35 protein-coding genes, 4 pseudogenes and 1 riboswitch are annotated in these 41,633 nt (G+C 38.1%); of the genes and pseudogenes, 29 read left to right on the plus strand and 10 right to left on the minus strand.

All coding sequences use genetic code 11. The annotated features are described in order from the left end of the window. Positions 1–28: 28 nt before the first annotated feature. Genes OS138_RS01370 through OS138_RS01380 form a run of 3 tightly spaced genes read left to right on the plus strand, consistent with a single transcriptional unit; the run spans position 29 to position 3,558 of the window. Complete coding sequence (locus OS138_RS01370; protein ID WP_002343196.1) at positions 29–1,195, plus strand: nucleotide sugar dehydrogenase; 1,167 nt, start codon at positions 29–31, stop codon at positions 1,193–1,195. 1 nt (position 1,196) lies between these two features. Beyond that, positions 1,197–2,159: an ATP-grasp fold amidoligase family protein gene (locus OS138_RS01375; RefSeq protein ID WP_002343197.1), complete on the plus strand. Its 963-nt coding sequence runs from the start codon at positions 1,197–1,199 to the stop codon at positions 2,157–2,159. Then, positions 2,140–3,558, plus strand: a complete 1,419-nt coding sequence (locus OS138_RS01380) for an oligosaccharide flippase family protein (protein WP_002335961.1) — start codon at positions 2,140–2,142, stop codon at positions 3,556–3,558. Before OS138_RS01375 ends, OS138_RS01380 begins: the two co-directional genes overlap by 20 nt. Before the next feature lie 89 nt (positions 3,559–3,647). On the opposite strand, the gene yidC is transcribed toward OS138_RS01380, so the two are convergent. Together yidC and OS138_RS01390 are read right to left on the minus strand one after the other, a co-directional pair. Further along, complete coding sequence (gene yidC, locus OS138_RS01385; protein WP_002306243.1) at positions 3,648–4,598, minus strand: membrane protein insertase YidC; 951 nt, start codon at positions 4,596–4,598, stop codon at positions 3,648–3,650. Positions 4,599–5,273: 675 nt separating this feature from the next. Next, the gene (locus OS138_RS01390; protein ID WP_002289551.1) at positions 5,274–5,549 is read right to left on the minus strand and encodes an acylphosphatase; all 276 of its coding nucleotides are present in this window, start codon (positions 5,547–5,549) and stop codon (positions 5,274–5,276) included. Positions 5,550–5,656: 107 nt separating this feature from the next. Here OS138_RS01390 and OS138_RS01395 point away from each other — a divergent pair, with 107 nt between their 5' ends. The 4 genes from OS138_RS01395 (at position 5,657) to OS138_RS01410 (ending at position 9,533) form a co-directional block, all read left to right on the plus strand. Continuing rightward, entirely contained in the window at positions 5,657–6,421 is a 765-nt protein-coding gene (locus tag OS138_RS01395) for a TrmH family RNA methyltransferase (RefSeq protein WP_002327792.1), read from the plus strand. A gap of 122 nt (positions 6,422–6,543) precedes the next feature. Further along, positions 6,544–7,047, plus strand: coding sequence for an HD domain-containing protein (locus OS138_RS01400; RefSeq protein WP_002289559.1), 504 nt, complete (start codon positions 6,544–6,546; stop codon positions 7,045–7,047). A 407-nt stretch (positions 7,048–7,454) separates the two neighbouring features. After that, the gene (locus OS138_RS01405; protein ID WP_002323864.1) at positions 7,455–8,102 is read left to right on the plus strand and encodes a FusB/FusC family EF-G-binding protein; all 648 of its coding nucleotides are present in this window, start codon (positions 7,455–7,457) and stop codon (positions 8,100–8,102) included. A gap of 41 nt (positions 8,103–8,143) precedes the next feature. Beyond that, a riboswitch (Fluoride riboswitch) is annotated at positions 8,144–8,210 on the plus strand. Positions 8,211–8,264: 54 nt separating this feature from the next. After that, a complete protein-coding gene (locus OS138_RS01410; protein WP_002327344.1) occupies positions 8,265–9,533 on the plus strand; it encodes a voltage-gated chloride channel family protein in 1,269 nt (422 codons plus the stop codon). A 26-nt stretch (positions 9,534–9,559) separates the two neighbouring features. Here OS138_RS01410 and OS138_RS01415 read toward each other — a convergent pair whose 3' ends face one another. The 3 genes from OS138_RS01415 to OS138_RS01425 form a co-directional block, all read right to left on the minus strand. Next, entirely contained in the window at positions 9,560–10,759 is a 1,200-nt protein-coding gene (locus tag OS138_RS01415) for a YdcF family protein (RefSeq protein ID WP_002302199.1), read from the minus strand. Between the two features lie 118 nt (positions 10,760–10,877). After that, positions 10,878–12,185, minus strand: coding sequence for a serine hydrolase (locus tag OS138_RS01420; protein ID WP_002302201.1), 1,308 nt, complete (start codon positions 12,183–12,185; stop codon positions 10,878–10,880). A gap of 115 nt (positions 12,186–12,300) precedes the next feature. After that, entirely contained in the window at positions 12,301–12,423 is a 123-nt protein-coding gene (locus tag OS138_RS01425) for a hypothetical protein (protein ID WP_002296297.1), read from the minus strand. Between the two features lie 232 nt (positions 12,424–12,655). Between OS138_RS01425 and OS138_RS01430 the strand changes: the two genes are divergently transcribed. From OS138_RS01430 to copB, 18 genes are all read left to right on the plus strand, one after another. Then, positions 12,656–13,774, plus strand: a complete 1,119-nt coding sequence (locus OS138_RS01430) for a baeRF6 domain-containing protein (protein WP_002294874.1) — start codon at positions 12,656–12,658, stop codon at positions 13,772–13,774. A gap of 382 nt (positions 13,775–14,156) precedes the next feature. Continuing rightward, positions 14,157–14,477 carry a hypothetical protein gene (locus tag OS138_RS01435; protein WP_002323868.1) on the plus strand — a complete coding sequence of 107 codons (321 nt, stop codon included), beginning with the start codon at positions 14,157–14,159 and terminating at the stop codon, positions 14,475–14,477. Between the two features lie 2 nt (positions 14,478–14,479). Next, entirely contained in the window at positions 14,480–14,644 is a 165-nt protein-coding gene (locus OS138_RS01440; protein WP_002299526.1) for a hypothetical protein, read from the plus strand. 284 nt (positions 14,645–14,928) lie between these two features. After that, a complete protein-coding gene (locus OS138_RS01445; protein WP_002288762.1) occupies positions 14,929–15,129 on the plus strand; it encodes a cold-shock protein in 201 nt (66 codons plus the stop codon). Between the two features lie 146 nt (positions 15,130–15,275). After that, positions 15,276–18,065 carry a helicase C-terminal domain-containing protein gene (locus OS138_RS01450; protein WP_002304681.1) on the plus strand — a complete coding sequence of 930 codons (2,790 nt, stop codon included), beginning with the start codon at positions 15,276–15,278 and terminating at the stop codon, positions 18,063–18,065. A 46-nt stretch (positions 18,066–18,111) separates the two neighbouring features. Next, the gene (locus OS138_RS01455) at positions 18,112–18,639 is read left to right on the plus strand and encodes a cell wall elongation regulator TseB-like domain-containing protein (RefSeq protein WP_002348809.1); all 528 of its coding nucleotides are present in this window, start codon (positions 18,112–18,114) and stop codon (positions 18,637–18,639) included. Between the two features lie 20 nt (positions 18,640–18,659). Continuing rightward, positions 18,660–19,850, plus strand: a complete 1,191-nt coding sequence (locus OS138_RS01460; RefSeq protein ID WP_325069599.1) for a pyridoxal phosphate-dependent aminotransferase — start codon at positions 18,660–18,662, stop codon at positions 19,848–19,850. A 39-nt stretch (positions 19,851–19,889) separates the two neighbouring features. Beyond that, positions 19,890–21,188, plus strand: a complete 1,299-nt coding sequence (asnS, locus tag OS138_RS01465) for an asparagine--tRNA ligase (protein ID WP_002288767.1) — start codon at positions 19,890–19,892, stop codon at positions 21,186–21,188. A 1,052-nt stretch (positions 21,189–22,240) separates the two neighbouring features. After that, complete coding sequence (locus OS138_RS01470) at positions 22,241–22,915, plus strand: SGNH/GDSL hydrolase family protein (protein WP_016629777.1); 675 nt, start codon at positions 22,241–22,243, stop codon at positions 22,913–22,915. Further along, positions 22,912–23,253: a hypothetical protein gene (locus OS138_RS01475; protein WP_016629778.1), complete on the plus strand. Its 342-nt coding sequence runs from the start codon at positions 22,912–22,914 to the stop codon at positions 23,251–23,253. The genes OS138_RS01470 and OS138_RS01475 overlap by 4 nt, the downstream gene beginning before the upstream one ends. A 29-nt stretch (positions 23,254–23,282) precedes the next feature. Beyond that, complete coding sequence (locus OS138_RS01480; RefSeq protein WP_010727534.1) at positions 23,283–23,642, plus strand: YccF domain-containing protein; 360 nt, start codon at positions 23,283–23,285, stop codon at positions 23,640–23,642. Positions 23,643–24,166: 524 nt separating this feature from the next. Next, positions 24,167–26,248, plus strand: a complete 2,082-nt coding sequence (locus OS138_RS01485) for a heavy metal translocating P-type ATPase (RefSeq protein ID WP_249513661.1) — start codon at positions 24,167–24,169, stop codon at positions 26,246–26,248. A 310-nt stretch (positions 26,249–26,558) separates the two neighbouring features. Next, the gene (locus tag OS138_RS01490) at positions 26,559–28,025 is read left to right on the plus strand and encodes an APC family permease (RefSeq protein ID WP_002288779.1); all 1,467 of its coding nucleotides are present in this window, start codon (positions 26,559–26,561) and stop codon (positions 28,023–28,025) included. 614 nt (positions 28,026–28,639) lie between these two features. Then, positions 28,640–29,179, plus strand: a complete 540-nt coding sequence (locus OS138_RS01495) for a topology modulation protein (RefSeq protein WP_174129030.1) — start codon at positions 28,640–28,642, stop codon at positions 29,177–29,179. Positions 29,180–29,252: 73 nt separating this feature from the next. Then, positions 29,253–29,693 (plus strand): CopY/TcrY family copper transport repressor, encoded by a 441-nt coding sequence (locus tag OS138_RS01500; RefSeq protein ID WP_077940647.1) that lies wholly within the window; start codon positions 29,253–29,255, stop codon positions 29,691–29,693. A 12-nt stretch (positions 29,694–29,705) separates the two neighbouring features. Further along, positions 29,706–29,915, plus strand: a complete 210-nt coding sequence (copZ, locus tag OS138_RS01505) for a copper chaperone CopZ (RefSeq protein ID WP_077940648.1) — start codon at positions 29,706–29,708, stop codon at positions 29,913–29,915. After that, complete coding sequence (locus OS138_RS01510) at positions 29,915–32,101, plus strand: heavy metal translocating P-type ATPase (protein ID WP_174129029.1); 2,187 nt, start codon at positions 29,915–29,917, stop codon at positions 32,099–32,101. Before copZ ends, OS138_RS01510 begins: the two co-directional genes overlap by 1 nt. Before the next feature lie 19 nt (positions 32,102–32,120). Continuing rightward, positions 32,121–34,292, plus strand: a complete 2,172-nt coding sequence (gene copB / locus OS138_RS01515) for a copper/silver-translocating P-type ATPase CopB (RefSeq protein ID WP_002346837.1) — start codon at positions 32,121–32,123, stop codon at positions 34,290–34,292. Positions 34,293–34,403: 111 nt separating this feature from the next. On the opposite strand, the gene OS138_RS01520 is transcribed toward copB, so the two are convergent. The 4 genes and pseudogenes from OS138_RS01520 to OS138_RS01535 all read right to left on the minus strand — a co-directional run bounded on the left by OS138_RS01520 (position 34,404) and on the right by OS138_RS01535 (position 38,596). Then, on the minus strand, positions 34,404–36,014 hold the full coding sequence (locus OS138_RS01520; protein WP_185935437.1) for a DUF4129 domain-containing transglutaminase family protein: 1,611 nt from the start codon (positions 36,012–36,014) through the stop codon (positions 34,404–34,406). Beyond that, entirely contained in the window at positions 35,977–36,576 is a 600-nt protein-coding gene (locus OS138_RS01525; protein WP_225596438.1) for a hypothetical protein, read from the minus strand. Before OS138_RS01525 ends, OS138_RS01520 begins: the two co-directional genes overlap by 38 nt. Beyond that, a complete protein-coding gene (locus OS138_RS01530) occupies positions 36,566–37,639 on the minus strand; it encodes a DUF58 domain-containing protein (protein WP_002323431.1) in 1,074 nt (357 codons plus the stop codon). The genes OS138_RS01525 and OS138_RS01530 overlap by 11 nt, the downstream gene beginning before the upstream one ends. 13 nt (positions 37,640–37,652) lie before the next feature. Next, positions 37,653–38,596, minus strand: a pseudogene (locus OS138_RS01535) (AAA family ATPase). Positions 38,597–38,853: 257 nt separating this feature from the next. Between OS138_RS01535 and OS138_RS01540 the strand changes: the two are divergent. The 3 genes and pseudogenes from OS138_RS01540 (at position 38,854) to OS138_RS01550 (ending at position 40,785) form a co-directional block, all read left to right on the plus strand. Next, positions 38,854–39,708: a hypothetical protein gene (locus OS138_RS01540; protein WP_002346833.1), complete on the plus strand. Its 855-nt coding sequence runs from the start codon at positions 38,854–38,856 to the stop codon at positions 39,706–39,708. A 111-nt stretch (positions 39,709–39,819) separates the two neighbouring features. Beyond that, a pseudogene (locus tag OS138_RS01545) lies at positions 39,820–40,142 on the plus strand (hypothetical protein). Positions 40,143–40,215: 73 nt separating this feature from the next. Then, on the plus strand, positions 40,216–40,785 hold the full coding sequence (locus OS138_RS01550; protein WP_002294835.1) for a prevent-host-death protein: 570 nt from the start codon (positions 40,216–40,218) through the stop codon (positions 40,783–40,785). Between the two features lie 175 nt (positions 40,786–40,960). On the opposite strand, the pseudogene OS138_RS01555 reads toward OS138_RS01550, so the two are convergent. Beyond that, positions 40,961–41,137: pseudogene (locus OS138_RS01555) on the minus strand (recombinase); the annotation flags it as partial. 72 nt (positions 41,138–41,209) lie between these two features. Here OS138_RS01555 and OS138_RS01560 point away from each other — a divergent pair. Then, positions 41,210–41,633 (plus strand): annotated as a pseudogene (locus tag OS138_RS01560) (N-acetylmuramoyl-L-alanine amidase); the annotation flags it as partial.

Genomic DNA, 41,633 nt, shown 5'->3' on the forward strand with positions numbered 1-41,633 from the left:
TATATATTAAATAAAAAAGGGGAAAGCTATGAAAATTTCAATTTTTGGTCTCGGCTACGTTGGCTTAGCTAACGCTTTATTACTTGGCCAACACGAAAATGTTAAAGCATATGATATCGTTGAGGAAAAGATTGATATGCTAAGAAACAGACAATCACCTTTAGAGGATAAAGAAGTTCACGAGTTTCTCGAACGGGATGATTTAAATGTGGAATTTACTAAAGATTTCGAGGAAGCTGTAGTTTTTGGTGATTACTTGATTATCGCTACACCGACAGATTACGACGAAAAGAAAAATTACTTTAATACTTCTACAGTTGAAGATGTTATTGAAAAAGCCCTGATCATTCGACCAGATGCAACTTTTATTATTAAGTCAACTGTTCCTGTGGGATATACATTAGAATTAAAAGCAAAATTTAAAACAGAGAATATTATTTTTTCTCCAGAGTTTTTAAGAGAAGGAAAGGCATTGTATGATAACTTGTATCCTTCTCGAATTGTTGTAGGAGAGTGTTCTGATAGAGGGCAAGAAATAGCGGATATGTTTGAACGGAATGCTTTAGATAAAGATGTGCCAGTTCTTTTGACACATCCTACTGAAGCTGAAGCAATCAAATTGTTTTCAAACACTTATCTTGCTTTACGCGTAGCATATTTTAATGAGTTAGATACTTATGCCGAGTCTCGAGGATTGAACACAAAACAAATCATTGAGGGTGTAGGGTTAGATCCTCGAATTGGCTCTCACTACAATAATCCCTCATTTGGTTACGGAGGATATTGTTTACCTAAAGATACAAAGCAGCTAAGAGCAAACTATGAAAATGTTCCAAGCAATATCATCAGTGCAATTGTAGACGCAAATACGACAAGAAAAGATTTTATTGCAGACCAAATTTTAGCGAAAAAACCTAAAACTGTAGGAATCTATCGTTTAACAATGAAGGCAAATTCTGACAACTTTCGGTATTCATCTATCCAAGGTGTAATGAAACGTATCAAAGCAAAAGGGATCGAAGTCGTAGTTTATGAACCAACACTAGATAAAGAAGCATTCTATCATTCACGGGTGATCAAAGATTTTGACGAATTCAAGAATATGTCAGATGTGATTGTATCAAATCGTATGGAGCCAGCTTTAGCTGAAGTAAAAGAAAAAGTTTATACGAGAGATATATTTGGGAAGGATTAAAATGATAACTATGTATGCTAAAAAGCTATTAAAAAATACACCAGTATTTGATGTGTATATATTATGGACAAAATATAAAGTACGAAAGAGTCCTATAAAGGAGACTAAAAAGAATTATCATAAATTTTACGGAAAAAGTTTAAATTTAAAAAATCCACAACTTTTATCTGAAAAAATTCAATATTTAAAGTTATTTGATTATCCAAAAAATTCCTTAGTGATAAAAGCAGCAGATAAATATACAATTAGAGATTATTTAGAAAGTAAATCTTTTGAAAAATACGAAATGCCGTTTATTGAGATCTATAATAATCCTAAAGAAATGAATTTCGAAAAACTTCCTCAAAAATTTGTATTGAAAAAGACAAATGCTTCCGGGTTGAACTTGATTGTAAAAGATAAAAGTAAAACCTCAAATAAAAAACTAAAGAAACTTATGAAAAAATGGCTAGTAAGTGATTATGGAGATTTATCGGCAGAGTATCATTATTCTAAAGGGAAAAATGCTATTATTTGTGAGCCATTTATTGAAGAACTGGGTAATGAGTACCGTATGTTTATGGTAGGAGGAAAATTAGCATTCGTGCAAGTAATAATATGGTATTGGAATGAAAAAAAAGATAAAGCTAAAGAAGATGATATGATTGAAGGTCATAGAAAGCATAGCCGTGTTCATTTAGACAGGCAATGGAAAGTGATATGGAAAGATGAAGATGTCGTTAAAACAGAAATCCCTAAACCACATTTTTTTAATGAAATGGAAAGAGTAAGTTCTATTATTTCGAAAGATTTTCCTGTAGTACGTATAGATTTCAATGAAGTAAATGATGACATTAAAATTACCGAATTAACTTTTACTCCTGCTAGTGGTTTTTTGGAAATATTACGTCAGAGACCAGAACTTGATAAAAAATTGGGAACTTGGATTGACTTGGAGATGTTTAATGAAAAAAACAATCAATAATTTTATGTATCAGAGTATTTTTCAATTAGTAAAAATAATATTGCCTTTAATTACTATACCTATCGTATCTAATGCATTAGGACCTGATGGAATCGGAACGTATAATTATACAAATTCAATTGCGCAATATTTTGTTTTAATAGCTGGACTTGGTGTTGGAGTGTATGGAAATAGAGAAATAGCAATTGTGCGTGAGAACAAAGAAAAATTATCTCAAAGATTTTGGGAATTATTCTGTATGAGTTTTATTATTTCACTTTTTTCATTGGTTGCATATCTTCTAATAGTATCTTTCTCAGAAGATAGAATTTATTTTTATTTACAAAGTTTAATTGTTGTAGCTGCTGTTTTTGATATTTCATGGTTTTTTATGGGAATAGAAGATTTTAAAAAAATTAGTTTAAGTAGTTTATTTTCGCAAATTATTACCTTTCTCGGTATAGTAATATTTGTGAAAGAAGCAAACGATTTATGGATATATATATTGTTACAGAGTATGAGTATACTTATCGCACAAGTGATAACATGGATATTTATCTTTGATAAAATAAATATAAAGAAGATAGCTTTACAAGATATATTTAAACATTTATATCCTTCTTTGCAATATTTTATTCCTAAAATAGCAATTATTTTATACACTAATATGAATAAAACGTTATTAGGGTGGCTAGATTCAAAAAATTCAGTTGGCTATTATGCGAATACTTTAATAATCAATGGAGTATTAGTCACTTTAGTTACAACTTTAGATTTAGTTCTTCTGCCCAAATTTAGTAATTTGGTTTCTAAAGGAAAAAATGAAGACATCGTTAAGGCTATGAAAAAAACAATCAATATTCAACTTTTTTTTACTATTCCTATGATGTTTGGACTATGGGAAATTACTCCAAAATTTGTTCCATGGTTTTTTGGAGAAAAATTTTTATTACTCTTGAATACGATACCGTTTGTTGCACCACTAATAGTTATTATACCTTTGGGAATGGCAGTTGGAAGACAATATTTAGTTCCTATGAATAGAATTAGAGTATACAATATAGCTGTTATTTTAGGAGCAGTTGTTAGCATAATTAGTAATTTATTATTAATACCAGTAATTGGGATATATGGAGCGATTATTTCTACTATACTTGCTGAATTATTCGTAACAACTACCCGTTTTACATCTTTTGTCAGAGAAACAAGTTTTAGGCTAAAATTAAAAAATATTGTTGTATATTTTTTATCTGGAATATTAATGATTTTAGCAATAAGATATATATCTAGAAATATGAGTCCTTCTCCTTTTACTACTCTAGTACAAGTAATCATAGGCTCTTTGATATATATGTTCTTAACTACTATTTTAAAAGTGAATCCACTTATCGCTTTTATAAAAAAAAAAAATAATTCTTAGTATTTTTCATCTGTGTACCTAATATTTTCATAAAAAATTCAGTCAAAAAAGACCACCTCTTCATTAAGAATGAGGTGGTCTTTTACCATTTACTTCCGCTTCTGCTGCTTTCCTGCGTTGCGGCCTTTGTTATTTGTACTATTTTTTGGTTGTTTGATTTGTTTTGTTGCTTGTTTGTTGTCAGCTGGCTTTGCTGATTCTGTCACGTCTTTTCTTGGAGTGACGACTTGTTTTGGCGGGTTTTGTTTCAACTCTTCTGCCACTTGTGCTTTCAAACGTGGTTTCATCATAACGTTTGTGATGAATGTTTGCAGACAGCTGAACACACCACCGACTACCCAGTAAAGTGTAACACCGGCTGGCGCACTGATCGACATGAAGACGATCATAGCAGGAGAGACGATCAGCATCGTACGCATCGTCTTTTTCTGTTCTTCAGGAATACCGATTGTTGAAATATATCCTTGAAGCAGATAAGCGACCCCTGCGATGGCCACAAGCACCATACTTGGTGAGCCTAGATCGATGCCGTAAAAAGATGATTCACGGATACCTTCTGTGTAGCGAGCCGTAAAATACAAGGCAGAGAAGATCGGCATTTGGATCAATAGAGGCAGACAGCCGATTCCGCCGGTCATACTCAATCCATTTTCGCGATATACTTGCTGCATTTCTGCTTGTGCTGCCATTTGTTCTTCACGTGTTGTTGCAGCTTTTAGCTTTTGCTGTGCTGCTTCAACTTGTGGTTTTAACGCTTGCATTTTTTCAGATTGGATCATTGTTTTTTTCGATTGACTGATACCTAGTGGCAAGATGATGATACGAACGATCACAGTCATTGCAATAACTGCCCAGCCGTAAGACCAATTGAAATTCTCAACTAGATATGTAATCGCTTGGCCCATAGGATGGACGAGTACTCGATAAACGATTCCTGAAGTGTCAGGGTTTCCGTTTGAATCCATCCGCACACAGCCAGATAAAAAGAGCAGGATACTGACAAGTCCGGATCCCAATAACCAGTTTTTCCATTTATTCATAGAATACTTCCTCTTCTATAATTTTTACACAAACTTAACTATACTAAAAAAGCGCATGGAATTCAATCAACTTCATAGAAATTTCATATAAATATTCGTTCTTTTTCGTAGCGAAAAATTTTGAAAAAAGACAAAAAATCAAGAAAGAAATACTTGAAAAGAAAAGAGTGATTCCAAGTGTTTCTTTCTTATTTAAAAAACTAAAAACTTTTTTGTTCTGTCTGGAAAATATGGGTTAAGCAAATTTATTGCAAGTTATAGATCAGCTTTTTTACTACCTGTCTTTAATACTTGAGGCAAAGTGCCTCAAAAACAACCTTATCGACGGTGTTCAAAAGTCAGTTTCTTGGTATTAAGTCAAATTTATGCAAAAATGTGGAAAGCCATTTTCACAAAATTTTCCTTAATACTCAAAACTAAGCGACTTTTTCACAACCTTATTGACGGTGTTTTATCAGCTGCCTCTCGGTATTAAGTCATTACATTTCAAAATATGAGAAGCTATTTGGAAAATGTTTCTCCTTAATACTCGAGGCAAAGCGCTTCAAAAACAACCTTATCGACGGTGTTCAAAAGTCAGTTTCTCGGTATTAAGTCAAATTTATGCAAAAATGTGGAAAGCCATTTTCACAAAATTTTCCTTAATACTCAAAACTAAGCGACTTTTTCACAACCTTATCCCACCACATCAAATTTCTTTCGTTCCTCAATCATCGGATCTTCTTGGACATCCACATACTGCACTCGTCCACTTGGGCTCGGAGACTTCTTGACTTCTTCGATAAATTTTTGGATGATGTCGTCATTTCCGATTGCTTCGATTGTGACTGAGCCGTCGTCTTCGTTTTTTACCGTTCCGGTCACGCCTAACTGATCAGCAACCATCTTGGTCATATAGCGAAATCCCACGCCCTGGACACGTCCTTGGACATTCATTTTAACTTTGCGCATGTTCGTCACCTTTCTTTCCTGTTTTATAAATCAATGATACCGATTTTTTTAGGATGAAACAAGCTCAAGCACCTATTCCATGATATAATCAGGTGAGGTGAAGGAATGTGAAAGAGATCCAATCAGCAAAAAATCCAAGAATCAAAGAATTAAAAAAACTACATAAAAAGAAATACAGAGAAGAAAAGGCAGAATATCTTTTGGAAGGGTTCCATCTGATCGAAGAAGCTGCGTCGTCTGATGCAGAAATAAAAGAACTTTTTGTGACACAGAGAGGTATGAAAGAATGGGGAGACTGGCTGGCTGTAAACAAAGAGATTTCTACTTTTCTAGTTTCAGATGAGGTCATGACCGCTATGTCAGATCTACCTACACCGCAAGGGATCTTAGCAGTGATGACGTTAACATCTGAAGATACGCCAGATTTTTCAGGAGGCTGGCTTTTACTAGATAATGTACAGGATCCTGGAAATGTGGGAACGATGATCCGTACGGCAGATGCGTTTGGTATGGCTGGTGTTTTATTAGGTAAAGGAACGGCAGATATTTATAGTACAAAGGTGCTGCGAAGCATGCAGGGAAGCAATTATCATTTGCCTGTGTTACAAAAAGATTTGGCAGATGTAATCCCTGTAATGAAAGGCAAAGGGTTTACGGTGTACGGTACAGAATTAAATGAAGAAGCACATGCATTAGACAAAGTAGAAAAAACAGAGGATTTCGCTATAATTATGGGAAACGAAGGTCAGGGAGTAAGTCAGGAAATCTTGTCTTTGACTGATCAGAACGTATATATCCCAATGAAAGGAAATGCGGAATCATTGAATGTCGGAGTCGCAGCAGGGATCGTTCTTTATCATTTTTCTTTATGATTAAGGAACTATTAAGCTTTAGCTATTTTATCTAGAGCGACTAGAATAATCCGAACACTGGTGGTATACTTAGATCAATTTCAGAAGAAAATGAAATTCAAAAAGGTGGCAGATCGATAATTATGACAGAAAAATGGCGTGAAGACGAAGAATATATGTCTTATGTACAAGATCTTTTAGAAACAGAAGCAGTGAAAAAATTAGCGAATTACACACAGCATGTTCATTCCACTCGTTTGGAGCATTCCATCAGTGTTTCTTACTATAGTTATCTGCTCGCAAAAAAATGGGGTGGCAATGCTAAAGCAACAGCGCGTGCTGGACTTTTGCATGATCTGTTCTACTATGATTGGCGTACGACGAAATTTGACGAGGGGACACATGCGTATATCCATCCAAGAATTGCTGTAAAGAATGCAGAAAAAATCACCGATTTGTCGGATCTTGAGCGAGATATCATTTTGAAGCACATGTGGGGTGCAACGATCGCACCGCCTAAGTACAAAGAAGGATATATCGTGACATTCGTGGACAAATACTGCGCAGTCAAAGAAGCGGCTCAGCCCATGTCTGCAAGTATGCGTAAGAGATGGCAACGTTACTTTGGCAAAGAATCCTCGATTTAACAGGTAAAACCAATAATAGACCATATTGAGGTTGTGACAGAAGTGGTCAGCTTCAAGAAATAAGAAGGAATTTACGAAAATTACTTCTCAAATTTTTGTGAAGTTTCGGCTTATTACCGCAGATGCAAGCTTTTGAACACCATTCATTCGAAACAAGGGACTTTGACACGACTTTTGTCACAGTCCTTTTTTCTGTTTGCAGTTGACTATCTGTTCAAGATACGGTTTACTTTTATTTATCGAATGAATCATGTACATAGAATAATAAGCATTAAAGGGGGTGATGATAAGATGCAAAACGTATCTTATTTAAAAGAGTCCGGGATCTTCAGGTAACACATACTTTGCAGAAGATCACTTTTTTCTACAAAGTATGCACTTTGGTTAGAAGAAAGGACTTTAAAATCATGGAACAAACAATAAAACCATACCAATATTTTTTTATAAAAAGAGAAGTAGAACAGTTATTAAATGCGTACTCATCTGTCAATGATCCAAAAACGGTACAAACAGTTCAGGCACTAGCAGCTGAAAAGATTCGAGACATATTAGATCACGAACTGCCAGAAATCGATACATTTTTAACGACAGTTTTAGACGTAAAACTGACAAAAGCGCAAGCAGAAAGAGCATTGGAGGAGCTGAAGCAAATCGTTCAGCCGTTTATGCAGCCTAGCAAACCACAAATCGAGAAATTATTCCGAAAAGTGAAAAAACTCAAACAACCAGCTTGGAATGAAATCGACTTGCAAGAACATACGTACATCGGCTGGAATGATCCAGGTACGCAGAAAAAATTCATGGTCTATTACGAAGATGAAAAATTAAAAGGGATTAGCGGTACTTTATCACCAACGATAAATAAGGGAATCTGTGCAATCTGTCAGAAAACATCGAATGTTTCGCTTTTTCTTTCTACAACGAAAGCAGGTTCTGATGGCACGTATACGAAAAAGGGGAATTATATTTGTCATGATAGTGACCAATGTAATCAACAGTTAACGAAATTGGCTCCTTTCTATGAATTTGCTGAACGTGTAAAGAAAGAACGATAATTTTATTGTTTTTTACAGAAAAATATGCTATCTTTTAATGGAAGTGAATAGGTGATGGTGTTCGCCTTTAAATGCTAACGAAAGATAGCTAATGACGCCTACTAAAGTCTGGGGACAGCCCCTTTCTTTAGTAGGCGTTTTTTTATTGAGGAGGAATTTTTTATGGAAAAACAATTACCGAGTCCAGTGCGCATTTTAGTGTACATGCTGAAGTGGCTGGTGATCACAGCGATTCTCGGTATATTCATGGGGAGCTTGTCTGCTTTTTTCTTAAATAGCCTGACAGTTGTGACAGATATCCGACTATCACATCCTTGGCTCCTTTATCTACTACCAGTTAGTGGTGCGCTTTTTGCTTATCTCTATGCGTATCACGGCGGTCTTTCTAGTCGTGGAAACAACTTAGTGATCGATCAAGGAAATGGTGGAGAAGAAAAAATCCCGTTGCGGCTTATTCCACTTACACTGTTTGGAACCATAACTACCCATTTATTTGGGGGATCTGTTGGCCGTGAAGGAACAGCAGTCCAAATGGGGGGAGCGTTAGCAGATAATACAGCACGTTTGTTCCGATTGGATAAAGCAGAACGGGAAATCTTGATTATCAGTGGAATCAGTGCGGGTTTTAGTTCTGTATTTGGCACACCTTTAGCTGGAACATTATTTGGATTAGAAGTGTTGGCAATCGGGAAAGTCCGAACAGAAGCAATCTTCCCTAGCTTCTTTGCTGCACTGTTTGCAAATTTCATGACGGAAAGCTATGGTGTTTCTCATCTACATTACCAAATGGGTGTGATTCCTGAATGGAGTATGTTGCTGTTCTTCAAAGTTTTTGTTGCTGGGATTGCTTTTGGTTTGATTGGCTGGGTATTCAGCCGTTCGATCGTCTTTTTAAAAGCACGGTATGCGCAATGGATTCCTCATCCTGTTTGGCGAAATACGATAGGTGGAGCTGTAGTTGTGGCAGCAGCATTGATTTTGCAAACACAACGTTATCTCGGATTGAGTCTTCCGTTACTTCAAGAATCATTTAATGGACAGGCACATGTCTATGATTTTATTGGGAAGTTATTCTTCACAGTTTTGTCTTTAGGCGCGGGATATCAAGGGGGAGAAGTGACACCATTGTTTGAAATTGGTGCAACGCTTGGTGCAGCACTAGCGCCTTTGCTCCATGTTTCTGTTCCTTTTCTTGCAGGATTGGGCTTTATCGGAGTATTTTCTGGTGCGACAAATACACCGATTGCCTGCTTTGTGATGGGGATCGAATTGTTCGGTTCACAAGCGGCAGTATACTTCTTTATGATCTGCTTGATCAGCTTTATGTGTTCAGGCAACAGCGGTATTTATTCTGCTCAGCAAGTAGCGGTCAAAAAAGGGATACTCTTTTTGCCAATAGTTAAGAGAATGAAAGAAAAAAACAAGGTGTGACATATATTTTGTCACACCTTGTTTTTTTAGAAAAGTAAAGTAATCAGCGATAAGAATGCGGAGCCTGCGAAAAGCAATCCGCAAATGATCATATGCCTTTTTTTGTTCATCATCAAGATGGCGATGTATTCTCTTAAAAACGCATTAGGCAAGTAGTAGAAAGCTGTTTTTGCACCAATACCATTTGCTTTCAATTTGGCTTGCCGCGCATAAAGACCGGCTCTAAAAATGTGGTAATTGTTGGAACTGAAGATCGCGCGGTATGGCCCTTTCATTTGCTGATCCATGATTTCCTTTGAATAGAGCATGTTCTCCAAAGTGGTTGTCGAATTGGTTTCGACAAGAATGTCTCTTTCAGGAATTCCTTGTTCCATGGCATATTGTTTCATCGCAATGGCCTCTGGTACTTTTTCGTCTGCTCCTTGCCCGCCAGACATCAATAAGATGGGCGGATTTAATGTAGCACGGCTTTGAGCCCGATAAAAAGCAATTGCCTTATTGATTCGCTTGGCTAGAAGAGGAGAAACTGTTTCTCCATTGATCAACCCAGCGCCTAACACAACGATGAAGTCTTGATTGTATCGAGGCCGGTTGAACTGATACAAGAATGAGACAGTCAAAAAGTTGTAGAATACGATAAATAGATAGATCAAGATCAGGGGAACGCAGAAAAACAAAGCATTTATCCATTGCGGCAAATATTTTAACAAGAAAAAGTCAAAAACAAGAAACAGTGTAAGAAAAATGGCTAGTATCAACGTTAAAAGATTAGCTAATGAATGCGATTCTCTACGTAAAACTGTGACCCCGTTCCAAAAAAGAAAAACAATCAATCCATAAATACCAAATAAAAGGACAAGTAGCAATGGAATCGTGATCAAGGCGATCAGTCCGCCAAGGAAAATATTTTGCGTTTCATACAGCAAGACAAACAAGTAGATGCCGAAACTGATGAGGAAAACATTGAATAAAAGACCATTCAGCAGCCTTCGTTTTTCTGTGAAATAAGAAAAAGCAAAGATACTAAAGAACAACAATGGAATCAAAAAATAAAAGGTCGAATAAAAAATTTCCAACACGACAAAATAAGTTAAGATTACCGTAAATGTCCACGTACTGCCGTAAAAGAACAAGGAAGGATCCTTCTTCTGTTTTCGCCAATAAACGATAGAGAATACCCCAATAAGATAGAGAACTAAAAAGATCAGATCTCTGGTTAGATTCATAAATTCAACTCCTTTTTCTTATACAGTATAACGAAAATAGATGAAAAAAGCTGTTATTTAAACTAGAAAAAGCAAAAAAACATCTTTCCGATGGAAAGATGCTTTTCTTATTGTTCAATTAAAACAAGTTGCCGAAAAATTCTGCGACGCGTCGCCAGCCAATCACGAACATATTCGCTTTTTCCACTGTTTTATCCGTAATGATCTCTGTTGATGGCGCATTGTTGTCTTCTAAATAGCCTAATTTATCGTCTGCCAAGGTGATCGTAGCGGTACCGATTTTTGTACCTTTATCCATAGGTGCTTGGATCTCGTTGTCAGTGACTTGCTTCTTGTCAAGTGTTGGCGTGATCGTTAATTTGCCAGTATCCATATCGTTTCGTACCCATACTTTTACAGGGCTTTTAAGCACAACAGGAACTGTTGATTCTTTTCCGTCTTTTACATCAATCGTTTTTAGGCTAGGAATACTTGCGTTAGCTTTTCCGAGCTCTTTTTCTGACCAATTGTCATAGCAGTAGTCCATCAAACGGTCTGTTTCATTGAAGCGGGCACTCGGGTTTTCCGCATGGCCGTCCGCATTCAATACGACAGTGATGATCCGTTGATCGTTTTTAGTGATCGTACCAACGAAACAAGCACCTGCAAGCTCAGTCGTACCAGTTTTTAATCCGTCCACGCCTTCCTTGTAATTAACGAATCCTGGGAGCATCCAGTTCCAGTTGACCATTTCCACTGGTGATTGCGTGTTTTCGCCAAACATTTGGGTCGTAGTACTTGATACATCCAGTATTTCTGGGAAATCCAAGATCAAATGGCGGGCAACGATGGCCACATCTTGAGCAGACATTTGATTTTCGTCGTTTTCTCCAGTGCCTTCTGGTCGGTTTTCGCCAAGATAAGAGTTATTCAGTCCTGATGCATTAACGATCGTTGCATCTTTGATTCCCCAATCTTTCAATTGTTCTTTCATTCGTTCAGTGAATTTAGCTTCGCTGCCAGAGATTTTTTCTGCCAAGGCCACCATTGAAGCATTGGCTGACTGGATGATTGCAGAGTCGAATAATTCTTTGACAGTGTAGGTGTTTTCTTTATGCAAAGGAACATTCGATAAATCTGGGGTGATACTCAAATTTTCTGCATAATCTGAAATCGAAACTTTATCATCCCATGACAGTTTTCCTTCTTTTACTTGATCAAGAACGATGTAAAGACCGATGATTTTTGTGATTGAAGCGATCCCCATGGTTTTTTCTCCATCTTGATCATAAAGAATCTTACCGCTTTGCGCATCTACAGCAAAAGCTGCTTTTGCATTTACTTTGAACGTATCTTCAGCTTGCACAGCAACAGCTGGTAGAAAAGAAGCAAGGCAAAGAATGAGACTAGCCAATAATAGGACTAGACGTGTTTTTTTTATGGACATATCCGATCTCCTTGTAATTAATTTGTTTCGCTACAAATTAAAATTTTATCAGAGAGGGGAGAGAGTTTCAATGTTTCTGAAAAAACTTTAGGATAAGAACGCACGTTATGGAAGGTTAGCGGTCGTTTTTACGTACTTTTACAGGAATAGGCTGTGTTTCCGCATCTAATAAGCGGGAAGCGCTGAAAGCAAATAAACTGATAATACTTAATAAACTGAAAATCATAATCAAATGCATAAGATCCACCTCTTTTATTCTTTTTCTTAGTTTATCAGCATTTCATGAAGAATAGTTGAAGACTGGGGCTAAATAATTGAGGAAATTATGAAGATAACTTAAAAAAATAGCTAAATTTAAAACCGTAGAAACCGTTTTATTTTTTTAGATACGTTTTATTGTATGGAAAAATAGTGTTGTGGTAGACTTTAGATAGAAACAAAGGAATGATTTTTTTAGGAGGGGTACGTTTATGGCAAAAAAGGATAAAGAATTATTGTCACAATTGACTTCAGAAGGCGCTAAAGGACCATTCGTCACGATCATGCTGAATACGCATGTCGCCCATCAAGATGTGGAAAAAGATCAGATCAAATTCAAAAATTTTGCGAAAGAAGCAAAGAAACGTTTTGAGAAAAAATATTCCGAACATGACTGGTCCCCGTTCCAAGAAAAAATTGAAAATTTGTTAGGAGATCCTTCGTTTTGGCGTAGTGCAACTACGAGTGTAGCGGTCATTATAACTGCTGACCAAACCTATATCCATCGTTTGAGTATCCCGGTAGACGATCAATACTATGTAAGTGATCTTCCTTATTTACTGGCTATTATCAAAAATGGGCAGTTCAACTATTCTTATTATTTATTGGGATTGAACCGCGACTCCATGAAATTGTATGAAGTCAGCAACAAACAAGTAAAAGAAGTATCTCTACCAGAAGGGGCACCGGTTGATGTCGTTACTGCATTGGGATCTGAACTGACAGGTGGCGGTTTGAACTTCTCTTCTAATGGAGGAGGCGGAGCCCGAGATGGAGTAACTTTCCATGGCGTAAATCCAAAAGATGAAGAAGTAGAGATCGATTGGGTCAACTATTACCAAGCTGTTGATACGTACTTGAAGGATTCTTTCGAAAATCCAGAACAATGGCCGATTTATTTATTCGCTCTACCAGAAAATCAGACGATGTTCAAAAAAATTGCTAAAAATCCCTATTATTGTGCAGACGTTGCGATTTCTGCTTCTCCTGCGCAGCTATCCTTTAGAGATATCGAAGAAGGGGCGAAGAAGCTGTCAAGTGAACTCGCAGCTCAAGAATCAAAAGAATACAATAAACTCTTAGATAAGAAATTCATCGATCAGTTAGTTGATATCGTTCCAGCTGCGAAAGAAGGAAAAGTGTCACATTTATTTATCGCTACGTCAAACTTAGCTGATGGTTTCGGTGAAGATCCTGAAACAGAATATGATCGGCGTCAGGTGTTGAATGCATTAGCAGATGATGTGATCATTAATGGCGGGAAAGTGTTTATTTTGGATCAAAAAGATGCGCCAGATGAAAAGAGTCTGACAGCGATTCTTCGTTATTAAAAGAGGTTGTGAAAAAGCTGTTCTGCATCAAGTAATAAGAACAGCAAGCAAAAATAGCTCTTCATATTTTTTGTTTGGTGGGCTTATTACCGCAGATGCAAGCTTTTGAACACCGTTTAAGGAAGAGGTTGTGACAGAAGTGGTCAGCTTCAAGAAATAAGAAGAGATTGACAAAAATTATTTCTCAAATTTTTGTGAAATTTCGGCTTATTTCCGAAGAAGCTACTTCTGGAACACCGTTTAAAAAAGAGGTTGTGACGTGGTCACGACCTCTTTTTGACGATTATGATACAAAAAACATCATTTATGAACAAAATGTGAATAACGGGCGTTCTTGAGATATGATTTTAATTGGGAAAAACTTATCGATAAGGAGGTCTTTATGAAAAAAAGACTGTTATGGTGTTTGCTGTTTCTATCCCTAAGTTTAACAAGTCAGCCAGTTTTTGCTGAAGAAACACAGCGGTCTCCTATTACAGGCACACGTCTGTACAAAAATGTTTATGTACAGACAACAGATCTTGATTCTGCGATTCCTGAAACAGAAGAACGGTCTTTGCAGCCAAGATTTGGTTACTTTTGGTACTGTCCGACCTGTGATTATGAAAGTTGCTGGCATTTCTTACATTCTACAGCTGCAGCTTTTGCTTTTACTCATACTCAGAAATATGATGGACATCATCCTGTTATTTATGAGGTATAGATATGAGCAAAAAAGAAAAACTAATCTCGTTGATCGTATTGGTTTGCCTTGTTCTTCTGGTCACTGTCATAGGCTATCAGAAATACCATGAGAACATCAGACCTACTAAAGAATCTTCCCCAGCCTCGACCGTTGAAACAGAACCGATAAGTAGTCAGAAAGAATAATTTTTTTAGTTTAAAAAAGAACATCAGAGCAAAAAAACACCAACTGAACAATATGTCGTTTATTTTAAAAAAAGTTCGGTTTTTCACTTTATGTAATCGCTGAGAAAACTTTTTTTAATAAAAAAAGTCGAAAAACTCTAGCTTTTTTGTAAACGGTATGATATACTATAGGAGTAGTTTTTGTTCGGTAATCTGTGGTAGCTTGTTTCAAATAAACATCTTCCAGATATACACCATTCAAGTAATTGCAAAATATGTGTTGATACACAAGGAGGATTTTTATTATGGAAACAGGTACAGTAAAATGGTTTAACTCAGAAAAAGGATTTGGATTCATCACTGCAGAAAACGGAAACGATGTATTCGTTCATTTCTCAGCTATCCAAGGCGACGGATTCAAAACTTTAGAAGAAGGCCAAGCAGTAACTTTCGATGTTGAAGAAGGCCAACGCGGACCTCAAGCAACAAACGTTACTAAAGCTTAATTAACCTATACTAAAAAATAAACGCCCAGACATTTGCGTGTCTGGGCGTTTTTGTCTATTTTCTTTAAAAAGCGATGAGAGTATTTTTCTGCACTTTGTAGTATAATTTCAAAAGAACATTAGAGGCAGGAGAAGAGGAAGATATTTTGAAACCAAGAACTTATGCAGTCGTTGATATCGAAACGACTGGGACGAATCCAAAAGAAGATCGGATCATCCAATTTGGCTGCGTCATGATTGAATCAGGTCGGATCACTTCACGTTTTTCGATCGATATTCATCCAGGGCGGAAGATTTCAAAACAAATCCAGCATTTAACAGGGATCACGAATCAACGCGTCCAAAAAGCGCCTTATTTCGAAGATGTCGCCCAAACGATTTACAATCTTTTGGCAGACACCATATTTGTCGCGCATAATATTTATTTTGATTATAATTTTTTGAACCATGAACTCATGCGATGCGGACTTCCTAGTTTGAAGATACCAGGCATCGATACAGTAGAACTTGCACAAATTTTCTTGCCGACGGAACCAAGCTTTCGCTTAGCTGATTTGTCAGAAAGCCTTGGATTTATTCATGAGAATCCTCATCAGGCAGATAGTGATGCCGAAGTGACAGGTCAACTTCTTTTGCTGATCGAAGAACGGATGAGAAAATTGCCAATCATCACGTTAGAGCAGATTGCGCGATTAAGTAGACACACAGGTATGGATACGAGTCGTTTCATTTATCATGTGATTGAAGAAATGAAAGAAAAACCAGAGCCACTTGATCCCTCGTTAGAAATCGTCGATGGGCTAGCTTTACAGAAAAAAGAAGTGGAACTATTCACATCCGTCCATTATGGCGAGCGGACATATCCAAGAAAAAAACAAGCAAAAGAAAAAATGTTTGGTAAAACACTGATGTATCGAAAAGAACAGAACAGACTGATGAATGCGGTCTACGACCATTTCACAAAAGATGAATCAAAAGATTTGATGATCGAAGCTGCTACAGGAATGGGTAAAACAATCGGTTATCTGCTGCCATTGAGTTATTTGGCTACACCTGAAAAACCCGCTGTCATCAGTACCGTTTCGCTAGTTTTGCAGCAGCAGATCATAGAAAAAGACATTCCATTGCTGAATCAATTGCTAGATCAGCCCATACAACCTGTAATTATCAAAAGCTATCGCCACTATATTGATTTACAGCGTTTTAAAGGCACACTTGTGGAACCGCCAGAACAAAAACAATATGCTTTGTATCAAATGGCGGTCTTAGTTTGGCTGACGCAAACGAAGACCGGTGATTTGGATGAATTACATTTAACAAATTTGAACCATTCATTCTTTGCAGATATCGCGCACAGAGGTATTGGATTTTTAGCAAGAAATCAGTCATTTTACGAACAAGACTTTGTTCGTTTCTTGCAAAAGAAAATCAGGCAAAGTAATTTTTTGATTGTCAATCATGCGTTTTTAATACAAGAAACACAGCGAAAAGAACCATTGCTTCCAGCTAGTCCATTTTTGTTGATCGATGAAGTACATCATTTGCCGGAAATCGCTGAAAAAGTAAATGACAAACGATTAAGTATTAACTATTTCCATAAACAAATCCAGCAATTAGAAGAACCAAATCAGCTGTTTGACCGAATACAAAGCTATTTACCGAAAGAACATGAAGCCTTACGCTGGTTATCGATTTATCGAGAAGAACTTTCTGCGCTATGCGAAGCACAGATTTGTATGGCAGAAGGATTAATGAGTTTAGTGAGCGGCAAGCAACCTAACGGACAGTATCCAGAAGAAGTCATGATGACAAAAGAGATGTTGGATCAGCTGCCACTGGAATCTGGGACAGCCATTGATCACCTGCAGCTTTTTTATCAGGAGATCCAGCAGCTACAGTCACAAATGCGTCTGACTTTTGAGATTATCCAAGAAAGCTGGACAAACCAGATGCGGATCGATTTAGCAAGTTTATATAGCTTATTTGATCAATTAGACAAGCAGTACTTGCTGATGGATCAATGGCTGGAAGACTGGCGAGATCATTTGATCCATTGGTTCGTTCCTGGGAACACAGCGCAGCAGATGATTTTTCATCTCCATGATTTTCAAGCGGCTATGTTGCCGTCGACTGTTTGGTATCCTCGATATGATCGTATTCTTTATATTGGAGGAACGCTGAAGATCGGCCCTAATCGACACTATCTCTCTAAGCGGCTTGGCATTGAAGCAGCACCTCTTAAAGTGATTGCCTCTCCTTATGATTATGAGAAACAGGCAAGGATCTATGTGCCAAAAGAGGCACCTGCCGTCCATCAAGTCAGCAATCAAGCATATATCGATTATTTAGAGACAGCACTTACAGGTCTGATCGAACAAGAAGATCGGCCAATACTTGTGTTATTCACTTCTCATGATGTTTTGCAGAAGGTCTATCAGAAAATGCATCTGTCTATGCTAGAAAAAGGACGAGAAATACTAGCTCAAGGGTTTGGCGGAAGCCGGGAGAAGCTTTTGAAACGCTTCATTTTGTCAGAAAAAAGCGTATTGTTTGGCGCTGACAGCTTTTGGGAAGGTGTAGATTTGCCTGGAGATGCTTTGCAGATCGTTGTAGTCACACGTTTACCCTTCGATAATCCGCTTCGCCCGATGGTCAAAGCTAGGAACGCTTATTTAGAATCAGAGGGGATCAATCCTTTTTACCAGGAATCCGTACCTAAAGCAGCTTTGAAGTTACGCCAAGCATTAGGTCGCTTGATAAGGACGGAGACAGATCGTGGCGTATTGCTTATTTTGGATCGAAGACTAGTCACTGCAAAATATGGCGCACGGATCATCCATGCATTACCGAAAAAAGTACCGATCAAAGAGCTAGCTATGGAGGAAATCTATCAGGATATCCATGAATTCTTAAAGAAAAATGAAGAAGGAAGTTAGAGGAGCTGTCTTTTTTCATAATTAAAATCTGCTATAATGAAAAGGAATGAAGATAAAGGAGCGACGACCCTTGAAGAAAAAACAGACAAAGGAAAAAACGATTAATCGCGTGTTACTTGGCTTGATCGTATTTTTATTAGCGGTCATCGTGATCAGCTCGATTTTTTACTTGCGTTCCAGTCGTCCGGCGGTGCAGGCGAAGAAAGAAGCAGTAGAAATCGCAAAGAAATATGCAAATCTTGAGGAAGCCGATCATTTTTATTGGTTTACTCGAAAGAAGACATACTTTTCACTGACAGGTACAAATGATAAAGGAAAAGAAATCGCCGTTATCATTCCTAAATCTGGTGAAAAAGTAAAAGTATTGGATCAAACAAAGGGACTGACTGAAAACGAAGCAAAACAGACAATTGCTGCGGCCCATCCTGAAATCCAAATCGAAAAAGCTGCTTTAGGGATGTATGATGATCAGCCTGTGTGGGAAGTAGTAGGAAAAGAAACAAATGGGAAACTGAATTATTACCTGATTGGCTTTGAATCTGGAGATGAAGTCAAGACAATCAAGGGAATTTAAAAGGTAAAGGAATGAATGGGATGGAGTTATCAAAAAGAACAAAACGATTAGAACCGTCTGTCACTTTGGCAGCTGCGGCAAAGGCCAAGGCATTAAAAGCAAAAGGCAGAGATATGCTGAGTTTGACTGTGGGAGAACCGGATTTTGCGACACCAGAAAACATCCAAGAAGCAGCAATCGAAGCAATCCGCAACGGGAAAGCTAGCTATTATACACCAACAGCAGGAATCCCAGAGCTTCGACAGGCAATCGTTGATTATCTGAAGAAAAACTATGGACTTGTCTATGAACCTTCACAAACAGTCGTAACAGACGGAGCGAAATTTGCTTTGTATACCCTTTTCCAAACGATCCTTGACCCGCAAGATGAAGTCATCATTCCTGTGCCTTACTGGGTCAGTTACGGTGAGCAAGTAAAACTGGCAGAAGGACTTCCTGTCTTTGTGAAAGGGGAAGAATCCAATAGCTGGAAAGTTACTGTTGAACAGCTAGAACAAGCACGTTCAGAAAAAACAAAAGCCGTAATCATCAATTCTCCATCGAATCCGACTGGAATGATTTATAGCAAGAATGAACTGCAGGCAATCGGTGAATGGGCAGTAAAAAATGATATTTTGATAGTTGCTGATGATATTTATGGTCGTTTAGTTTATAATGGCAATGAGTTTACTCCAATTGCAACGATTTCAGAAGCAATCAAAAATCAGACTATCATCATCAACGGCGTGTCTAAAACATATGCGATGACAGGCTGGCGCATTGGTTATGCGGTGGGAAATCCTGTGATCATCAATGGAATGATCGCTGTTGCTTCCCAGTCAACCAGTAATCCGACAGCAGTCAGTCAATATGCAGCTGTTGAAGCATTGAAAGGCGAGCAAGATACAGTGGAAGAAATGCGGAACGCCTTTGAAGAACGCCTGAATACGTTATATCCGCTTGTGGCAGAACTGCCGGGTGTTTCTCTTGAAAAGCCACAAGGAGCTTTTTATCTTTTTCCTAATGTAAAAGAAACGCTACGCATGTGTAAATATGAAAATGTCACACAATGGGTAGAAGATCTTTTAGAAGAAACAGGGGTAGCGCTTGTGACTGGCGAAGGCTTTGGGGCACCAGAAAATGTCCGCATGAGTTATGCTACTGATCGCGCTACGTTAGAAGAAGCGGTACGCAGAATCAAGCAATTTATTGAGAGTAAAAGTCAAAATTAATCCTGAAGAAATTCAAGGAATATAAAAGGAGAGTCATACGTGGAACAAATTCAAATCATCGATTCGAAAAACCATGTGGGAGAAACAGTAACAATCGGCGCTTGGGTCGCAAATAAGCGATCAAGCGGAAAAATCGCATTTTTACAATTAAGAGACGGAACAGCCTTTTTCCAAGGTGTAGTTGTAAAAAGCGAAGTGTCGGAAGAAGTTTTCCAAACAGCTAAAAATCTACACCAAGAAACATCCGTGTTAGTAACTGGAGAAATCCGTGAAGACAGTCGTTCAAAATTTGGTTATGAAATCGGAATTACAAATGTGGAAGTGGTAAGCGAGAGCCACGATTATCCGATCACACCAAAAGAACACGGAACAGACTTCTTGATGGATCATCGTCATTTATGGCTGCGTTCTTCAAGACAACATGCGATTATGCAGATCAGAAATGAAATCATTCGTGCAACGTATGAATTCTTTAATCAACATCATTTTGTCAAAATTGATCCGCCGATCTTGACTGGTTCTGCACCAGAAGGCACTACGGATCTATTCGAAACAAATTACTTTGATCAAAAAGCTTATTTATCTCAAAGTGGCCAATTATACATGGAAGCTGCTGCTATGGCTTTCGGAAAAGTCTTTTCATTCGGTCCGACTTTCCGTGCTGAAAAATCAAAAACACGACGTCATTTGATCGAATTCTGGATGATCGAACCAGAAATGGCTTTCACTCATCAAGAAGAAAGTTTAGAAGTACAGGAACAATATGTAGCATTCTTAGTACAAAATGTTTTAGATCATTGCGAATATGCATTAGATGTACTAGGACGAGACAAAGAAGTCTTAAAAACTTATACAAAATTGCCATTCCCTCGTATTACTTATGATGATGCGATCGAATTACTGAAGAAAAATGGATTTGATGACATCGAATGGGGCGAAGACTTTGGTTCACCTCATGAAACGTTCATTGCGAATTCATTCGAACAGCCTGTCTTTATCCTAAACTATCCAAAAGCCATCAAGCCATTCTACATGAAACCACATCCAACAAGAGAAGACGTGGTGATCTGTGCAGATATGATCGCACCAGAAGGTTACGGTGAAATTATTGGCGGAAGCGAACGGGCAACAGACTATGATTTCTTGCTAGAACAAATCCGTAATCACGGTTTGGATGAAAAAGAATATTCATGGTATCTTGATCTACGTAAATACGGTTCTGTTCCGCACTCTGGTTTTGGTCTAGGTCTTGAACGAACAGTCACTTGGATTGCTGGTATCGACCATGTACGTGAAGCTATTCCATTCCCACGTTTGTTGAACCGAATTTATCCATAAGAGGTGATGAAAAAGCTGTTCTGCATCAAGTAATTAGAACAGCCAAGCAAAAACAGCTGTTCATGTTTTTGAATTGGCGGGACTTATTACCGCAGATGTAAGCTTTTGAATACCGTTTAGTGGAGAGGTTGTGAAAAAGCTGTTTAGTTTCGAGTATTAAGAAAAATTTTGTGGAAATGGCTTTCCACATTTTTGCATAAATTTGGCTTAATACCGAGAAACTGGCTTTTGAACACCGTTTAAGGAAGAGGTTGTGCGCCTGCCGTTCAGCTCCGAGTCACAAGGAGTAATTTCAAAAAACAGTTTTTCATGTTTGATGACTATTGTGACTTGTGACCGAGGAGTTGGCCGGAGAGCACCGTTTATTCTAAAAAAGAACTGCGAACTCTCGCAGTTCTTTTTTTAAAATACGGGATAAAGGAAGTTTCCAGCAGACAAGAGAAGAAAGCAAAAGAAATTGCTATTTGATTCACAAGGTTCTATAACGAAATCGCAATCAATCAAACATTTACAAAGAAGGTAATTCAAATGGAAATCTGATTTGATGATGCTTCTGCTGTTGAAATAAAGCAGCATCTAGCACCTGAAAACAAACTAATAGTAACATTCGAAGATGGAGTAGGTCCGTATTTTCAGCATGCAATAATCCATATGTAAGTTCAATTCACCCTTGAAATCATCGGACCAGATAAAGTTATGACCAATCTATCCCAAGCAATCTAGAAGAGATATTAGTAAAGGGACATTTACTAGAAGTCTTAGATGAGCCTATAAATATATGTTTCGATGGCGTCATCAGTGGTCTGATTGACGGAAGCTTGGGTGTGATCGATCTCTCTGGACCAAACAACGAAGGAATCAAGGGGAATCCGGCACGTTAAGAAAAAAATAGCATAAAAAACTAGACACTTGATGAGCGTTCATTCAATTGTTTGAAGGGACTAGGCTGGTGTCATTTTTTATACATATATTTTCTCTTTCGTCTTGATAGGGCTTATGGGATAATATAAGGAAGAAAATCATCGTTTTATTCAAAAAGGAGTTTTTGACAAATGAAAAAACGTATATTATTTATCGGTGATAGCATTACAGACGCAGGAAGAGACCGAGCAGAAGCAACTGATCTAGGTAAAGGTTATCCACTTTTGATTGCCGGAAAACTAATCTCCCAATATCCAACGATGGAATTTGAATGCATGAACCGTGGGATAGGAGGAGACAAAATTGCAGATCTGCAAGTACGCTGGCAAGAAGATTGTTTAGCTTTACAACCTGACTATGTATCGATTTTGATCGGAATCAATGATACCTGGCATAATACTAGCGATCAGGCTATATTCGGAACTGAGAAATCTGCTCAGCAATTTGAATCCGTTTATCGAAAATTACTAAATGAACTTCAAACAGCGGGAATCTGCAACATCATCTTGATGGAGCCGTTTGTACTTCCTATAACCGACGACCGTCATGGCTGGCGTAAAGACTTAGACCCTAAAATACAAATTGTTCGTAAACTTGCTAAGGAATATGGCGCATTGCTGGTTTCTTTAGATGGCATATTCAATGCTTTAGGGATTGCTTATGGTTTTTCGAAATATACAAGAGAAGATGGGGTCCACCCAACGATTGGCGGACATGAGATCATTGCACAAAGCTGGATAGATGCAATTGCCGCAGTCGATTTTTTTAGTGGAGATAAAAATGAGCAAAAGAAAAGTGAGAAATGATGGAAATACGGTGGGCAGTAAAAGAAGATCTACCTCAAATCAATCAGCTGATTACTGATCATCCAGAATCATTCGTAAAAGCAAAAACGGCAGCTGACCTAAATGATAAGAATAAACTATTGCTCATTGCTGTAACAAAAGAAAAACGGATTATCGGATTTGCGCAAGCGGACGTGCAACAGTCAGAAGAACGATTGGATCAGCGACCATCAGGAAAACTAATCCAACACACATTAGTAACAAAAGAAAATACGGAAGAAATCCAAAAAAAATTTGCAGAATATTTGATGCTGGAAGCTAAAAAAAGAAGAATAAAATCTTTTTTTGCCCAGTTTTAATCAAAAACAGTAATAGAAGGAGAAATACAATGAGTTGTTTAGGAAATGTCATCTGGTTTATATTCGGCGGACTAATCGGTGGTCTTAGCTGGTTAGCAGCGGGGATACTTTGGTGTATCACGATCATAGGTATCCCAATCGGTATGCAATGTTTTAAGATCGCCTCCCTTTCTTTTGCGCCTTTTGGCAAAGAAGTAATTTATCACCAGTCTGGCATATCATTGATCGTTAATATCATCTGGCTGATCGTTTCAGGCCTACCAATTGCTCTCGCACATGTCGTCAGCGGCATCCTTCTATGTATCACGATCATAGGGATACCTTTTGCCAAGCAATCTTTCAAACTTGCTCGATTGGCGTTGATGCCATTTGGTGCAGAAATTGTATAAAAAGAGAATAATAAAGGTTAGAAAACGCATAGAGTCAGGTGGGATACATGTATTTCACCTGACTCTATGCGTTTTCCTGTATAAGTTCTTCCATGTGACTTTTACGTCTTTTATTTATATGGGATTACTGTTTATGGAAAGTTGAAATAATTTTCATTAAAGAACTCTTTCTATATTTTTGAAAGCTTAGTGGAGCTTCGAATATCTGGGAAGGACATTTTGCAGGGATTGAAAAAAGATATTGCCCTATCGAAAAATTAATGAATTTAGACAAATTGCCAGCAACAGGCTTCAAACTTAGTTGCTATCCTGTCAAGATCAAGAAGGCAAGTGCGGGTTGGATAAGAGCAGTGGCAATGATCGAAGAGAAAAAGAAAGAATAAGCCAAAACATCTGTATGGAAGAAATTTTCCGATGCAGATGTTTTTCATTTTTTCTTTCGGATACCTTGACATATGAATAGCCGTTCATTTATAATTAGTTATGAAGAGATATTCATATGTTGAGGCGAGGAGGTCATTAAAATGAAAAGTTACAGATTAGAAGGTTTAGATTGTGCGAACTGTGCAATGAAAATCGAAAAAGGAGTTCAGAAGATCAATGGAGTCAAGGAAGCGACGGTAAACTTCACTTCTGGAAAACTAACGATTGACGCAGAGGAAGATCATTTGGCTACGATTGAACAAGAAGCAAAAAAAGTAGTGAAGGAATTAGAACCAGATGTCAAAGTAACAGAAATAGATAAGGAAAAAGTATCTGAACATGGAAATGAAAAAGAGAGAAATACGCTGTTCCGGATTTTATTTTCCCTTGCAGGTATCGCTTTATTGCTATTACTTGATTTTAATGAACCAATTCGCTTGATAGGGTATTTATTGATTTATCTGCTGATAGGATATGATGTAGTGAAGAAGGCAGTGATGAATATCGTCAAAGGAAAAATCTTTGATGAGAATTTTCTTATGTCTGTTGCTACGATTGGCGCTATGTTGATCGGTGAATATCCAGAAGCCGTAGCAGTGATGCTATTTTATCAAATCGGCGAGTATTTCCAAGGATTGGCAGTCAGTCATTCAAGAAAATCGATTCGCGAATTGATGGCGATCCGTCCAGAAACAGCTCACGTGCAGACGACGGAAGGATTGATGACCGTGAACCCTGAAGACGTGCAGATCGGTCAGTTTGTACTTGTGAAGCCTGGTGAACGTGTACCGTTAGATGGAACGATCATCGAAGGAGAATCATTAGTCGATACGTCAGCACTTACAGGAGAATCAGTCCCTAAATCTGTATATGTTGGTGAAACAGTATTAAGCGGATTTATCAATAAAAATAAACCATTTTTAGTTCAAGTAGAAAAATCTTATGAAAATTCTACTATCAGCAAATTATTAGAATTAGTAGAAAATGCCAGCAGTAAAAAAGCACCAGCTGAAAATTTCATTACTAAATTCGCGCGCTATTACACACCAGTCGTTGTAGGATTGGCCGTTTTATTAGCTGTTTTACCTCCACTTGTTGTTTCTGGAGCGGCGTTTTCTGAATGGATCTATCGAGCATTGACATTTTTAGTGATCTCATGTCCATGTGCATTAGTGATTTCCGTGCCACTTAGTTTCTTTGGCGGTATCGGAGGAGCAAGTAAAATCGGTGTATTAGTAAAAGGTTCAAATTACTTGGAGTTGCTTGCGCAAACCGAGACAGTGGTATTCGATAAAACCGGCACATTAACGAAAGGTGACTTTTCGATCCAGACGATCGATACAAAAATCGATCCAAAGATATTCATGCAATATGTTGCGAGTGCAGAACAGTTTTCTACACATCCGATTGCTCAATCTGTTTTAGAAGGCTACGCAGGTCCGCTTTTACCAACAGCTAATATCCAAGAATTTGCAGGTGAAGGGATCTTAGCTGAAGTTGATGGCAAACAAGTATTAGCAGGTAATCACAAATTGATGGAAAGATTTGAAATCTCTTTTCCTTCAAGTCAAGAAATCGGTACATTGCTTTATCTAGCGATCGATCAAAGTTACAGTGGTTATCTTGTTATTGCAGATACCTTGAAAGAAGATGCCGTAGACGCATTGGTTCAATTAAAAAAGGCTGGTGTGAAGAACACAGTCATGTTGACGGGCGATTCGAAAAAAATTGCTGATCATATCGGGAAGCAAGTAGGCGTGGACAAGATATATAGCGAATTGCTTCCAGAAGATAAAGTGCAGCGGTTAGAGGAAATCTTACAAAGAAACAATAAAAAGACCGCATTTGTCGGAGATGGAATCAACGATGCACCGGTGCTAGCAAGAGCAGATGTAGGAATCGCAATGGGTGGATTGGGAAGCGATGCTGCAATTGAAGCAGCAGATGTAGTCATCATGAATGATCAACCATCGAAGATTGCAGAAGCAATCCATTTAGCAAAGAAAACATTGAAAATCGTCAAACAGAACATTGTCTTTGCTATTGGGATAAAAATTTTGGTACTTGCCTTAGGTGCTTTTGGTTTTGCATCAATGGGAGATGCAGTATTTGCAGATGTTGGGGTGACAGTATTAGCTGTTTTGAATGCCATGCGAAGCTTGCATGTAAAAAATAAACGTTGATAAATGAAGAGGACGAATGAACGTCCTCTTTTTTTTATATCCTTTTCTTAATGAAAAATGTAAAGAAAATAGATAGGATTATAAAATAACTAATGTTTTTAATTTTGCAGAAAATTCAAAATAGCTTGAAATTCAATAAGGTCAATGAAATAAAAGAAAATAACTTATTTTTTTGATGGAAAAAATATGAAAAAACGATGTGTATTAAATAAAAGAATACACACATAAAATAACACTGTCTTGTAAGTTTGTTAAAAATTGAATATGATTACATCTGGATAACAAATTTTTATCATAAAGGAGAGAACGAATGAACAACAAACAATTACGCTGGTTTACTGTTGCGTTAATTGCATTTAACATGGTTTGGGGCATGGGGAATGTAGTTAATAACTATGCTCAGCAAGGAGTATCAGTTGTCACCTCTTGGCTATTGATTTTGGCCATTTATTTTATTCCATACGCATTGATCGTTGGACAATTAGGATCAGCCTTCAAGGATAGTAAAGGAGGCGTCAGTTCATGGGTCGAAAATACGACATCTAATAAACGACTGGCATACTATGCCGCTTGGACTTACTGGGTCGTCCATATTCCTTATTTGGCACAAAAGCCTCAAGCAATCCTGATTGCTGGCGGTTGGGCAGTCCAAGGAAATGGAAATATCGTAAATACGATGTCAGTACAAATGGTAGCAGTTATTTCACTTATTATATTTCTTGCCTTTTTATATTTATCAACAAAAGGACTTTCTACTTTGAAAGTGATTGGCGGACTGGCCGGAACAGCGATGTTCGTCATGTCGATCTTATTTATTCTTTTAGCTGTAACGGCACCGTTCATCAATCCAACGATGGAATTTGCCACACCACATATGAATCAAGTGAAAACATATATTCCAACATTTGATTTCAGTTATTTCACAACCGTTTCGATGCTAGTATTTGCAGTTGGAGGAGCGGAAAAAATATCCCCTTATGTCAACTCTACAAGAAATCCTGCAAAGGAATTTCCTAAAGGGATGATCTTCTTAGCAGCAATGGTAGGGATTTGTGCTGTATTAGGCTCAGTCGCAATGGGTATGCTGTTTGCTAGCGATAATATTCCTAAAGACTTGATGGCAAATGGGGCATACAGTGCTTTTCAAATTTTAGGTAATTACTATGGTATCGGTAACTCATTGATGATCATTTACGCATTGACAAACATGATTGGACAAATCTCCGCATTAGCCTTTTCAATTGATGCACCACTAAAAATCTTGTTAGCAGATGCGGATCCAGAATTTGTACCAAACTGGCTACGTAAACGTAATCGTAAAGGTACATTGGTGAATGGTTATCTTCTGACAGGTATACTAGTAGGAATCATTATTTTGTTGCCGATCTTTGGTATCAAAGATATGAATGAATTAGTAAAATGGTTGACGAACTTGAACTCAGTTGTCATGCCAATGCGTTACCTATGGGTGTTCTTGGCATATATGATGTTGAATAAAGCTTATAAGAAATTCAATTCTGAATATAAATTTGTTAAAAATCCAAAAATCGGTTTTATCTTTGGTGCTTGGTGCTTTGCCTTCACTGCGTTTGCATGTATCCTAGGAATGGTGCCAAAAGTAGATTATACTGCTGATCCTAAAGCATGGTGGTTCCAATTATTCACGAATATCATCACACCAATTGTCTTGATCTTATTAGGTATGATCTTGCCAGCAATTGCTCGTCGAGACAAAAACAAAGAAATCACTGAACCAGAAACAGTGGTTCAGCCTTAAAATAGAAATACTTGTTACAAGAGGTTGTGACAGAAGTGGTCAGCTTCAAGAAATAAGAAGGAATTTACGAAAATTGCTTCTCAAATTTTTGTGAAGTTTCGGCTTGTTTTTCGCAGAAGCTACTTCTGGAACACCGTGAATCAGAGGTTGTGAAAAAGCTGTCCTGCATCAAGTAATAAGAACAGCCAAACAAAAATAGCCCCTCATATTTTTCGTTTGGCTGGGCTTATTACCGCAGATGCAAGCTTTTGAACACCGTTTAAGAAAGAGGTAGTGAGCCTGCCGTTTAACTCCGAGTCACAAGGAGCAATTTCAAAAAACAACTTCTCATGTTTGTTGACTATTGTGACTTGTGACCGAGGTGTTGGCAGGAGAACACCGTTTAAGGAAGAGGTTGTAAAATCAGCGATTTGACCTGAGTATTAGAGAAACAAACGGAAAAATAGCTCCTCATATTTTGCCGTTTTTTGAGCTAATGCTGAAGGTCAGCTGATTGAACACCATTTATTCGAAACAAGGGACTTTGACACGACTTTTGTCACAGTCCCTTGTTTTTTTGCGGCGTTATAAGTGGTATGATCGAACCAAATTCCAAAGAGAAGTGAGGGAGAAGAATGAAGATCATCGTGATTGGACAAAGTGGGTCGGGAAAATCGACCCTCGCAAGGAAGATCAAAGAAATCACCGGCTTTCCGCTACTGCCGCTAGACCTTTTATGGCATACAACAGACTACAGTATTCAGTCAAAAAAGTGGTTTTTGCAAGAACAGCAATTGTTTATGGTATCTAATCCGTCATGGATCGTTGAAGGAAATTATACTTCTACATTAGAGGAAAGGATTAAAGAAGCAGATAAGATCATTTGGCTTAAAGTGCCGCGTTATCTCGCCATCTACCGAGTAGTTTGGCGTTCTCTAAAAAGAAAGATAAACAAAAAATCTCGGCCAGATATGCCTGAATCATTTTCGGAGAAACTAAACAGGGAATACTTAGAATTTTTATCTTTTATCTGGCATTTTGAAGAAAACAATGAACCAAAAATACAGCAGCTGATCCAAGTAGCTAATGCAAGAAATAAACTGATCATCCTTAAAACAAGTCGAGAGAAACAAGAATTTTTAACTAAATTGAAAATAGAGAGCAAAAATAATTGACAGTTTTTGTTTACAAGTGTAATCTGTATTCATAAGTTAATGATTACGTTTGTAAACGAAAGGTGTGAAATAAATGGAAAAAGTCAAAACGCCAGTAAAGATCAGTGATTCAGAGTGGGAGATCATGCGTGTTATTTGGACACTTGGACAGACGACAGCCCAAGAAATCACGCAGATCTTAGCTGATTCGATGGATTGGAAACCAGCAACGATCAAAACTTTGCTGGGACGTTTGGTAAAGAAAGAAGTGATCTGGACAGAGCAAGAAGGAAAAAAATTCATTTATCATCCAGCTGTCTCAGAGATGGAAACAGTTCGCAGTGCGTCGGAAAATCTTTTTTCCCATATCTGTGCAAAAAGGATTGGAGAGACGATTGCGGATCTAGTAGAAGAAGCCACTTTGACTCAAGAAGATATCAATGAGATTTTGAAACAACTGGAACAAAAGCAACCAGTAGATACGATCGAATGTAACTGTATCCCAGGTCAATGTGAATGTAAACAACATCAATAGGAGGAAGAAAAAATGAAACAACAATTTTCAATCGAAGGTATGAGCTGCAATCATTGTGTAGCAAGAGTAGAAGAAACAGTAAGCGCACTTGACGGCGTGCAAAAAGTGAAAGTAAATTTGAAAAAAGCAAACGGTACGGTCAAGTTTGATGAAACAAAAGTTCAATCCGAAAAGATTTGTCAAGCAATCAATGGATTGGGTTATAAAGCAGAGGTGATTTGATGGCAACAGCAGAAACCAAAATGGATACGTTCGTCATTACAGGTATGACTTGTGCAAATTGTTCTGCTAGAATCGAAAAAGAGCTGAACGGACAACCTGGTGTGGTCAATGCCACAGTCAACTTGGCCACTGAAAAAGCAAGTGTCAAATATGAAGGGACGACCACTGAAAAATTAATCCAAAGCGTAGAAAACATCGGCTATGGTGCAATTTTGTACGATGAAGCCCACAAACAAAAAATTGCAGAAGAAAAGCAAGCGTATTTGAAAAAAATGCTATTCGATCTTATATTGAGTACGGTTTTGACTTTGCCGTTGATGTTGTCAATGATTGCTATGATGTTAGGAAGCCATGCGGCGATTGTTCACTTTTTTCATTTTCCAATCGTCCAGTTAGTGCTGTCTGCTCCTGTCCAATTTTATGTCGGTGCTCGTTTTTATAAAGGTGCGTACCATGCAATCAAGACGAAAGCACCAAATATGGATGTATTGGTAGCAATTGGAACATCGGCTGCCTTTGTATTGAGCATTTACAACGGATTTTTCCGTGGACACCCCCAAGATCTTTATTTTGAAAGCAGCAGTATGATCATCACGCTGATTTTGCTCGGCAAATATTTGGAACATACAGCAAAAACGAAAACAGGTAATGCAATCAAACAATTGATGTCTCTTCAAACAAAAACCGCCCAAGTGATAAGAAACGGGAAAGAAGAAACGTTAGCGATTGAAGAAGTAGTCGTTGGTGATCAACTAGTCATCCGTCCTGGTGAGCAGATTCCAGCAGATGGTCGAATTATTTCAGGAAGCAGTGCGATAGATGAAAGTATGCTTACTGGTGAAAATCTTCCTGTAGAAAAGAATCCGGATGACACGCTTTTTGGCGGGACAATCAATACGAATGGTCTGCTTCACATGAAAGTCACACAAGTCGGCAAGCAGACAGTATTAGCGCAAATCATTCAAATGGTGGAAGATGCTCAAGGGAGCAAAGCCCCAATCCAAAAAATCGCAGATCGGATCTCAGGGATTTTTGTTCCAATCGTATTAGTCATCGCGTTCATCACGCTCGTAGCTACAGGTTTGATCACTGGTGATTGGCAACTCGCATTGATCCATAGTGTCTCTGTATTAGTCATTGCGTGTCCATGTGCATTAGGTTTAGCGACTCCAACAGCTATTATGGTAGGTACGGGTGTTGGCGCACGAAACGGAATCTTAATTAAAGGCGGAGAAGCATTAGAAGCAGCTGCTCACTTAGACAGCATTGTTTTGGATAAAACTGGAACGATTACAGAAGGAAAGCCCAAAGTTACAGATCTAGTCGGTTCAAAAGAAGTCCTATCTATTTTTTATACTTTAGAACAAGCTTCTGAACATCCACTAGGTAAAGCAATCGTGGAATACGGAAAACTGCAAGAAGCAGCAACATACGATATGATTGATTTTACAGCTCACCCAGGTGCTGGAATCAGCGGTATGATTAACGGAGTACGCTATTTTGCGGGTACACGTAAACGATTAATTGAATTGAACCTATCATTTGATGAATACCAAGAACACGCGTTAGAATTAGAACAGCAGGGAAAAACAGTCATGTTTTTAGCTGATGAAAAGCAAGTGATCGGGTTGATTGCCGTGGCTGATCAAATCAAACTAGAAGCCAAACAAGCAATCAAGCAGCTCCAGAATAAAGGATTAGATGTTTTTATGCTGACAGGAGACAACAAACTGGCAACCGAAACGATTGGTAAACAAGTTGGTATTGACCCAAAGCATATCTTTGCTGAAGTACTTCCAGAAGATAAAGCAGCCTACGTAGAAAAACTTCAGAAAGATGGCAAAAAAGTCGGTATGGCAGGCGATGGAATCAATGATGCACCGGCCTTAGCATTAGCTGATGTTGGTATGGCAATGGGAAGTGGAACGGACATCGCGATGGAAACAGCCGATGTGACACTGATGAATAGCAGTTTGGCATCCATTGCTCAAACAATCGAGTTGTCTAGGGTGACATTGAGAAAAATCAAACAAAATCTTTTCTGGGCTTTTATCTATAATACGATTGGTATTCCTTTTGCTGCATTAGGCTTTTTGAATCCAATCATTGCAGGAGGAGCGATGGCGTTTAGTTCCGTCAGTGTATTGTTGAACTCCCTGAGCTTAAATCGACACATGAAAAAGTAAGAGAAGGGATGGAGTAAAAATGAATGGGAACGATATGGAGAAAAAACATGAACATAAAAAAGAAGTAGTAAACAAAGAAAGTACAGAATCTCATGAAAAACAGATGGAGATGAAACATGACCATAGCCAGATGGACCATTCCATGCACATGGGACATAACCATGGAGATATAGCAAACAGCAAACAAATGGACCATTCGATGCACATGGATCACGAACACGGCGGCATGGATCATTCCATGCACATGGGGAATTTCAAACAAAAATTTTGGCTATCGCTTATCCTAGCTATCCCAATCATTCTTTTTTCACCAATGATGGGAATGGAATTTCCATTTCAAGTAACGTTTCCTGGTTCTGATTGGCTCGTATTGATCTTAGCAACTATACTATTTATCTATGGCGGTCAGCCATTTTTAAGTGGAGCTAAGATGGAATTGAAACAAAAAAGTCCTGCTATGATGACACTGATCGCGATGGGGATTACAGTTGCATATATTTATAGTGTCTATTCGTTTATCGCAAATCTGCTCAATCCACATACACACGTCATGGATTTCTTCTGGGAATTGGCTACTTTGATCGTTATTATGCTACTAGGTCACTGGATTGAAATGAATGCTGTGTCGAATGCCAGCAATGCTTTACAAAAACTAGCAGAATTACTGCCAGAATCAGTGAAACGCTTGACGAAAGATGGAAAAGAAGAGACAGTTTCATTGAAAGAAGTAAACGAAGGTGATTGTTTGATCGTCCGGTCTGGTGATAAAATGCCAACAGATGGTGTAATCTTGAAAGGTGAAACAATTGTTGACGAATCAGCTGTGACTGGCGAATCAAGAGGAATCAAAAAACAAGCCAATGACAAAGTGATTGGCGGTTCTATCAATGGGGATGGAACGATCGAAATCGAAGTAACTGGAACTGGTGAAAATGGTTATCTAGCGAAGGTTATGGAAATGGTGCGAAAAGCACAAGGAGAAAAATCCAAGCTAGAGTCATTATCTGACAAAGTGGCAAAATGGCTGTTTTATGTCGCATTAATTGTGGGTATCCTGGCATTCATCGCCTGGTTGTTCTTAACAGATCTTCCTAATGCATTAGAACGTATGGTAACAGTCTTTATCATCGCCTGTCCTCATGCTCTAGGTTTAGCTATCCCATTAGTTGTTGCTCGCTCCACATCAATAGCAGCTAAAAACGGATTACTTTTGAAAAACCGCAGTGCACTGGAGCAAGCCAATGATCTAGATGTGATCATGCTGGACAAAACAGGAACACTAACAGAAGGAAAATTTACTGTAACGGGTGTCGAAGTACTTGATGATGCGTTCAATAAAAATGAAATCCTTCAATATCTAGGAGCCTTGGAAGCGAATGCCAATCATCCATTGGCTGTTGGCATTATGAATTATTTGAAAGAACATGAAATCAAGCCTTATCAAGCTGAAAATCTAAAAAATCTTTCAGGAGTCGGGCTAGAGGCAACAGTCAAAAAACAACAAGTGAAAATAGTTAATGAAAAAGAAGTTGAGCGTCTCGGATTAAACGTAGAACAAGCATTATTGAAACCTTACCAAGAACAAGGAAATACCATCAGCTTCCTGATTTTAGAAAATCATCTAGCTGCAATCGTTGCTTTAGGTGACGTAGTAAAAACAGAAGCAAAAGAATTTATCCGAACATTGAAAGAAAGAAAAATCACTCCTGTCATGCTTACTGGTGACAATAAAAACGCTGCCCAAGCAGTAGCAGATTATTTAGGGATCGAAGAATATTATGACGGTTTATTACCAGATGATAAAGAAGCTGTTGTCCAGAAATACCTTGACCAAGGGAAAAAAGTAATCATGGTGGGTGATGGGATCAATGATGCGCCAAGTTTAGCCCGTGCTTCAATCGGGATGGCAATCGGTGCAGGGACAGATATCGCAATCGATTCTGCGGATGTCGTATTGACAAACAGCGATCCAAAAGATATTTTGCATTTTCTTGATCTAGCCAAGCAAACGCGAAAGAAAATGATCCAGAACCTCTGGTGGGGGGCAGGTTACAATATTCTTGCAATTCCGCTAGCAGCCGGAATTCTTGCGCCAATTGGTATCATATTAAGTCCAGCAGTTGGTGCTGTCTTGATGTCGTTAAGTACGGTAGTTGTAGCTCTAAATGCTTTGACATTGAAAATCAAATAATAATGAAAAAAGGTTGTGACAAAAAACGTGTCACAACCTTTTTTTCGAGTAATCGATACTCAATCAGCTGATTCTCGGCATTCCAGAAGTAGATTCTCCAGAAATTTTATCTTATTTTTTGAAGCGGCTCCCTTTTGTCAGAATTTTTTTGTATACCGTTTTTCTTATTATATGCGTTATTTCTAAATAGGTTTTTTTATCGAATTTTACCGGATCTGCTTGTCGTCCATATATTTCTGCTTCATATTGAGTAGTTAATCGAATGAAACGCAGATCTAGCTTGAATTCTTGTTCTATTCGCAGGCTATATTCCTGCAAAGATTCTGCGGGTTTGCGCGGTACCAATGTTTCCAAAGGGTTAAGAAGTTTTTGATATGCAATCGTATTAGTAGAAGCAAAAAAATGAAGATAGATAAGATAACTTGTCCAGCGCAGAGATTTTCTGAATAACAATAGAAAGAACAACAAGACGGATAAACACACTCCAAGGCTGAATAAGACGATTTTATAAGCTGGTGTGAGTGTTGTTTCTTCTGATGGAATGACCTCAGATCTCTCACTGGAAATAGTTTCTGCCATATTTTCGCTTTCATTTGGTTGTTCGATAGCAGGCTGGACGGTTTCGGTTGTTTCAGCAACTGGTTGTGAACCCATTGGATTGGCAAATGAAGGGGTTGGTTCAAATGGAAGCCAGCCAAATCCAGGAAAGTATACCTCTGGCCAAGAATGAGCATGACTATTGAGAATGCTGTATTCCTCATTCCCTTGATTATCTGTGCCTGTTCTGAGCCCATTTGTAAAACCTTTTGTCCAGCGAGCTGGGATACCAAGTGTTCGAAGAAGGACGACCATAGAAGTTGAAAAGTTGTCACAATAGCCGACTTTTGAATCAAAGAGGAAATAATCCACATAATCGTGTTCTTTCGGAGTATGCCCGGTATCCGTTTTGGAATAGCGGAAATTTCCGCTTGTTTTTAAATACTGTTCGACAGCTTCGACTTTACGAATTAAAGTTGCTTCATTTTTGGTCAATTCGACCGCCAAGTCCTCAATACGTTTAGGCAAACTTTTTGGCAATTGAAGATTTGTCTGCTGATTTTCTAAATCATCAGCTTTTAACTGACTGCTTTTTAATTCTTCTCTCGTAAAAACTAACCTTTCTGTTTGTAAAGTTGCAGAACGTGTCGATTCATTCGGGACAGGAATGAATCGCTGGCTTTCAGGCAAATAGTAAAGCGTTTGTCCACTAGCTAATGAAAAATCAGTCAAGGTAGTATTTCCATAAGGATAAGGTAAGAAAGCTTGTTTTTTTAGGGTCAATGTAATGTTTTCTTTGTCTTCTATAACGGTTTGGTAGCTCGTGATGTCAACAGGGAATTCTTGGATTGGTTGGATGGGTGCGTCCTGATCTTCTATCCATCCAGAACCGGTGTAATGATTTTTATTTTCGATCTTCCAATAGCCATTTCCTTTTTGGTTCGCTGTAAAAACAACTTCGCCATTATCATATAAAGGTCCACCAAGCTGTTCATCATTCTCACTGAAGCCTGTTCTTGCACTTCCGGTTAATTGATACTCATGGAGTGTGTCATAAAGCCCTTCATCATTAAGATATTCTCGGATCGGTTCACTCGTTTCCTCGAGAGATTGGTGTACTTTCGGAAGATATAAAGGCAAGATAGCGCTAAAAGTTAAGAAACAAATAAGCAGAACTGTAGTCAATGACTGGAATCGAGTGTTTCCCGACAACAACCGGATGGAGAAAAATTGCCTTGCTGCCAGATACACGAACAAAACAGTTACTACCGCAATCATTTCGTACAGTAAATCTTTTTTCCGAAAAACGGTAAGCATCATGAAGTAAGCCATCAAAGAAAGAAAGGGTGCGTACCAATAGTCGTAATCCACGGTCAATGTAATAAATAAATAGATCAGCAACATTATGAGAAAAAAAAGCTGTCTTTTCTGGCAAATAATAAAGTTTACCTTGGGATAGATGGAAGAATTCCTCTGTGACTGACGAAAAAAACTGTAAGATCCATAATATGGAAAATGTCTTCGAAGGAAAATATAAAAACAAACAACCTATCATTACTGGCAAAGAAAGCAGCAAACGTACCCATTTTTTAGGAATACAGCAGACAATAAGGCATAGGACACCAATAGTTAGGATAAGAAGGTAGCTGTTTTGCAATTGATTAGCTACTACAAATATCGGAGCACCTACACCTAGTATCACAAAGGAGTAAACGCCACGCAGCCATTTTTCCCGTTTAATCGTCAATCCATTCACCTCCTGGCAATGAACATATCTTGTCTTTTTCTTGGACCATGAGTTGTTTTTCTACGAAATAAACAAGATAAACCGTTCGATCTTTTGACAATGTTTCAATAGCTTCTGAGACTTCAGGAGAATTCTCAGGAACAAAGAGGACGATTTGTTTTTTTGCATATTTTTTCAAGTGTGCGAAAAAAGCTTTCTCATCGCCAGCTTCCAAAGAAGCAAAATAGGTATGACCGGGGTCTTTGCCATGAAAGGCGCGGTTGCCTAATATCAGAAGTTCCGGCTGCTTTTCTTTTCTCAAATGCCATAAAGAAAAATACAAGTCTAGCAGAGGTTCAAATTTTGGACTGGGCGAACCCCAAAAGCAAAAAAGAGGAGAACATTCTTCTTCTTGATAATCGTATTCACGGTATAACCACTCTTGAGTATGAGCAGACAATTTCCAATCGATTCGGTTGAAAGAATCACCTGGACGATAAGCGCGATGTTCCCGAAAATCAAGACCTCTTTGGTACGCGTTCAGCTGCTGTTTTTTTTCCAGAACTCTCTGTAATTTTTCTGCTTGAATCTTACAAAAAGCAGGCAGAACAGTCACAGGAAAAGAGATCTCTCTTTTTGCACTTTTTCTGAAAAGTCCTAGACTATCATAGGCTGTAAAAATGACAGTTAATGTTTCATGGCATCCTCTTTCTTTTGGCTGCCAAAGCAATTGGACTTCTTGCGGTTTATTTGTAAGAATCAAAATCTCTTGTTTTTTTTCTGCAAAGATTGCTGGGAAGCCGATTTGTAAACGAGGGAGAGGTAAAGAAAAAGTTCTCTTTTTTGCTATGGAAAAAATAACCTGCATACTTTTTTTGCGATAAACGAGTGGCTGCAATGTACAAGTAACCGAAAGTTTCTTTAGAAAGCTGCTTAATGAAATCAAGCTCCATGATACATAAAGAGTAAAAAAGGCCAACAAGAACCAGCCTAAAGAATTGTTGAATACAAGAGCAAAAAGCACAATGATGAAATATACCAGAAATAACACAAAATTAATGAAATAATCTTTGATTTTTTCCATTGTCTACCTCAATCTACCTCACAGGAATAGGAATTTGTGCAACAAGAGTATGAATGATTTGTTTCTTTTCGTCTTCCTTCAATGAACGATCGTAAAAAATCAGGCGATGGGAAAACACGTAAGGAACTAAATCCTGCAAATCTTTGGGCGTGACGTAATTTCTCCCATGGATTAAAGCATAAGCTTTTGCTGCCTGAATAAAGGAAAGGCTTCCTCGTGGACTGATGCCAAGCTGGATGGCAGCATGACTTCTTGTTGCTGACACTAACTGCAAGGCATAAGATGCCACTTAGGGACTGACAAAGACATTCGCCACATTTGTTTTTATTTCTTCTATTTCATAACTGTTCAATACTTCATTTAAGTTATCCAACACTTTTTCGAATTTATCCAAAAGTAGCAAAAGTTCGTCATCAAAAGAAGGATAACCGATTTGTAGTCGGAATAAAAAACGATCGAGCTGTGCTTCCGGCAAAGGATATGTTCCTTCGTACTCGATTGGATTTTGCGTAGCTAAGACAAAAAATGATTGTCTAGAGGGTATGTATTGTTGTCGATCGTTGCATGATTCTCGGCCATTGCTTCTAAAAGTGCTGACTGAGTACGAGGAGTCGTACGATTGATCTCATCTGCCAACAAGATCGTGGTAAAGATCGGTCCCGGACGAAATTCAAACTCTTTTGATTGTGAATTGTATACGGAAAAACCAAGAATATCACTAGGCAGCAGATCAGGAGTACATTGGACTCTGCTGAAGGTTCCCTGTACAGCTTTTGCTAGTGCTTTGACCAGTAACGTTTTACCTACACCGGGAATATCTTCGAATAAGACATGACCACCTGCTAATAGGGCCACGATCATCAATTGGATAGTTGAACGTTTGCCGATGACCGCTTTTTCTAATTCTTGTATCAACTGATCGATTTTTTGTTTGTATTCTTCTATTTTTTCTTCCATTTTCACATCACCTTCTCATAAAATCGCTATTTATTTCATTGTAATGGAAGGGAATACATCCTACAAGCAAAGTGATCTTATTATGTTTTTTTAAAGTACATTCGTTTTGAAATGAGAATACGATTAAATTGAGTAAAATAAAAAATAATGAGGAAGATTTGCGTATTTAAATAAATAGAAAGGGAGTTTTTTATCTTTTTAGGAGTGAACCCATTTTGATCAAACAATATGTTTAGAAATCAGGTGAGAAATGATCGATGAGATGGCAAAAACTATTATCAAAAAATGCACAGAATTTATTTTCACTAATCAATCTAATGAAAGATTTGATATGGCGAAAAGCTGATTTAGCTGAAGAACTGAAAATCGATGTTAAAACAGTGGATCGGCATCTGAAACGTTTGGCGGAAAGCGACTGTCCCATTCAGCTGATTCTTCATAAGAAAACCGTTCAGTTAGTTTATGATCAAGGATATAGCGAACCTTATCTCTTGTTTGTTTTTCTGATCCAATCACCCCCGTTTTGTTTACTGAAAAATCTGCTATTGAATGAACCTTACGAGCAGAAGTACGATCGTTCTACGCAAGAGCGATTGAGAAAGTGGTTTGGCGAGTACCACCTTTCTTTTTCTTATAAAAAAGCACAGATCTTTGGTTCAGAAAGAAAAGTAAGATATCTGCTGTTTTGCTTTTTGAAAGATTTTCCGCATTTTTTTGCAGATGATGGAGAGCAGTCCTTTTCTGAGATGTTCATCCAATTATTGAAGCAAAGAAAGGATCCGGCAGAAATCGAGATTTTAGGAGACAGTCGAACACTATTCTTTGAATTGTTTCCTGAATTGCTATTTAGAGAGGAGCAGATTTTGCCAATAAAAGAAAAAAATTATCTAGCAATTTTGCGCTTGAGCTGTAACCAGATTACTGAAAAGCGGTGGAAACGGATAGAAGAGACACAAGACTATCGGAAATTGACGATTGTGACTGAAAAGCTTGATTCGCTGTTTTGGCTGAATAGCGAATTTGAGAGCGAAAACAAATCAAAGCTGACAAAAGTACTTTACCAAGAATGGCTTCGTTACGTAATTGGTATCCATGACCGGCTGATAGAATAAGTTCGTTATTATCAGGAAACATTAGAAAAATTTCCCAATTCCAAAGATAAACTATATCAATTTCGGCTAGCGATCCAACAAGCACTTGCACACCCCGCAGTAGAGTGGGGGATGCTTTTACTGAAAACACTCCAGGAACGAGGGTATTTAGATGTCCACCCTCCTGAAGTGAAAATCGTCTTTTTTTTCGCTATGAACACCAAGAAGCAAGAAGACTTGCTGGGGTACTGAACAAAACGCTAAGACATCGAAAACGGATCTCTATACATGTATGTACTCGAAATAAGCCGCCTCGGTATGCAGATCTAGTGATCACCGATCATTTTTTTCCACTAGACCATAACGAAGATCAAAAAACGTATCTGTACCATCCTTCATTTGGTATCGAAAGACTTCTTACCGATATCAATTACTGGTTAGGCAAAAACCGATAAAACCTTTGGAAAAAAGATCAAAACAAGTCAGTCTGTGCTATAATAAAAAGCGATTAGTAAAGGAGGAAATCCATTGGAATTAAAGAAATTAGAAGTTCCCACATCTTCGATCACAGAAGTGAAACGATCGCCGATGGATGTATTTGCTCAAGCGCGAGACGCGGGAACTGGCGTATATATATTTAATCGTGAAAAAGTAGCTGGCGTGATGCTGACCCAAGAACAATACGAAACGCTCTTGCAAGAACTAGATGTCCTTCGTCAAACAGTGAAAGTGGAGAGGAAAGAACCAAAAGAAATAAACGAAGAACCTATTAATAAAACAGCTTCCGTCGTATCCAATGCTGAAGGGATGGAAGAGCTGGCCCAAACATTACAGCACTCGCTCATTACTGGTGTGACGATTACAGCAAAAAATCTAGATGAACGAATGGTAGCACTAGGTTTTATTACGAAAAAGACCGGATTTGGCGGAGTCGTGGATATGCTTAGCGAGTTGATGGAAACTGGGAAAATCAACTACCAGTTAAGAAGAAAACCGCAAAATCGGACAATCATAGCTGAAATCATAGGAGAGCAAAACAGTCAATCTCAATTGATGGATAAAATCATCATCAAGAAAATTTTTCTACATGAGCTATAAGAAAACCATGTTCGCACTTCTAGGCAAGCCAGGCTTTGAAGACCTTGCCAAAGAATTGAACGAACGCCTTTAAGATAAGGGTTTTTCGCTAGATTTAAAAAATCAGTGATAGAAACATGTTCGCTTATAAATAAAATTAGTGATAGTTTTAGTGATAGTGAGCTTAAAAAAGCACTCAATTTGAGTGCTTTTTTATTTGCTCTTCTATATAGTTTTCTAGTTGATTCATTGATCTTTTTTTCACTTCGGGAGAAATATGGGCATAGACTTGTGTAGTGGAAACATCTTTATGACCTAAAAAATCTTTGATATCTTCTAAAGGTATTCCTGCTTGTCTCGTTCTAGCTGAAAAAGCAAAACATAATGTTGGTGTTTTCCTTTCAGCATATCTATCAGCAAGATGTAGAGTAGGACAACCTCGTGAGCCAAAAGTCCTGTGCAAATCGAGTTACAACACACACATGATAAATAAACTTTTGAAAAGAACTATAAAGTATACGTTGAATTGGCAAGAGATTCAGCAATGAAATATGGTATTCCATTAACATTAGACACTCCTTATAACCAACCAGGAATCAAATCGCATTTATGGGTAACACAAAATATTTGGGGCGATCATACAGATCCTTACGGTTATCTTTCTGAAATGGGTGTAAGTAAAGAAAAACTAGCCTATGATTTGGCTCATGGTTTTACGGATGATAATCCAACTACTTCGGAGGATAAACCAGTAATTGATCCAACTCGAGCAGGTGCTGCAAATTCTACGCTGACAGATGGAACAAATTACGCCCACATTGATCAGTTCGGAGAAATCGAAAACGCAAACTTGCATGTAGCTGGATGGC

This window comes from Enterococcus sp. E5-37, assembly GCF_035726925.1.
Classification (GTDB): Bacteria; Bacillota; Bacilli; order Lactobacillales; family Enterococcaceae; genus Enterococcus_B; species Enterococcus_B faecium.

Excerpts from the sequence above, each read along its gene's own strand:
- OS138_RS01380 (WP_002335961.1), top strand. The coding sequence starts at position 2,140 with ATGAAAAAAACAATCAATAATTTTATGTATCAGAGTATTTTTCAATTA.
- OS138_RS01405 (WP_002323864.1), top strand. The coding sequence starts at position 7,455 with ATGGAACAAACAATAAAACCATACCAATATTTTTTTATAAAAAGAGAA.
- copZ (WP_077940648.1), top strand. The coding sequence starts at position 29,706 with ATGAAACAACAATTTTCAATCGAAGGTATGAGCTGCAATCATTGTGTA.
- OS138_RS01430 (WP_002294874.1), top strand. The coding sequence starts at position 12,656 with ATGGCAAAAAAGGATAAAGAATTATTGTCACAATTGACTTCAGAAGGC.
- OS138_RS01415 (WP_002302199.1), bottom strand. The coding sequence starts at position 10,759 with ATGAATCTAACCAGAGATCTGATCTTTTTAGTTCTCTATCTTATTGGG.
- OS138_RS01530 (WP_002323431.1), bottom strand. The coding sequence starts at position 37,639 with ATGGAAAAAATCAAAGATTATTTCATTAATTTTGTGTTATTTCTGGTA.
- OS138_RS01500 (WP_077940647.1), top strand. The coding sequence starts at position 29,253 with ATGGAAAAAGTCAAAACGCCAGTAAAGATCAGTGATTCAGAGTGGGAG.
- yidC (WP_002306243.1), bottom strand. The coding sequence starts at position 4,598 with ATGAATAAATGGAAAAACTGGTTATTGGGATCCGGACTTGTCAGTATC.
- OS138_RS01410 (WP_002327344.1), top strand. The coding sequence starts at position 8,265 with ATGGAAAAACAATTACCGAGTCCAGTGCGCATTTTAGTGTACATGCTG.
- OS138_RS01445 (WP_002288762.1), top strand. The coding sequence starts at position 14,929 with ATGGAAACAGGTACAGTAAAATGGTTTAACTCAGAAAAAGGATTTGGA.
- OS138_RS01370 (WP_002343196.1), top strand. The coding sequence starts at position 29 with ATGAAAATTTCAATTTTTGGTCTCGGCTACGTTGGCTTAGCTAACGCT.
- OS138_RS01390 (WP_002289551.1), bottom strand. The coding sequence starts at position 5,549 with ATGCGCAAAGTTAAAATGAATGTCCAAGGACGTGTCCAGGGCGTGGGA.
- OS138_RS01540 (WP_002346833.1), top strand. The coding sequence starts at position 38,854 with ATGAGATGGCAAAAACTATTATCAAAAAATGCACAGAATTTATTTTCA.
- OS138_RS01425 (WP_002296297.1), bottom strand. The coding sequence starts at position 12,423 with ATGCATTTGATTATGATTTTCAGTTTATTAAGTATTATCAGTTTATTT.
- OS138_RS01470 (WP_016629777.1), top strand. The coding sequence starts at position 22,241 with ATGAAAAAACGTATATTATTTATCGGTGATAGCATTACAGACGCAGGA.
- OS138_RS01480 (WP_010727534.1), top strand. The coding sequence starts at position 23,283 with ATGAGTTGTTTAGGAAATGTCATCTGGTTTATATTCGGCGGACTAATC.
- copB (WP_002346837.1), top strand. The coding sequence starts at position 32,121 with ATGAATGGGAACGATATGGAGAAAAAACATGAACATAAAAAAGAAGTA.
- OS138_RS01510 (WP_174129029.1), top strand. The coding sequence starts at position 29,915 with ATGGCAACAGCAGAAACCAAAATGGATACGTTCGTCATTACAGGTATG.
- OS138_RS01455 (WP_002348809.1), top strand. The coding sequence starts at position 18,112 with ATGAAGATAAAGGAGCGACGACCCTTGAAGAAAAAACAGACAAAGGAA.
- OS138_RS01435 (WP_002323868.1), top strand. The coding sequence starts at position 14,157 with ATGAAAAAAAGACTGTTATGGTGTTTGCTGTTTCTATCCCTAAGTTTA.
- OS138_RS01375 (WP_002343197.1), top strand. The coding sequence starts at position 1,197 with ATGATAACTATGTATGCTAAAAAGCTATTAAAAAATACACCAGTATTT.
- OS138_RS01490 (WP_002288779.1), top strand. The coding sequence starts at position 26,559 with ATGAACAACAAACAATTACGCTGGTTTACTGTTGCGTTAATTGCATTT.
- OS138_RS01495 (WP_174129030.1), top strand. The coding sequence starts at position 28,640 with ATGAAGATCATCGTGATTGGACAAAGTGGGTCGGGAAAATCGACCCTC.
- OS138_RS01420 (WP_002302201.1), bottom strand. The coding sequence starts at position 12,185 with ATGTCCATAAAAAAAACACGTCTAGTCCTATTATTGGCTAGTCTCATT.
- OS138_RS01400 (WP_002289559.1), top strand. The coding sequence starts at position 6,544 with ATGACAGAAAAATGGCGTGAAGACGAAGAATATATGTCTTATGTACAA.
- OS138_RS01485 (WP_249513661.1), top strand. The coding sequence starts at position 24,167 with ATGAAAAGTTACAGATTAGAAGGTTTAGATTGTGCGAACTGTGCAATG.
- OS138_RS01440 (WP_002299526.1), top strand. The coding sequence starts at position 14,480 with ATGAGCAAAAAAGAAAAACTAATCTCGTTGATCGTATTGGTTTGCCTT.
- OS138_RS01475 (WP_016629778.1), top strand. The coding sequence starts at position 22,912 with ATGATGGAAATACGGTGGGCAGTAAAAGAAGATCTACCTCAAATCAAT.
- OS138_RS01460 (WP_325069599.1), top strand. The coding sequence starts at position 18,660 with ATGGAGTTATCAAAAAGAACAAAACGATTAGAACCGTCTGTCACTTTG.